Source organism: Streptosporangium sp. NPDC023963, from assembly GCF_040639135.1.
Lineage (GTDB): Bacteria > Actinomycetota > Actinomycetes > Streptosporangiales > Streptosporangiaceae > Streptosporangium.
Window position 1 is genome coordinate 57013 of sequence record NZ_JBEZZK010000007.1, and the last position, 57671, is coordinate 114683.

Here is a 57671-nt window from a genome sequence, read left to right on the forward strand (position 1 = left end):
AGGATCGCCCTGCTGGACGAGGCGCTCAGCGGGCGCATCGGCGAGGCGCCGCCGCCCGACCCCCGCGTCGGCTGGGCGTGGCAGCGCCTGGTCGCCACCCGCGGCACGGTGTCCGTGGCCTCGATAGCCGCCGAGCTGGGGTGGAGCAGCCGGCACCTGGTCTCCCGCTTCCACGACCAGGTCGGGCTGGCCCCGAAGGCCGCGGCCAGGGTGCTGCGCTTCGAGCACGCCACCGGCCGCCTGAGGTCCGGCATGTCCCTGGCCGACACCGCCGCCGTCTGCGGCTACTACGACCAGGCCCACATGAACCGCGATTTCAGGATCATGGCGGGCGCCACTCCCCGCGAGCTGGTGCCGTCCCCGTGCGTCATCGGGTGATCAGGTCAGATTTTTCCAAGCCTCGCCGCTCCCGCCGGTGACATCGTGGTGATCACCGCAGGGGAGGAGAGAGCATGCGAACGGTGTATCCGCTGGTCCGTTACCGCGACCCGGGCAAGGCCGTCGACTGGCTGGTCCAGGCGTTCGGGTTCGAGGTCCACGAGCTCGTTACGACCGCCGACGGGGGCGTCGGCCACGGCGAGCTGATCGTCGGCACTGGAATGATCATGACTGGTACGGGCGAGCCGGGCGGGCCGGGGATCTACGTCGTCGTGGACGACCCCGACGCCCACCACGCCAGGGCCGTCGCGGCCGGCGCGGAGGTCATCAGGGAGCCGGCCGACCAGGACTACGGCTCGCGCGATTACTCCTGCAGGGATCCGGGGGGCAACGACTGGCACTTCGGAACGTACCGGCCCTGACGGTCTCGAGCGGCGTGCGCGGGCCCGGACCCGCGCACGCCGCTCATGCGAGGAACACGAGCTGCGCGGCGAGGAGGATGTCGAAGACGCCGCACCACTCCGCGTACGAGCGCGACACGACCGCGTTCCTCCTGAAATGGACGAAGTCCCAGAAGCCGTGCAGGAACCATCCCGCCGCCACCAGATAGCGGCCCAGATCGGGTTCCACCACCAGCGCGACCAGCGCCAGCGCCCCGAACCCGATCATTCCCAGGGCCTGTGCCCGGAACGCGCCCGAGCGGCGCAGGTCACCGGCGACGACACCCCACACCATGACGGCCAGCGCCAGGGCGGTGAACACGACCGGTATGGCGACCACGTCCAGTGCCCGCAGGACCATGTAGAGGACGACGAGGGCGAGGAGCAGCGGCCACGACGCCTCCGGCCGCCGGATCCTGGCCACCATGAGGTAGAGCAGGGGCAGCAGCATGAGGACCTCGGCGAGCGAGGTGACCGCCCCCGCCGAGGAGCCGGCGGCCAGCCCCGCCGCCGACATCCCGACGGCGAGGGCGATCGGCCAGCGCCGCAGCACGGCCTTCCAGCGGGAACGGCTCGTCGTGACGCCAGACCTCGTCGTGATGTCAGACACGGGAGGGACCTCCGTACTCGTCGCGGCGGCGGAGCATCACCAGGAGCATGAGCGGGAGCATCACGACGTGCTCCAGCAGGAGAAGCGCGTCGCCCGAGATCACGCCCGCCCACAGCAGCGGGAGCAGCGCGAGGGCGGGAACGATCATGGACCCGGCCATCTCCAGCGTCGCGGCCCAGCCGTGGCCCCGGTAGCGCATCCAGACGATCATCCCGACGGACATGTCGACGGCCATCTCCAGAGCGGCCACCTCCGGTCTCGCCGGGAACTCCAGGCCCGCGAGCGCCAGGCCGGCGCGCACGGCGGCGCCGAGCACCGCCATGCCGACGACCATCGCCGCGAGCATCTCCAAATAGTGGCGGAAGAAGGGCCACCAGCCGTGGGTGTGGGCGGCTCTCGCTGTCATGTCGCTCCTCCGGGGTACGGGGTTGGGGTATGCGACACCAGACTGCGGGAGAGCGGAAGCCGCCAGTAGTGCCGAAATGGCAGGTCCCCGCATGGTCATGTCACGAGATCTCGTGACATTTGTCATTGGGGCGCTCCATACACCCGACGGCGCGGGGGACAATGACCGCGTGCGTGACAGGCCGAGCGAGCGCGGGACGGGACTGAGTGGTTTCCGCCGCTACACGTGGTGGAGCCTCACCGGGAGCATCACGGTCTCCCTGGTGCTCTTCGTCAGGACCTGGGCCATGGACGAGGGCGTGGCTCCCTGGGTCAGGGGCGTCACCGGCCTGGCCCTGGCCGTGCTGGTCGTGGCCGTCATCGTGCTGTTCGGCCGCCGGCTGCCGCGCTTACCGGGCGAGGCGCGGGGCCTGGCCGGCGCCTCGGGTGCGCGCGAGGGGGCCGGCGGGCCGTCGGTGGGCTGGTTGGTGGCGGGGGGCCTGGCGGCGGCCGTGCTGGGCGCGGTCCCGCTCGCCCTGCGCGACGACGGGCTGTGGGCGGTGGCCCCGGCGGTGATGGTGTCGATCACCGCGATGTTCCTGCGGCCGGCGCACCGGCGTACCCTCATCGCCGGTGCGGTGGTCGTCGCGGCGGTGCTCGGCGGGTCCGTGGCCCTCGCCTCGGGGAACGGCGAGTGGCTCCTCGCGGGGGCCTTCCCGGCCGGCATGGTCGCCTCCGTCGCCTGGATGGCGCTGGGCATGCTGTGGGCCTGGGACGTCGCCGACCGGCTGGACCAGGCGGGGCGCCTGGCCGCCGAGGTGGCGGTCAAGGACGAGCGGCTGCGGTTCGCCGCGGACCTGCACGACATCCAGGGACACCACCTGCAGGTGATCGCGCTGAAGAGCGAGCTGGCCGAGAGGCTCGCCGAGACCGCCCCCGTCCGGGCCGCCGCGGAGATGCGGGAGGTGCGGCGGCTGGCGGCCGACGCGCTCCGCGACACGCGTGCCGTGGTGCAGGGATACCGGCGCACGACCCTGGAGGACGAGCTCGCCAACGCCGCGAAGGTGCTGGCCGCCGCCGGCATCGACACGGCCGTGGAGCGGGGCCGGGCCACCGGGGCGGACACGCTGCCGGAGCCCGCCCGCCACGTCCTCGGCCTGGTGATGCGCGAGGCCACCACCAACGTGCTGCGCCACAGCCGGGCCCGCCGGGCGTACATCGCCTACGACGTCGAGGACGGTCGTGCCCGGCTCCGGGTCGGCAACGACGGCGTCGAGGGCGGTCATGCCCGGCTGGAGGGCGATGACGGGAGCGCGGCGAATGACCGTGCCCGGCAGGGAGCCGACGGCGAGGGCGCGGCGGGTGACAGTGCCCGGCTGGAGCGTGATGACGGGAGCGCGGCGAATGACCGTGCCCGGCAGGGAGCCGACGGCGGGAGCGCGGCGGGTGGCGGCGCCCGGCTGGAGGGCGATGACGGGGGCGCGGCGAATGGCAGCGCCCGGCAGGGAGCCGACGGCGAGGGCGCGGCGGGTGACGGCGCCCGGCGGGGAGGCGGTGGCGACGCCGAACGGCCCGGGACGGGGACGGGTGTCGGCACCGGGCTGCATTCCCTGGCCGAGCGGCTGGAGCGGGCCGGCGGCACGCTGGGCTGGCGACGCGACGGTGACCGGTTCGAGGTGGTGGCCTCGCTGCCCGCCGATGCGCGCGCGTACCCGGCCGAGGCGGGCGCGCGGTGATCCGGTTGCTGATCGCCGACGACGAGGACCTCATCAGGGGAGCCCTGGTGGCACTGCTCGCGCTGGAGGATGACCTGGACGTCGTCGCCGAGGCGGCCACCACCACGGACGCGGTGCGCCTGACACGCGAGCGGCGGCCGGACATCGCCGTACTCGATCTGGAGATGCCGCCCGCCGACGGGCTGCGCGCCGCGCAGGCGATCCGCGCCGAGCTGCCCACCCGGATCGTCCTCGTCACCCGGCACGCCCGGCCCGGCGTGCTGCGCCGCGCCCTGGCCGCGGGGGTGAGCGGGTTCGTGCCCAAGACCACGCCCGCCACCCGGCTGGCCGAGATCATCCGCGACGTCGCCGCAGGCCGGCGCTACGTGGACCCGGACATCGCCGCCTCCGCCCTGTCGGAGGACGACTGCCCGCTGTCCGAACGGGAGCTGGAGGTGCTGCGGGCGTCCCGGACGGGCGCCTCGATCAACGAGATCGCGGCACAGGTCCACCTCGCCCCCGGCACGGTGCGGAACTACCTTTCCGCGGCCATGGCCAAGCTCGGCGCCGGCTCCCGCCACGCCGCCGCGCACCGCGCCTGGGAGGAGGGCTGGATCTGACCGGCATCGGGCAGATCGTGACGGCCGGCCACGACCCACGCGATCGGCATCCCCCGGCCACCGCGCCCCCGCCGTGACGGCACCGTCCTAGACGAGGCCGAGGGTGTCGCGGGCGGCGGCCACGGCGGCCTGGCCGTAGCTGACGCCGCCGTCGTTCGGGGGGACGGCGCGGTGGGTCAGGACCCGGAAGCCGCGGAGCCCGAGGGCCGCGACGAGGCCCTCCAGCAGCAACCGGTTCTGGAAGACCCCGCCCGACAGGGCGACCGTGCCGAGGCCGGTTTCGTCGCGAAGCCGCGCGCACACCCCGGCGGTGGCGGCGGCGAGCCCGTTGTGGAAGCGGGCCGAGACGAGCGCCGGAACCGCCCCGGCGCGCGTGTCCTCGACGACCGCCCGGACGAGGTCCGCGACCTGGATCGTCACGAGTGCCCCCTCGTCGACGGTCCCGGCCGGATAGGCGCCCCTCTCCGCGGGGTCGGCGCACTGTTCCAGGGCGATCGCGGCCTGCCCCTCGTACGTGGCGGTGTCGCGGAGTCCGAGGATCGCCGCCACCGCGTCGAACAGGCGCCCGGCGCTGGAGGTGAGGGGGGAGTTCGTCCCGGCCCCGGCCACCGCGACCACCTCGTCCCAGCGCGAGCCGTGACGGGCCCTGACCGGCAGGTTCCCGGGAAGCGTGTCACCGTACGCCGCGTACAGGTGCGCGGCCGCCATCCGCCAGGGCTGCCTGATCGCCGCGGTGCCGCCGGGCATCGGCACCCGGGCCAGGCACCCGGCGCGGGTGAAGCCCGCCAGGTCGGCCACCAGGAACTCGCCGCCCCAGATGGTGCCGTCGGTGCCGTAGCCGAGGCCGTCGAAGGCCACCCCGATGACCGGGCCGGTCTCCCGGTTGTCGGCCAGGCAGGAGGCGACGTGCGCGTGGTGGTGCTGGACCCCGGTCAGGTCCACCGACCCGGGCACCTCCAGATCCAGGGCGTACTTGGTGGACAGGTACTCGGGGTGGAGATCGTGGGCGACCAGCCCCGGGGTGATGCCGAGGAGGCGCCGGAGGTGCTCGATCCCCTCGGTGAAGGAGCGCAGCGTCTCGTAGTTCTCCAGGTCGCCGATGTGGTGGGAGAGGAAGGCGTGCCCCTGCCTCGCGAGGCAGAACGTGCTCTTCAGCTCGGCACCGCAGGCGAGCACGGCCCGCCGGGCGGGCGGTGAGAGCCGCAGGGGCTCCGGGGCGTACCCCCGGGATCTGCGTAGCGGCACCGTCCTCCCTCGCGCGGCGAGGAGCACGGAGTCGTCGGCCCGGACGTGGATCGGCCGGTCGTGGGTCAGGAAGGCGTCCGCGACCCCGGCGAGCCGGGCGAACGCGTCGCCGTCGCGGTGGGCGATGGGCTCGTCGGAGAGGTTTCCGCTGGTGAGCACGTACGGGCGGGCGAGTTCGGCGGCGAGCAGGTGGTGGACCGGCGTGTACGGCAGCATGAGGCCGAGGCGGCGGTCGCCCGGCGCGACGGCTCCGGCCACCGCGGCTCCGGGGCGGCGGGGCAGCAGCACGATCGGGCGCCGAGGGCCGGTGAGCAGCCGCTCGCCCTCGGCGTCCAGCTCGCACAGCGCCCGCGCGGTACGCAGGTCGGGGACCATGATCGCGAACGGCCTGTCCTCGCGGTGCTTGCGGGAGCGGAGGGTCCGGGTGGCCTCCTCGTCGGTGGCGTCGACCGCCAGGTGATACCCGCCGAGCCCCTTGACGGCCAGGACGCCGCCCGCTCGCAGCACCTCCACCGCGGCCGCGATCGGATCGGCACCGCCGCCCGGACGGGCACCGGGACGACCGGGGTGCGAGCCGTCGCCCTCCCGGCCGCGAGGATCCGGGGTGTGGGCGTGCGAGCCGTCGCCGCCCCGGTCCCGGGGATCCGGGGCGGCGCAGGGACGACCGGCGTCCGGCCCGCGAGCAGGCGAACCCTCGCCGCGAAGGCCACCGTCGAGAAATCCGCCGCTGAGAAGGCCGCCGTCGAGAAGGCGAAGGACCGGGCCGCAGGCCGGGCAGCAGATCGGCTGGGCGTGGAACCTGCGGTCCGACGGGTCGAGATACTCCCTCTCGCACTCCCCGCACATGGCGAACCCGGCCATCGTGGTAGCGGGCCGGTCGTAGGGGACGTCCCGGGTGATGGTGAACCTCGGCCCGCAGTTGGTGCAGTTGACGAAGGGGTGGCGGTGACGCCGGTCGGCGGGGTCGAACAGTTCGGCCAGGCAGTCATCACATGTCGCGACATCTGGTGAGACAAGGGCGACGCGCCGGGTCCCCCCTCGGCTGGCCGCGATACGGAACCCCCGGTCCCCGCACGCCGGTATCGCGGTGGCCGTCACGCGGTGGATCGCCGCCAGCGGCGGGGCCTGGTCCCGAAGGTCCTCCCGGAAGCGCGCGACGTCGCCGGGCTCCCCCTCGGCCTCGATGAACACGCCCCGGTCGTCGTTGCCCACCCACCCGGACAGCCCCAGGCGCCGCGCCAGGGAGTGGACGTGGGGGCGGAATCCCACCCCCTGCACGATTCCCTCGACCCTGATCCTGACCCGGATCCGTGCCCGTGCGCGTCCCGTGCCCATCCCGCCATCCTTCCCGCGACCGGCGGGAACACCTCGGGGGCTCGCATGATCTGGACGGGAAGGTTACGTCGATGATCAGAGCTTTGCCGTTGGTTGTCGAGCCGAGGGTGTCGGGCCTGAAAGAGCCAATCGTAATGTGGCGACTACCGTGAAAAATACGGAGCGTCGACATGCCTGGCACACCGAGTACGCAAACAACACCTCTTTCGCCATCGGCCGTCATACCGGTCACAGAGGCGGCGGTCATCGCGGCCTTCGCACGGCGGGACCACGCCGGGCACGCCCTGGCGGATGACGTGGAACGCATCGCGTGTGCCGCCCGGGCCATGGCCGCCGGATTCCGCCTCGGCGGCAAGCTGATCGTGTTCGGTGGCACGGGCACGGACGCCGCGCACATCGCGGTCGAGTTCATGCACCCGGTCATCGTGGGCAAGAGGGCACTCCCGGCGGTGGCGCTGAGCAACGGCGCCCCGGCGGCCGGCCGGGCGGACGACGAGGCGGGCAGAAGGAACGGGGACGGCGCCGGGAACGACGAAGGCTCCCAGAAAAGCGGGGACTTCCGGAACGGCGGGGACCGTGGAAGTGGCGCCGAGGTCTTCGCCCACCAGGTGCGCCACTGGGCGGACGCCGCCGACACGGCCCTGGGAATCTCCCGTGACGGCCGGTGCCCGAGCGTCCTGCGAGGGCTGGAGACCGCCGGGGAACTGGGCCTGCTGACCATCGCCCTGACCGGCGGCGGAGGCCGCGGGGACGGGGACGGCATCGCGGATGGTGCGGCGATCGACGACCTCCCGGCCGACCGCACCATGACCGGCCGCTCTCCGACCGGCCACACCTTGACCGGCCACCTCCCGGCCGACCACGTCCTGGTCGCCGCGTCCGACGACCCCGCCGTGGTCAAGGAGGTTCACGTCACCGCCTACCACCTGCTGTGGGAGCTGGTCCACGTCTTCCTCGACCGGCTCGGCCCGCCCGAGCGGAGGGCGGACCGGTGAACAGGCCCGAGGACTGCACCGCCGGTGTCTGCGTCACCTGCTCCGACCAGGCGCTGCCGATGAACGTGGTCAGGCTGCTGGAGGGAGAGCTGGCGATCGTCGACGCGGGCGGGGTCCTCGAAGAGGTGAGCGTGGCGCTGGTCGACCCGGTGGCGGGCGACACCGTGCTCGTCCACGCCGGGGAGGCCATCGCCGTGATCGCGCGCGGAAGCACCGGCGACGGCGGGAAGGACGACGATGAGCAGGCGTGACGGAACACCCGCGGAGACCATCCGCGGCCTCTACCCCTTCCTGTACGACAGCGACCACGACAGCGATCACGACCACGACCACGACCACGACGAGCGCACCGACCGGGCCACCGGCCGGACCGGTCCCGGAACAGCGGAGGTGGAAGCGGAGGCCATGCGGTCGGCCGCGGAGAAGACCGGCGAGATCGTACGGCTGCGCGAGCGGATGGCTGCCGAGTCGGCGGCGGAACTGGCGGCGTGCGCCGAGGAGATGGCCGCGCGGTTCGCCGCGGGCGGGCGGCTGTTCAGCTTCGGCAACGGCGGGAGCAGCACCGACGCCCAGGAGGTCGCCACCGCCTTCCTGCAGCCCTGCGACGGTCCGGCCCTGCCCGCCCTCTGCCTGACCGGCGACGTCGCCGTGGTCACCGCGCTCTCCAACGACGTCGGCTTCGAGGTGGTCTTCGCCAGGCAGCTCGCGGCGCTGGGCCGTCCGGGGGACATCGCCGTCGGCCTGTCCACGAGCGGCGGGTCGACCAACGTCGTCCGGGCGTTCGAGGAGGCGGCCGACCGGGGCATGCTCACCGTCGGGCTGGCCGGCGGCGGGGGCGGCAGGCTGGCCGAGCTGTCCGAGCGGGGCGTCCTGCACCACCTGTTCGTCGTCCCCTCCTCCTCGGTGCACCGGATCCAGGAGGCGCAGACCACCCTCTACCACGTCCTCCGGGAACTCACCTGGCACGCGCTCGGACCGGCGCCGACACCGCGGGCGCACAGCCCCGGGTGAGGCAGAGCCCGCTCACCCGCGCAGGTCCTCCCCCTTCACGTTCCGCAGACATCCACCAGGAGTGGGAGGCGTCATGACAGCGCCGACGGACGCAACGAGCAGCAGCCCTCAGGAGCGGGAGGAACCCGTCGTCCACATACTGTGGATCAACGCCGGGCTGAGCTGCGACGGCGACTCCGTCGCGCTCACCGCGGCGACCCAGCCGAGTATCGAGGACATCGTGCTCGGCGCGCTTCCCGGGCTTCCCAAGGTGGCCGTGCACTGGCCGCTGATCGACTTCGAGTCCGGGCCGATGCAGGGCACGGACGTCTTCATCGAGTGGTTCTTCAAGGCCAAGCGTGGCGAGCTGGACCCGTTCGTGCTGGTCGTCGAGGGCTCGATCCCGAACGAGGCACTCAAGCAGGAGGGCTACTGGTCCGGGTTCGGCAACAATCCCGAGACCGGCCAGCCCATGACGACCAGCGAGTGGCTGGACCTGCTCGCCCCCAAGGCGACCGCGATCGTGTGCGCGGGCACCTGCTCGGCGTACGGCGGCATCCACGCCATGGCGGGGAACCCGACCGGGGCCATGGGCGTGGCCGACTATCTGGGCTGGGACTGGAAGTCCAAGGCGGGGCTGCCGATCGTCAACGTGCCGGGCTGCCCGGTGCAGCCGGACAACCTCTCCGAGACCCTCCTCTACCTGCTCTACCAGGTCGCCGGGCAGGCGCCGATGATCCCGCTGGACGAGGAGCTGCGTCCGACGTGGCTGTTCACCCAGACCGTGCACGAGGGGTGCGACCGGGCGGGCTACTACGAGCAGGGCCAGTTCGCCACCGAGTACGGCTCGCCGAAGTGCCTGGTCAAGATCGGCTGCTGGGGACCGGTCGTCCGGTGCAACGTCCCCAAGCGCGGCTGGATGAACGGGATCGGCGGCTGCCCGAACGTCGGGGGCATCTGCATCGCCTGCACGATGCCGGGCTTCCCCGACAAGTTCATGCCGTTCATGGACGAGCCACCCGGCGCGCACGTCTCCTCGGCGGTGAGCGGCGCGTACGGGACCGTCGTCCGCGCGCTGCGCGGCATCACCCTGCGGACCGTCGACAAGGAACCGAAGTGGCGCCACAAGGGGCGCGAGCTGCTGACCGGCTACAAGGCGCCCTGGAGCTGACATGACGACATCGGAGCAGAACCCCGACCTCGTGGAGATGGCCTGGGACCCCATCACCAGGATCGTCGGGAGTCTCGGCATCTACTGCAAGATCGATTTCAAGAACCGGCGGGTCGCCGAGTGTCACAGCACCTCGTCGATCTTCCGCGGCTACAGCATCTTCATGAAGGGCAAGGACCCGCGCGACGCCCACTTCATCACCAGCCGCATCTGCGGGATCTGCGGCGACAACCACGCGACCTGCTCGGTCTACGCGCAGAACATGGCGTACGGGGTACGGCCCCCGGCCCTGGGCGAGTGGATCCTCAATCTCGGTGAGGCCGCCGAGTACATGTTCGACCACAACCTCTACCAGGAGAACCTGGTGGGGGTCGACTACTGCGAGAAGATGGTCCGCGAGACCAACCCCGGGGTGCTGGCGATGGCCGAGCGCACCGAGGCGCCGCACGCGGGCGACCACGGCTACAAGACCATCGCCGACATCATGCGCTCGCTGAACCCGCTGGAAGGCGAGTTCTACCGCGAGGCGCTGGCGGTGAGCCGCCTCACCCGCGAGATGTTCTGCCTCATGGAGGGCAGGCACGTCCACCCCTCGACGCTCTACCCGGGCGGGGTGGGCACGGTCGCGACGGTGCAGCTGTTCACCGACTACCTGACCCGGCTGATGCGCTACGTGGAGTTCATGAAGCGGGTCGTGCCCATGCACGACGACCTGTTCGACTTCTTCTACCAGGCGCTGCCCGGCTACGAGGAGGTCGGCCGCAGGCGGGTGCTGCTCGGCTGCTGGGGAAGCTTCCAGAACCCCGAGCACTGCGACTTCACCTACCGGAACATGAGCCACTGGGGTCGCGAGATGTACGTCACGCCGGGGGTGATCGTCGACGGCAAGTTGATCACCAACGACCTGGTCGACATCAACCTCGGCATCCGGATCCTGCTGGGCAGCTCCTACTACGACGACTGGGAGGGCCAGGAGCCGTTCGTCACCCACGACCCGCTGGGCAACCCGGTCGACATCCGGCACCCGTGGAACCAGCACACCATCCCCCACCCGCAGAAACGCGACTTCAGCGACAAGTACAGCTGGGTCATGTCGCCCCGCTGGTTCGACGGGGAGGACGCGCTGGCGCTCGACACCGGCGGCGGGCCCATCGCCAGGCTCTGGTCGACGGCGCTGTCCGGCAAGGTCGACATCGGCTACGTCAGGTCCACCGGCCACAGCGTGCAGATCAACCTGCCGAAGACGGCGCTGAGGCCGGAGAAGACGTTCGAGTGGAAGATCCCCGAGTTCCGGGGACAGCCGCTGTCCAACGCCCTGGAGCGCAACCGGGCCCGCACCTACTTCCAGGCCTACGCGGCGGCGTGCGCGCTCTACTTCGTCGAGCAGGGCCTGGCCGAGGTGCGGGCGGGCCGCACACAGACCTGGGAGCCGTTCACGGTTCCCGACGAGGCGATCAGCTGCGGCTTCACCGAGGCCGTGCGGGGCGTGCTCTCCCACCACATGGTGATCAGGAACGGGAAGATCGCCAACTACCACCCGTACCCGCCGACGCCCTGGAACGCCAGCGTCCGCGACGTGCACGGCACGCCGGGACCGTACGAGGACGCGGTGCAGAACACGCCGATCTTCGAGGAGAACCCGCCCGCGGACTTCAAGGGCATCGACATCATGCGCACCGTGCGGAGCTTCGATCCGTGCCTGCCGTGCGGGGTGCACATGTACCTCGGCGGCGGCGAGGAACTTCGCCGGGTGCACACCCCCCACGCCTTCGACGCCACGTGAGCCGACCGTTTCCCGGCACCGGAAAGGGGGCTCGGGCAGATGCCGCAAGCCCATGACGTCCGGGCGACGGGCGATCGCGTCGAGGCGCTGATCGCCGACCTCGGCGCGCTGAGCGACGCCGTGACGCGCGCCAAGGCCGAGGATCTCGTACGGGCCCTCGTCGAGCTGTACGGCGCCGGTCTGGAACGCGTCGTCGAGATCGTCACCGAGGCCGGGGCCGCCGAGGTGCTGGGCCGCATGGTCGGCGACCCGCTCGTGGCCGGGCTGCTGGTCCTGCACGACCTGCACCCGCTGAGCACGGCCGAACGCGTCCGCGACGCGCTGGACACCGTACGCCCCTACCTGGGGTCGCACGAGGGCGGCGTGGAGCTGCTCGGCGTGGACGAGGACGGGATCGTGCGGCTCCGCCTGGAGGGAACCTGTCACGGCTGCCCGTCCTCGCGGCTCACCGTGACCGACGCCATCGAACGGGCCATCGCCCGGGCGGCGCCCGAGGTGTCGCGGGTGGAGGTCGAGGGGGTGAGCGGCGACCGGCCGGGAGTGCTCCAGATCCAGCGCCGCCCGCCCGGCCCGTGCCCGGTACCCGAGCGGACGCCGGTCTCCGAACCTGAACCTGAACCAGAACCGGCGTCGGCGTCGGCGTCGAGGCGGGGGCCGGAGGCCGTCCCCGAGCCGGTGCCGGTACCGGTCTCGGAGCCGGCGCCGTGACGGCCACCGGGCTGCGCAGGTTCCGCGAGCCGCCTCGGACGGGCCGGTCCGGCGGGCCGCCGATGACGCTCTGCGAGCTGTGCGCGGCGCCCGCGGGCGAGGACCACGGCCATGTCGTGAACGTCGAGAGGCGGGGCCTCATGTGCGCCTGCCGGGCTTGCCACCTGCTGTTCACCCGCGACACGACCGGCCGGGCACGCTACCGGGCCGTCCCGCGACGCTACCTGCACGCCCCGCGGTTCCTGCTGGGCGCGGCCGACTGGGACGAGATGCAGATCCCGGTCCGCACGGCCTTCTTCTTCCGCAACTCCGCGATGGACCGGACCGTGGCGTTCTACCCGAGCCCGGCCGGGGCCACCGAGTCGCTACTGCCGCTGGAGACGTGGGAGCGCGTCCTGGCGGCCAACCCGGCGATGGCCGACGTCCAGCCCGACGTGGAGGCGCTCCTGGTGGACCGCCGCCCCGACGGCGGCTTCGCCTGCCACCTGGTGCCGATCGACGCCTGCTACGAGCTGGTCGGCCTGGTGCGGCTGCACTGGAAGGGCTTCGACGGCGGCCAGGAGGCGCGGGAGGCCATCGAGGGTTTCCTCTCCGGCCTGCGCGAGCGCAGCCGCACCGTACCGCCCGCCCCCGGTGGTGACGGCGGTAACAGCGGTGACGGCGGTGACGGCGGTGACGGCGGTGGATGAGCTCACGTTCGACTGCGTGGACGTGCGGGCGGAGGCGTACGCGGCCTTCCCGACGCTGGTCTTCCGGCTGCGCGTCACCGACCCCTCCCCCGGCGGGGTGCACACCATCGCGCTGCGCTGCCAGATCCGGGTCGAGCCCCATCTGCGGCGCTACGGCGACACCGAGGCGGAACTGCTCGGTGACCTGTTCGGGGACCCGGCCCGATGGGGCGACACGCTGAGACCCCTGCGGTTCGCCGATGTCTCCGTCATGGTCCCGGCGTTCACCGGAAGCACCGAGATCGACGTACCGGTGCCGTGCGGTTACGACCTGGAGGTGTCGGCGGGCAGGTATTTCGCCGCCCTGGACGACGGCGAGATCCCGATGGTCCTGCTCTTCAGCGGCACGGTGTTCGCCAGGGCGCGGGACGGCTTCTCGGTGAGCCAGGTGCCGTGGCACCGCGAGGCCCGCTGCCGGCCGCCGGTGGCAGTGTGGCGGGAGCTGATGGACCGCTACTTCCCGAACTCGGGCTGGCTGCGGCTCCACCGCGACACGCTGCGGGAACTCAGCAGGTTCAAGTCCGGGCGCGCCCTGGCGACCTGGGACGAGACCCTGGAACTACTGCTCAAGGAGACGCGGCGATGAGCGTTCCGATGGACATCGCGCGCCGGGTGGCGGACGCGGTGCTGTACGAGGGCTACCTTCTCTACCCCTACCGCGCCTCGGCGACCAAGAACCAGGTGCGCTGGCAGTTCGGGGTGCTCGTCCCGCCGGGGTTCACCGCGACCGCCGAGCATCCGGCCAGCGTGACCGAATGCCTGCTCGAAGGGGCCGCGTACGCCGTGGCGCACCTGAACCTGCGCTTCCTGCACGTCAGGACGCGCGGCGTCGAGCGCGCCGAGGACGACGGCTACTGGCCGGTCCAGCAGCTGCGGAACGGCCACCGGACCTATCTCACCTTCGACGAGGCGACCGAGCGGGAGGCGGAGGTGACCCTCCCCATCGCCGGCCTGCTCGACGCCCCCGAGCGGGTGATCGAGGTGCGCATTCCCGGAGACCGCGTGGTCGAGCCGATCGTGGCGCCGTCCGGAGAGGTGATAGGGCGTCTCGTCTCCGAGCACCTGCCGCTGCACGCCGCGCTCAGAATCTCCGCCGAGCTGGTGCCCGGACCGTACGACCTGGTCAAGCTGCGCGCCCGGGTGGAGAACACCGACGACTGGCAGCCGCTGGGCGCGCCGCGCGAGCAGGCGCTGCGGCACTCGCTGGTCTCGGCGCACCTGCTCATCGCGGTGACCGCCGGGGCCTTCGTCTCGCTGCTCGACCCACCGGAATGGGCGCGGCCCGCCGTGGAGACCTGCCGCAACGAGCACACCTGGCCGGTACTCGTGGGCGAGCCCGGCCACCGGGACGTCGTGCTCTCCTCGCCGATCATCCTCTACGACCACCCGGACATCGCGCCGGAGAGCCCCGGCCCCCTGTTCGACTCCACGGAGATCGACGAGATGCTCCACCTGCGCACGCTCACCCTCACCGACGAGGAGACCCTGGAGGCCAGGGAGACCGATCCCCGGGTGACCGAGCTCATCGACATGGTCGGCAACATGCCGCCCGAACTGCTGGAACGGCTCCACGGCGCGATCCGCTCGGTGGAGGCGGCCACCGACCGCACTGACCGCACCGACCGGCAGCCCCCCGCGGCCCCGGAGACCGGAGACTCCCCGAGCCACCAGGACGCACCCGTGCCCTGGTGGGATCCGGCGGGTGACGCGGCGGTCTCCCCGGAGACCGGCAGCGTGACGGTCGCCGGGGTGACCGTCTCCAGGGGCAGCAGGGTCAGGCTGGTGCCCGGCCGGCGGCGCGCCGACGCCCACGACATGTTCCTGGCCGGCAGGACCGCCCACGTCGAGGCCGTGCTCCTCGACCTCGACGGCGCCCACCACCTGGCCGTCACCCTCGACGACGACCCGGGTGCCGACCTGCGCCGGTCGCACGGCCGCTTCCTCTACTTCGCCCCCGACGAGGTCGAACCGCTCACGGACGCCTCACCGGCGGGCGGTTCCGCCACCGACGGGGAGGTGGGCGCGTGAGGATCCTGGTGGCCGGGGTGGGAAACGTCTTCCTCGGCGACGACGGCTTCGGGGTCGCGGTGGTCAGGCACCTGGCCGGTGCCGACCTGCCCGGCGGGGTCGAGGTGAGGGACTTCGGCATCCGGGGCATCCACCTGGCGTACGAGCTGACCGGCGGACGGTACGACACCACGATCCTGGTCGACGCGGTCTCCCGCGACGGCCCGCCCGGCACCCTGTACGTCCTCGAACCGTCGGCGGGCGGCGCGCCGGGATCCTTCGTCGACGCGCACTCGATGACACCCGAGAGCGTGCTCTCGCTGGTGGGCACGCTCGGCGGCGGGGCCGGCCGCGTCCTGCTCGTCGGCTGCCAGCCCGCCGACACCTCGCCGGGCATGGAGCTCAGCCCGCCGGTCGCGGACGCCGTCGGCGTGGCGGCGGACCTGGTCACCGAGCTCGCGGGACAACAGATCACGGCGGCCGTCGGCGCCGCGGGTCACGAGGAGGAACGGACATGCTGAAACGCCTGCTTGCCGGGGCTGTGCTGGCGGGGGTCGCCGTACTGGTCTACCAGTCGCTCCCCGACATCAAGCGCTATCTGAGGATGCGGAACATGTAGCGGTCCCGCACCGGAGAGCCGGAAACGCGCGACCCGGCGAACCAGGCGGACCACGGGCCGCGCCGGTACGGAACACGACCCGGTGGGCCCGTAAAGCCGCCGGACCACCCGACAGCCCCGACAGCCCGGACCACCCGGACCGCTCGGACAGCAGGGCCGGGCGGATCGCGTCCGGTCACACACGCCGGAACGACAGGAATTCCAAGCGCGACGAAAGGGAACAACCATGCACGAGTTCGGGATCGCCGAGGCGATCCTCACCGCCGTGGAGAAGCGGGCGGGCGGCAGGCGGGTACGACGGGCGCGAGTCCACGCGGGTGCCCTGCTCCGCGTCACGGAGTCGGGGATCAACCAGGCGTTCTCCTCGATCTCCGAAGGGTCCGTGGCCGAGGACGCCCATGTGGACCTGGTCATCGTCCCGGTGCGGATGACCTGCCGCTCCTGCGGGAGCACGTCCACCTCCGTCGAACCCTTCGCCGTCTGCGCGGGGTGCGGCGACACCGATGTCCACACCGAGGGCGGCGACGGCCTCGTCCTCGAATCCATCCAGATGGCGGAGGCCTCTCATGTGCCTGGGAATTCCCGGCGAGATCGTGGAAATCCTGCCGGACCGTCCTGACCTGGCCATGGTCGACGTCTGCGGCGTCAAGCGCGCGATCAACATCGGCCTGCTCGAGGACCGGAGCGTCATGCCCGGCGACTGGATCCTCATCCACGTCGGGTTCGCGATGTCGAAGATCGACGAGGGGGAGGCCAGGGCCGCGCTCGACTTCCTCGAAAGCATCGGCCAGGCGTACGAGGACGAGATCGCGGCCCTCCGAGAATCCATGATCGAAGAGGGGTGAGGGCTGATGCGCTTCGTCGACGAGTACCGCGACGCCGGCAAGGCCCGGATGCTCGCCACGCGGATCGCCGCGCTGTGCGAGCCCGGCCGTGACTACAAGTTCATGGAAGTGTGCGGCGGGCACACCCACACGATCTACAAGCACGGCCTGGAGGACTACCTGCCCGAGGCCGTCACCCTGGTCCACGGTCCCGGCTGCCCGGTCTGCGTCATTCCCATGGGACGGGTGGACGACGCCATCCACATCGCCGAGCAGCCGGACGTGATCATGACGTCGTTCGGCGACATGATGCGGGTGCCCGGCGGGAACGGCTCGTTCCTCGACGCCAAGGCGCGGGGAGCCGACATCCGGATGGTGTACTCCCCGCTGGACGCCCTGAAGATCGCCAGGAAGAACCCCGGCAGGCGCGTGGTCTTCATGGCCATCGGGTTCGAGACCACCGCGCCCTCGACGGCGATGACGGTCCTGCGCGCCGAGGCCGAGGGGATCGAGAACTTCTCGGTCTTCTGCAACCACGTGACGATCATCCCTGCCATCAAGGCGATCCTGGACTCTCCCGACCTGCGCCTGGACGGGTTCATCGGGCCGGGCCATGTCTCCACCGTGATCGGCTGCCGGCCGTACGGGTTCGTCGCGCGCGCTTACGGCAAGCCCATGGTGGTGGCCGGTTTCGAGCCGCTGGACGTGCTGCACACGGTCTACCGCATCCTCGTACAGCTGTCCGAGGGCCGTTCCGAGGTGGAGAACCAGTACTCCCGGGTGGTCCCGTGGGACGGCAACCCCAGGGCCCTGAGCGTCATCGGCCAGGTGATGGAGCTACGGCCGTACTTCGAATGGCGGGGACTGGGCTTCATCTCGCAGTCGGCGCTCAGGATCGCGGAGCGGTACGCCGCCTTCGACGCCGAACGGATCTTCCGGATTCCGGGCGGGCGGGTGGCCGACCCGAAGGCGTGCCAGTGCGGCGAGGTGCTCAAGGGAGTGCTCAAACCCTGGGAGTGCAAGGTGTTCGGCACCGCGTGCACCCCGGAGACGCCGATCGGCACGTGCATGGTGTCCTCCGAGGGCGCCTGCGCGGCGTACTACGACTTCGGCCGGTTCTCGCGCGAGCGCGTCAAGGAGGCGACCCGGAGGTGAACGGCGAAAAAGACGGCACCGGACGGGGCGGGGAGCACGGCGTGCGGGAGATGGATCCGCCAGGATCACGCGGCGGGGAGCGACAAACACCGGACCTGAGGCGGGAAGCACACGATCGTGCCCGGGTACCGGACCTGGCGGAGGAAGCACACGATCGTGCCCGGGTACCGGACCTGAGGGAAGGTGCACGGGACCGGGAGCAGCAGGTGCTGGACCGGATCGAGCGGGTGCGGCGGCGCGGGGCGCGCGTACGGGAGGACCGCATCACCCTGGCGCACGGCGCGGGCGGCAAGGCCACGCACACCCTGATCGAGGCGGTGTTCCTGGAGTCGTTCCGCAACCCGATGCTGGCGCCTCTGGAGGACGGCGCGGTCGCCGACGGGCTCGCCTTCACCACCGACTCGTTCGTGGTCACGCCGCTGTTCTTCCCGGGCGGCGACATCGGCGACCTCGCGGTCAACGGCACCGTCAACGACCTGGCCATGTGCGGGGCCCGCCCCCGCTACCTCTCGGCCGGATTCATCCTCGAAGAGGGCTTCCCGGTCGCCGACCTGCGGCGCGTCACCGCCTCGATGGCCGAGGCGGCACGGGCGGCGGGTGTGTGGATCGTCACCGGCGACACCAAGGTCGTGGAGCGGGGCAAGGCGGACGGCTGTTACATCACCACCTCCGGCATCGGGACGCTCGACCGGCCCGTCCGGCTGAGCGCCGCCTCCTCACGGCCGGGGGACGCGGTCATCGTGTCGGGGCCGATCGGCGAGCACGGGATCACCGTCATGCTCGCCCGCGGGGAACTCGACATCGAGGCCGAGCTGTGCTCCGACACCGCCGCGCTCAACACCCTCGTCGACGTGCTGCTGGACGCCTGCGGCGGCGGTGCGGACGGCGGCAACGACGGCAACGGCGGCAACGGCACGGTGCGCTGCCTGCGCGACGCGACCCGGGGCGGGGTGGCGACGATCGTCAACGAGATAGCGGAGGCCTCGCGGGTCGCCGTCGTCCTCGACGAGGACGCGGTGCCGGTCCGTCCCGCCGTACGGGGAGCCTGCGAGCTGCTGGGGATCGACCCGCTCTACGTCGCCTGCGAGGGGCGAATGGTCGCGGTGGTGGCCGGGGATTCCGCCGACACGGCGCTGGCCGCCCTCCGCTCCCACCCGCTCGGCGCCGAGGCGGCGATCATCGGGCGGATCAACGACGACCCGCCGGGACTGGTCCTGCTCAGGACCTCCTTCGGCGGCACCCGCATCGTCGACCTGCTGGTCGGCGACCCGCTGCCGAGAATCTGCTGACCACCGAACGAATCCAGAGGTGCTGGACATGAACGACAAACACGAATCCAAGCACAAGCGCCGGAACGGCAAGGGCGAGAAGGCGAAGCACGGCCACTCGCGTGACGTGAGCCATGCGAGCGAGGAGGTCGTGCGGTCGGGCGACCTGGCCTTCGGTCCCCCTCCGGAGGGCAAGGGACCGCCCCGCGTGGTGTCCGGCGCGGAGCGCGAGGGCGTCCCCTCCACCGACACCGAGGCCCGGTCCCCCCTCGGCGTCGGCACCAGCGAGAACCGAGGCGCCGAGAGGATCGCCTCCCGGAGGAAGGAACGGGGCCGCGAGAAGGTCGGCACCGACGAGAGGGGACGCTCCTACGGCGTCTCCCATCCCGAGGACGTCACCGGCGTCAGCCCACGGAAACCCGGCCGGCGCCCGGGGTGACCGGTCGCCGCGCACGCGGAAAAGACCGTTGCCTCGTCGCCGTCGAGCAGGACACCGCCCGATCACCGCACCAGCGCGGAAAGACCGCCGTCTCCTCGCCGTCGAACAGGACACCGCACCAGCGGGGAAAGACCGTCGCCCTGTCGCCGTCGAGCAGGACACACCGCCCGATCACCGCACTAGCGCGGAAAGACGATCGTCTTGTGGCCGTCGAGCAGGACGCGCTGCTGGGTGTGCCAGCGGACGGCACGCGCCAGGGCCTGGCACTCGACGTCGCGGCCGATGGCGGCGAGGTCCTCCGCGGAGTGGGTGTGGTTGACCCGGGCGACCTCCTGCTCGATGATCGGCCCCTCGTCGAGGTCGGCGGTCACGTAGTGCGCGGTCGCGCCGATCAGCTTCACGCCGCGGGAGTGCGCCTGGTGGTAGGGCTTGGCACCCTTGAACGACGGCAGGAACGAGTGGTGGATGTTGATCACGTTGCCCGCGAGCTTCACGCAGAGGTCTTCCGACAGCACCTGCATGTAGCGGGCGAGCACCACCAGATCGGCCCGGTAGTGGTCGACCAGGGTCAGGACCTCCGCCTCCTGTCTGGGCTTGGTCTCGGAGGTGACCGGCAGGTGGTGGTAGTCGATGCCGTACGACTGGGTCAGCGGCCGCAGGTCCGGGTGGTTGGAGACGACCGCGACGATCTCGATGTCGAGCAGGCCCGAGCGCATCCGGTAGAGCAGATCGTTCAGGCAGTGACCGAACTTGCTGACCATCACCAGGACGCGCGGCTTGATGGAGACGTCCCGCAGCTTGAAATCCATGCCGAACTCGGGGGCGAGCGCGGCGAAGGCCTCGCGCAGCTCTCCGTCGGGCAGCGAGGAGGCGAACTGCACCCGCATGAAGAACCGCTCGGACACGACGTCACCGAACTGCTGACTCTCGATGATGTTGCATCCCCGCCCGGCCAGGAGACCGGAGACCGCGGCCACCACCCCGGGACGGTCCGGACAGGACAGCGTCAACACAAACTCGGCCCTGGAAGTCATGCCTTCACCCTTGAGCTTGAGAGGTCGGATCGTACGAGGCTTCCACCTGACGTGGGCAGAGTACAGCGAATCCCGCCGCCACACCCGGCGGTCCGGCAGGTGGCGGGCAGGAGGCGCCGAGGCCGCCGGAAGCGTGAGACCGGCGGACGTGACGGCGGTGGTAGCGTCCCTGGCCTATGGACGACCCTCAGCCGAACGACCGGCCCGCGGCCCGGGTGATCTGTGTGGACGGGGCCGGCCGGGTGCTTCTCATGCACTGGCGCGACCCCGTCGGGGGCCAGACCCTGTGGGAGCCGCCGGGCGGCGGGATCGACCCGGGTGAGACCCCCCTCGACGCCGCGCGGCGCGAGCTCGAGGAGGAGACGGGCCTGCCGGGCGAGGCGGTGCTGGACCGGTGGGTGCCGGTACGCCGGGAGTTCCACTGGATCGGCGTCCACTACGCCAAGACCGAGCGGTTCTATCTGGCCAGGTTCGAGGACACCCCCGAGGTGGGCGCGGGATCGTTCACCGCCGAGGAGAACATCACCTACCTGGGCTCCGGCTGGTTCTCACCGGCGGAGATGGCCGACCTCCCCGGCTTCCTGGAGCCCCCGGACCTGCCGGAGGTCGTCTCCCGGATCATCCGGCTGGGGTGAACCGGGGCCGGCGGAGACGGCCGGGACCGAATGGACAGGGGTGAAAGCCCGCGCGGCCCTCGATCTCGCAGATCGAGGGCCGCGGCCGTCAGAGCCGATTCTTCCGGCCGGGAAGAATCTCATCCCTTGTGGATGGCGCTGGCGACGCCACCGAGCCTGGACACGCCGGTTTTGTGAACAATGATCTTTTTCATCGCACTCACCAGAGAATAGCGGTAGGTACGAAGAACAATTATTCGCGCATCTACGAAATAGGCAACACTTAGCAGTAAAACAACCTAAAATTCAGATCATTGAGTTAAAGAGGACATAGCGGCTACCAGGTCTTTTTCTCCGTAAATCACCACACATCCCCCTCGCTCTTCCCGGCGAATCTCGCGCCATCCGAACTTGCGATAGAGCTCCATCGCCGCGAGCTGATTCAGGGTGGTGTCACCACGAAGGCGTATATAGCCGAGTTCGACGGCCCGCGCCTCCAGTGCGAGGACCATCTGGGCGCCGAAACCGCGACGCTGGAACTCCGGATGGACCCGCATGCGGCACATCTCGGCGGTCTGGTCGTCGACGCGGCGGAGACCGCCCATCGTGACGACGCGCCCGGCGGGCATCTCCCCCACGAGGAACTCACCCCGGTCGGCGAGGTAGATCTCGTGGATCCTCGGGAAGTCGTCCTCGTAGTAGACGCCGTCCCCCGGCGCGAGACCGACCTGGGCCAGGCATATCTGGTGGAGCGCCCAGACGGATTCGAGGTCGGACCAGCGATAACGCCGAAGCGTTGGCTTCAACTGCCACTCCTGTCGGCCACCGGATCCTCCGTCGACGCGCTGCGGCTGCGCAGCGACTCCATGTAGATCTTGAGCTTCGGATGGTCGGGCGCCTTCACCTCGACCTGTTTACCCACCTCGTGAGCGCGCTGCATGAGGATGTCGGGCCGGCAGGCCTCGTCGAGACCCGAGACCGTACGCTGGGCGATCTCCAGCGCCTCGTCCACGTCACCCTCAAGGATCTTGCACTGAGCCCGGTCGAACTTGATGAAGGTCGGATCGAGCCAGTCGGTCGGACCGTACTTGGTGAGCGCCTGTTCCAGGATGAGGTCGGCCTCCATCGCCTGTCCCAGCTTGACCAGCGCGTCTCCCTGGTGGAAGTAGAGCTGGCGCTCGGTGTAGCCGAAGGTCGAGTCGTCCTGGTCCGCGGCGGTCATCTGGGAGAAAGCCGCCCTCGCCCTCGACAGCGCCCGCTTCGCCTGGTCGACCACGTCCTTCTTGCCCGAGCCCGACATCATCGCCAGCGCGCGGGCCTCGACCACCGGGGCCATCGCCTGGGCCGCGCAGGGCGTCTGCCCGGCCAGGTCACGGCTCTTCTTGGCGAGGTTGAGAGCCTCGCGCGGATCGCCGTAGTAGAGCGGGACCAGGGCCTCCCTGGCCGTGACCCACGCCCTCAGCGCCCGGTCACCGGTCTCGTCCGCCGCGGTCCTGCCGGTCCTGAAGAAGGACCTGGCGAGCCTGTGGTCACCGAGATTGACCATGATCATGCCGCTCAGACCGGCGAGCTGCGCCGCCATGCGGCACAACCGTTCCTGCAGGTCGACCGGTTGCCGCCGCTCCATGGCCTTGCGCACCGCGCCGAATTCGAGCATCACGTCGCACAGCAGCCTGAGCGGGGCGGTGTTCATGTACTGGCGGCCGAAGCCGATGGTGGATTCCTCCCACTGATCAAGCATCGCGGGCGAGACGGTGGCCGAGACCAGCGTGTCGTCCATCCTCCTGCGCATGCTCTCCACCGATCCGAGCACCTGTCCGTCCAGCGCGATGCCGCTGCCGGCCAGGAGCTGTAAGAGCGTCCTGCGTAGCACGTTCTCGTCCTCCTCACCCCCGTCCGCGGAATGATCGACGCCGATCGGCTGGATCAGCAGCTCACGCGGACCAGGGGAAGTGTCGGGTCTTCCATCCTGGAGATCACCTCGGACGACACCGGGCATCTTGTGGCCGTGGCCACAGATGCACGGGCCGTCGTACCCGAGGGAGGCGGGTTCGACCCGGTAGGCGGAGCACAGGTAGTGCAGGTATTCGGGACCGGGCCGCTTCAGCCCGCTCTCGTACGCGGACAGGAGCGTCTCACCGATGCCGGGGGCCGACTTGCCGTCGCGTTCGAACAGCGCCCGTATCTGTTCGATGACGTCCGCGAGAGCGACACCATGCGCGAGGCGGTGACCTTTAATCCGAGTGGTCCCGAATTGCGAACTACACTTTTCGTAGATTTCCTCGGCTATCTGCGCCGAGGACTTCCCGGCGGCCAGGCCACGGGCCCTGACCTGCCGCGCCAACTCTGTCTCCCTGTGCTGCCTGCCGGACATACCGGCCCCTCTCTCGTGGCCGGCCGGGCTGGCTGGCACACTGGTCCCGACCGGTCCTCTCTCCCTTGACTCAGTGTGATCTTTCCGTCGCACTGCGCCTACCGAGAATGATGGACCACGTTTGACTCATCCGGAACACACTAATAAAGCCACTGGCTAAGAATCGTCCCCCGAGGGACTGTTTCTTTCAACCTACTTGGCACATCGCCCACCCTGAACTGGGTTTTCCCCGAATTGACCCGTAGGGCCACCGTGAGTCATCTTTGGCGAGCAGCACCGTAAGCGTGATCGAACGAACACGATTCGGTGCCGGCAAGCCGAGACCACGAGGAGGGACGAGGTGGGTGAAGACGATTTCCGGCACCTTGAGCGGCTGGTGACGGAGCTTGACTGCCGCGGGCTGCACGCCCGTGTGGTGCGGACCCACTCGGGCCGTGCGTTCGTGCGTGTGATCAATCCGAAGGCGACCAGCCTCGCGGAGAACGTCACCTGCCGGGCGCAGGCCGCCCCCAGCCATCGGGATTGGTACTACTGGTGGTCCTGGGGCGAACGAATGCACACGGCGGAGGATCCCGCCGGTGCCGCGACCAAGGTCGCACGCGTACTCGCCGCGGTAGGAGAGTGAGGTGAGCGGCACAGCGGGCCTTCACCGCCCGATGTGCCGCGCCTGCCGCGGCTCGACGGAGTCGGCGGGGTGACCGGTGCGGAGCGTCCTCGGACGCTGGGCACCCCGCCGGCTCCGAATCGTCCGGCCGACACGCGCGAACTCCCACCTGCGGAAACTTCGAAAACGCGGCCGGAACGCGGAGGCTCTCGCGAGCCGAAGCCCACGAACTGCTGTAAAGCACAGGCTGCCGCCCGACATCTCGTCCGGGCGGTGACCGGAGGGATCCCTTTCGGGAACGGCACGGGACACGCTTCCGGGTGCGTGTCCCGCCCGGGCCACCCGTCACCGGGGCATCCGGGTCCGCCCCCGCGGCCCTAGACCAGGATGTCCCCGTCTTCCCCGGCGTGATGTGACGGAGGCCGGTTCGATCGGCAATATGGGTGGGTCGCATGACTCATCCGGTCTGCCGGTCGATCCGATCCGAGAGGGATCCACTCCGTGTTCCTGCTTTCCCCCACGCCCGCCCCCACCCCCAGCGTCACCCCGACCTCAGGTCCGGGAGTCGTCGTCGAGAATCTTCTCGACGCGAGCGCGGGCTTAACACGGGGATGCGGGGACGGCGGCGGGGTAGTCTGCGACTTCGTGAAGATGCTCGTGCCCGCGGCCGTCGACTGGGTGGCCCCCGTGATCGCGGGCCTGATCGCCATCACGCTGGTCGTGGTCATCGCGCTGATCCTGCGCAACGTGGCGCACCGGCTGATCGGCCGGGTGGTGCGCAGGGCCTCCACCGAGCGCGCGTCCCTGGCGGGGCGGCTGCGCGGCAGGGAGACGGTCACGCCCGAGGGCCTCGACGCGATCGTGGCCGAGCGGCGCAGGCAGCGGGCCGAGACCATCGGCTCGGTGCTCAGGCACATCGCCTCGATCATCATCCTGGGCACCGCCGTGCTGACCGTCCTCGAACGCCTCTCCGTCCCCATCGCCCCCCTGCTGACCAGCGTCGGCATCCTGGGCGTGGCGATCGGCTTCGGCGCCCAGGAGCTCGTCAAGGACTTCATCGCCGGCATGTTCATGCTCCTGGAGGATCAGTACGGCGTGGGTGACGTGATCGACGCGGGCGCCGCGGTCGGCACCGTGGAGGCGGTCACCCTGCGCATCACCCGCCTGCGCGACGCCGACGGCCGGGTCTGGTACATCCGCAACGGCACGATCACCCGGGTCGGCAACGAGTCGCAGGGATGGTCGCGCGCCACGGTCGACGTGCCGGTGGCCTACGCCTCCGAGATCCCCGTGGTCCGCGATCTGCTCAAGGAGGTCGCCGACGACATGTGGAACGAGCCCGCCTTCCGCGACTCGATCATCGTCGAGGAACCGCAGGTCTGGGGCATCGAGCAGATCTCCGACACCGCCATCATCTTCCGGGTCAGCGCCAAGACCATCCCCTCCCGCCAGGCGGAGGTCGCCCGCGAGCTGCGCCTTCGGATCAAGTCCGCCCTCGACCGAGCCGACATCACGATCGCAGCCTGACGTCAATTAGGCTGGAGACGTGTCCGCTACCCCCGAGGAACCTCAGTCCTTCTACGACGCCGTCGGCGGCGAGGAGACCTTCAGGCGTCTAGTGCACCACTTCTACCAGGGAGTGGCGGCCGACCCGATCCTCCTGCCGCTGTACCCCGAGGACGACCTCGAAGGCGCCGAGGAACGGTTCCGCCTGTTCCTCATCCAATACTGGGGCGGTCCCAACACCTACAGCACGCAGCGCGGCCACCCCCGGTTGCGGATGCGGCACAACCCGTTCGTCATCCGCTCGGTCGAGCGCGACGCCTGGCTCCGGCGCATGCACGACGCGGTGATCTCCCTGGAGCTCCCCGACGATCTGGAAAAGCGTCTCTGGGACTACCTCGTGTACGCGGCGCACAGCATGGTCAACGCCCCCGACGCGTGAACCACCACGCGGTCGGGGTCCCCGGCACGCAGACCACCGCATGATCAGGGTCCCCGCCATCACCACATGGCCGGGGACCCCGGCGCGCGGACCACCACATGATCGGGGTTCACGACACGCGAACCACCGCATGATCGGGGTTCACGACACGCGGACCACCGCATGATCGACGCCCTCCACGCACAAACGCCGCACGGCCGGGGGTCGCGACGCATAAACACCACCGAGCGGGGGCAACCCATGCACATGGAAACCCCCTGGTGGCGTGACGCCGTCGTCTACGAGATCTACGTTCGCAGCTTCGCCGACGCCTCCGGAGACGGCGTCGGCGATCTGCCCGGCATCAGGCAGCGCCTGCCGTACCTCGCCGAACTCGGCGTGGACGCGATCTGGCTGACCCCCTTCTACCGCTCTCCCATGGCCGACGGCGGCTACGACGTGGCCGACTACCGCGACGTCGACCCGCTCTTCGGCACACTCGCCGACTTCGACGAGCTCGTCTCCGAGGCGCACAGGCTCGGATTGCGAGTGATCGTCGACATCGTTCCGAACCACAGCTCCTCCGCCCACGAGTGGTTCCAGGCCGCGCTGCGGGGCGAGGGACGTGACCGCTACGTCTTCCGCGACGGCGGCGACCTGCCGCCCAACAACTGGCAGTCGACCTTCAGCGGCCCGGCCTGGACCAGGACACCCGACGGGCAGTGGTATCTCCACCTCTTCGCCCCGGAGCAGCCCGACTTCAACTGGCGCAACCCCGAGGTGCACTCCGAGTTCCTGGACGTGCTGCGGTTCTGGCTCGACCGGGGGGTGGACGGGTTCAGGATCGACGTGGCGATGGGCCTGTACAAGGCCGACGGGCTGCCGGACACCCCTCCGGAGGGACAGGCGTTCAAGGCCGTGTCGCCGATCTGGGGGCAGCCGGAGGTGCACGAGGTCTACCGCGACTGGCGCAAGGTGCTCGACTCCTACGAGGGCGAGCGGATGGCGATCGGCGAGGTCTGGACCGACTCCGCCGAGGATCTCGCGCTGTACGTCCGCCCCGACGAGCTGCACCAGAGCTTCAACTTCGCCTGGCTGGAGGCGCCCTGGTCGGGGCCCGCGTTCAAGAAGATCATCGATGACACGCTGGCCGCCGTGACCGCTCCCACCTGGGTGCTCTCCAACCACGACGTGGTCCGCCACGTGACCCGCTACGGCAACGGCCTGACCAACTCCACGACGGGCCTCTCCCGGGCCCGGGCGGCCCTGCTCGCCATGCTCGCCCTACCGGGCTCGGCATATCTCTACCAGGGGGAGGAATTAGGCCTCCCCGAGGTGAAGGATCTTCCCCCGGAGGCCCGCCAGGACCCCATCTTCGCCCGCTCCAAGGGAGAGCTGCCCGGCCGTGACGGCTGCCGGGTCCCCCTCCCCTGGTCCGGCGTGGCCCAGCCCTACGGCTTCTCGCCCGAAGGGACACGGCCCTGGCTGCCCCAGCCGGTCGAGTGGGTCGTGCTCTCCGCCGAGCGTCAGGCGAACGATCCGGGCTCGACGCTGAGCTTCTACCAGGAGGCCCTGCGCGCCCGCCGCGAGCTGCGCGGCACGCTGCCCGACGAGATCACCTGGCTGGACGCCCCCGAGGACGCCCTCATCTTCAGCCGAGGCCCCCTGACCTGTGTCATCAACTGCGGTTCCGAGTCGGTGCAGCTGCCGCCGCACGACCGCGTCCTGATCGGCAGCGCCCCGGTGGACGGTCACCTGCTCCTGCCGGACACCGCGGTCTGGCTGTACACCCCCGACGCCTGAGGCTCCCGGTGCGCGGCGGTCCGCCCGTCACGGACGGACCGCCGCGCACCGGACAGACGGAGCGCGCCACGGGTGAGCAGGTGCCATGACCGGACAGACCAGCACACCACGGGCGGGCAGGCGCCACGCACCGGACAGACCAGCACACCACGGGCGGGCCGACGGACGCGCCGTGAGGGTGACGGGCCGCTCCGTGAGGAGGAACGGCAGGCGCTCCAAGGGCGGATGTCGCATGCCTCCGACCCTCACCCCGCTCCCTGTCCCCCGCCCTCAGGCCTGAGGTCTCAGGCCCCGGTGAACCGGTCCAGGTAGGCGAGCTCATCCTGGTTCAACCGTCGGGGGGAGGCCCTCTCCACGTCGTAGGCCACGAGCACCGAGCGGGCCTTGACGAAGATCTCCTCATCGTCGCGGATCTCGTACGCGAGGGTGAACCGCACCGGCCGGACCTCCGTCACCCACGACTCCACCCGGACCGGATCCGGGCGGAAGGTGAGGGGACGCAGATAGTCGACCTCGTGCCGGGCGATCACGAGCCCCTTGAACGGCTCGTTGCCCTCGCGGTGGGGGTCGACATGGAACAGCGCCAGCCGCGCGTCCTCCAGATAGTCGAGAAACCGCACGTTGTTGACGTGTCCCAGCGAGTCGATGTCGGCGAACCTGACGGACCTGGGAAACACATGCCGATGACCACGGCCGACGCCGTCCGCGATTCTCTGTCCGAACACACCAGAACCGTAGCGAGCCCCCGGTGCCCGCCGTACGGCGGGGCATCGGGGGCTCGTCGGAAGCGTGGCCTGTCACGACCGGACCACACCGGACCCGGGCCACACCCGTCGCGGGCGGGCCCCTGTCAGGTGTGGTGCCCCGGACCGGAGACCAGAGTGGTCTCCGGGAGCGGGATCAGTCGCGGGTGAGCTTGCGATAGGTGACGCGGTGCGGCCGGGCCGCGTCGGCACCCAGGCGCTCGATCTTGTTCTTCTCGTAGTCGGCGTAGTTGCCCTCGAACCAGAACCAGTTCGAGCCCTCTTCCCAGGCGAGGATGTGGGTCGCGATGCGGTCGAGGAACCACCGGTCGTGCGAGGTGATGACCGCGCAGCCGGGGAACTCCAGCAACGCGTTCTCCAGGCTGGAGAGCGTCTCGGTGTCGAGGTCGTTGGTGGGCTCGTCGAGCAGCAGCACGTTGCCGCCCTGCTTGAGGGTGAGCGCCAGGTTGAGCCGGTTGCGCTCTCCGCCGGACAGGATGCCCGCCTTCTTCTGCTGGTCCGGGCCCTTGAACCCGAACGCGGCGATGTAGGCACGGGACGGCATCTCGACCTGGCCGACCTTGATGTAGTCGAGCCCGTCGGAGACGACCTCCCAGACGTTCTTCTTCGGGTCGATCCCTCCCCGGCTCTGGTCGGCGTAGGAGAGCTTGATGGTGTCACCGAGGACGATCTCGCCGCCGTCGGGCGTCTCGCTGCCGGTGATCATGCGGAACAGGGTCGTCTTTCCGACGCCGTTCGGGCCGATGATGCCGACGATGCCGTTGCGCGGCAGGTCGAAGGAGAGGCCGTCCATCAGGACGCGGTCCTCGAAGCCCTTGGTGAGCTTCTCGGCCCGGATGACCGTGGTGCCCAGACGCGGGCCCGGCGGGATCTGGATCTCCTCGAAGTCGAGCTTGCGGTGCTTGTCGGCCTCGGCGGCCATCTCCTCGTAACGCTCCAGACGCGCCCGGCTCTTGGTCTGGCGGGCCCTGGCGTTGGAGCGGACCCACACCAGCTCCTCTTCCAGGCGCTTCTTGCGCTTGGCGTCCTTCTGGCCCTCGAGCTTGAGCCGCGCCGCCTTGGCCTCCAGGTAGGTGGAGTAGTTGCCCTCGTAGGGGTGGCAGCGGCCGCGGTCGAGCTCCAGGATCCAGTTGGCCACGTTGTCCAGGAAGTAGCGGTCGTGGGTGACGGCCAGGACGGTGCCCGGGTATTTCTCCAGGTGCGACTCGAGCCACTGGACACTCTCGGCGTCGAGGTGGTTGGTGGGCTCGTCGAGCAGCAGCAGATCGGGCTGCTCCAGGAGCAGCTTGCAGAGGGCGACCCGGCGGCGCTCGCCACCGGAGAGCTGGGTGACCTCGGCGTCCGGCGGGGGGCAGCGAAGGGCGTCCATCGCCTGCTCCAGCTGGCTGTCGAGATCCCAGCCGTTGCGGTGGTCGAGGGCGTCCTGGAGCTTGCCCATCTCGTCGAGGAGCTCGTCGCTGTAGTCGGTGGCCATCAGCTCGGCGATCTCGTTGAAGCGGTCGAGCATCGCCTTGGTCTCGGCGACACCCTCTTCGACGTTGCCGAGGACGGTCTTGGATTCGTTGAGGGGGGGCTCCTGCTGAAGCATGCCGACGGTGAAGCCGGGCATGAGCCGGGCGTCGCCGTTGGACGGCTGCTCCAGGCCCGCCATCATCTTCAGCAGCGTCGACTTTCCGGTGCCGTTGGGGCCCAGGACACCGATCTTGGCGCCCGGCAGGAACGACAGCGTCACGTCGTCAAGGACGACCTTGTCACCGTGCGCCTTGCGCACGCGCTGCAGTGTGTAGATGTACTCCGGCATGCCTTTAGTTTAGGGCCTGGGGAGTTCAGCTAGGGGCGGCCTCGGATAGCGTCCGGGAGTTCAGCCGGGAGTGGCATCGGATCCTGGCCGGCGGGCCGGGGGCACGACGGTGGCGGGCAGGCAGATCTGGTCGCGGCCGAGCTCCTTCGCCCGGTAAAGAGCGAGGTCGGCGGCGGCGAGCAGCTCGATCAGGTCGTCTCCGTGCACACTCATGATCGCGACACCGACCGAGATGGTCACGGTGATCATGTTCTCGTCGGCGGGAACCGCCATCCGTCCCACCCGGGAGCGCAACCGCTCGGCGACCCTGCGGGCCTCGGTCACGTCGGCCCTGGGCAGCAGGACGACGAACTCCTCACCGCCGAACCGGCCCACCACGTCGTAGTCGCGCAGCTGGCTGCGTATGGTGTCGGCCACCCCGACGAGCACCTGATCGCCGATCAGGTGGCCGTAGGTGTCGTTGACCCTCTTGAAATGGTCGATGTCGACGATCAGCAACGCGAGCGTCTCCCCCGTGCGACGCGCCCTGACGATCTCGGTGTCGGCCTCCCGCTGCCAGGCCGCGGCGTTCAGCAGGCCTGTCTTCAGATCGGTGCGGGCCGCCGCCTGGAGCTGGGCGTGCAGCAGGCTGCGCTGCAGCAGCACCACCGGTGGCAGCGCCAGGACCAGCAGGGCCAGGTTGAGCCCGCAGGTGATGGAGACGAGGACGCCGAGACAGAGCTCGACGACGTCGAGGAGCAGGTTCTCCCGGTTCCACAGGACCTCCCGCCAGCGGCTGTCGGGGTCGGCGGTGTGCGCGGCGACGGCGATCAGCGCGGTGTTGATCACCGTGAACAGGACCGCGCAGCCGATGGCCACCAGGATCGGCCCTTCCTCACCTCTGGTCAGCGCGTTCAGGTCGCCGACCGCGGCGTGGAAGAGCAGGGAGGCCGTGCATCCGGCCAGGCCGATCGCCGCGGAGCTGACGACCCGCCGGTAGACCACCGTCGCGCGCACCCGCCTCTGTAACAGGAACTGGAGAGGGATGGGCGCCAGGAGCGCGTAGAGGGGCGGGAGGAGCAGCGCGGCGGGCAGCCACCAGGCGGAAAGCAGATCACGGTAGACCCCCGCGGGCATGCCGAGTCTCCGGGTCGCCTCGATGCACACGGCTCCGCACGCCATCAGCGCGGTGAAGGTCAGCACATCGGACCAGCGGAAAACACCGGATATCGAGAAGAACACGATCGCGGCGAGATCCAGCACCACCAGCCCGCAGAGGTAGCCGACCAGCGGGCGACGCTGCCCCAGCAGGGGCCACCGATCGACCAAGGGTGTCATGCCGTCGCGCGGTTTGACCGAGGTGTGACTGGGAGCCGCCATGTCGTCCCCCTCTCCGACTAACGATGTGTAACACAATAGTTGCGGAGTGTGCGACGCGCGATGGTAACCGCTACCTTTGGCAGAGTGAGTCAGCCCACCGGTTGACCCACGACTTGGAAACCGCTCGCTCGCGAGCGGGCCGTGTGGGAAAGGAGCAAGCCATGCTGCGGGGCGTGACCTGGACCTAACAGGTGTCTCGGCATCTGACACGGGCAAGACCATCGGCCGGTTATCTCGGCGTCACCGCGCTGTCGCGGCGAGACACCGACCGCGTCCGGCCGATGCCCCCTCACTCCGCCCGCACCAGGACCCCTCTCCGCGAGGCCCCTACTCCGTCAGACGCTGAGGCCCCTGTTCCCCCAGACGCTGAAGGCCCTGCTCCCTCAGACACTCTTCCCGGGCAAAAACCCCGTCCCCGCCCTCCCTGTCCCTCCTCCCCGGTTCTCCCGCCTCTCCCTGTTCCTCTCCTCCGCCCCGCCTCCCTCCGGTACCGCATCGTCCCCCTCCGGTACTGCCCCGCCTCCTTCCTGTATTTCCGGCCCTTTTGGTCCTTCCCGCTCTCCTCCGATTCGCGGTCATCCGCCCCCGCCCAGCTCCCGCCCGAACCGGCATCAGCCCCTCCCCGAACCAGCATCGCCCCTGCCCGAACCGGGGCTCAGCCCTCCGGACGGGCCCGCGCTCACCCTCTGGTCCGGCCCCGTCCGGCATCGACCTCTCGCTCGTTTCGGCTTCACCTCGAACGCTGCCCACGCCCGTGCTCCAGGCTTGAACACCGGTCCACCGGGAGGCCCGCCGCCCGGGCCTCCCGGTGGAAAGTGGCTCAGGCCGCCACGCTCTCCCTCATGGGCCAGGGCGTCTCATCGCTCGCATCCGGGCGGGTCCTCATCGCACCCGGCACACCCCCGGCCATCTCCTCCCCCGCGCCCGAGCTTCTCCTGCCCGCCGCGTCCTGCCGCCTCGTCGGCGTGCTCTTGCCCGCCCTTCCCCGCCTCGCCGTGGTCTCTCCCTCAGCCGGTTCCTTCCCGGCGGCCTCGTGATCCGCCCCGCGCGGCGGAACCCCTGCGGCCTCTCCGGAATCGACGCCCTCCTGGAGGTAGACGGCGTCCCGGAGATCGATGGCGTCCCGGGGCTCGAGGATGTCTCCGGAATGGGCGATGCCCTCGGGATGCGTGATGTCCCCGGGCATCGCATCGCCTCCGGCCGCCTCACCGCCCGGCGTGATCTCCGTCTCGCGCGGCGTGGACGTCTCGTCGTCGAGGCCGGCCTTCGAGTCGTCGGAGCCGGTCTTCAGCAGGGGCAGGGCACCGACGGCTCCGGCCGCGACGGGGGCGCCGCCGCTCATCGCCCAGTCGGAGGTCTCCCGGTCGAGCTCGATCCGCTCCGCGCTGCCGAGAGCCGCGACCGGCCCGCCGCGCTGCGGCTTGGTGAAACTCCCGAGCCCCCAACGCAGGTCGTGACCGAGCGAGTTGGCCTCCACCTCGGGCATGAACCGGCGCTCCCCCTCGTGGGCGAACTCGCGGATCCGCAGCCGCCCCTGGACCACGACCGGCTGGCCCAGATGGACCGACTGCGCGACGTTGTCGGCCAGCCCGCGAAAGCAGCGGACGCCGAAGTAGGTCGTCTCACCGTTGCGCCACTGCTGGTTCTCGCGATCGAAGTAACGGCTCGTTGAGGCGATCTTGAGCGAGGTCACCCGGGAGCCGTCGGGGAAGGTGTGCTGGCGCGGCGGGGCCGCGACGTTACCGGTCAGCGTGACGTAGATGTCGTTCATCGTGCCTCCCATGAGAGCCGGCTGAGTGCCGGCGGCATGAGGACACGATGGCCCGGCCCATCCCCCGCGCGGATTACCGAATCACGCTCTGTGGACAGGCCCGGGACTCGTGCGAAAGCTGTGGACAACCCGGCCTCAGCCACCCCTGAGTGAGACCCGCCCTTGTGCGAGACCCACCCTCGAGCAGGGCTCACCTCTGCGCGGAACTCACCTTCGCGCGAGGAGAAGAGGGCGGATCAACCCCGCAGGCCTCGCATGGCTGAATAGAACTCGTTATAGCGGGTCAGCTCCCGCTCCACCGGCTCGATCACCATGCTCTCGGCGACCCCGGCGACCCTGCGGCGCATCTCGCGCTCCAGCGCGTCACGCTCGTTGCCCGCGCCGAGCACGACGAAGTTGCGGCTGGCCATCGCGGTGAGCAGGCCGAGCCCCAGGACAGAGAAGATCATCAATCCGACCCACGGCAGCGAGGCGGCGTCGCCGAACACCTCCAGCCCCTCCGGCGGGCTTCCCGCGCCGAACACGCCGTAGGTGAGAGCCATACCGACCCAGGCGAGGCCCGCGACGAAGAGCAGGACCAGGAGGTACTGCCAGGCCAAGAGCAACCGCCACCAGCCCGGAACCCTGTCCAGCCGCGGCGCGACCTCCGACAGCTCCTCGGAGAGCACCTCCGGCAGCTGCGAGGAGCGGGAACGCGCGGCGTCCCTGATCCCGTTCTGCCACGCCTCGTGCATGCCCGAGCTCAGGCCGTCGGTGAGCGCCTGTACGGCGGTCTCCACCTCGGCGGGCTGCGCGCTGACCGAGCCGCCGGTCAGGCCGTGGATCTCGTCTCGCAGATCGCCCAGACGCAGGCTGTTCAGCGGGTCGGGACGGAGCTTGGCGGCCCAGCGGGTGTAGGGCCAGCCGACCCACTCGCCGGACCGCGCGGCGTACACGTTCTCCATCGCCTCGCCGATCGCGGGGACACCGACCGCGTCGCAGAGGGCGTCGGTGAGACCGATCCTGCGGGCGTCGTCGATGGAGGAGGGCGGAGCGGACGCGCCGTCGGCGGGCATCACCTTCGCGAGGCGGAGCGTCAGCCGGCCGAGATCGGCCTCCAGCCGCTGGGTCGCGGCCCTGCGCTTGGAAACGGTCTCGGCGAGAACGCCCTTGAGGTTGTCGACGCCCCGGCCCGTGATCGCCGAGGTGGTGACGATCACGGGGTCCTCGACCCCCTCGCGGCGGAGCAGGCCGTCCAGGTCCGCGACGCACTCGGCCAGTTCCTCCCGGTCGAGCCGGTCGGCCTGGTTGAGCACGAAGATCGTCACCGCCTCGTGCCCGGCCAGATCGGTCACGTAGCGCCGATGCGTGGAGGCGTCGGCGTACTTCTGCGGATCGAGCACCCACACGACGAGGTCGGCGACCTGGATCAGCCGGTCGGCCTCGGTGTCGGTCAGCGCCCGGATGGAGTCGTGGTCGGGCAGGTCGAGCAGGATCAGCCCGTGGAGCTGGCTCTCACCCCGGTCCAGGGCGCTGGCCCGCGCGAAGCGGTGCCGCCACTGGATCTGCAACCAGTCGAGCAGCGGGCCGGCGCCGTCAAGACCCCAGACGCAGGCGTGCGTACGGGCCGTGGTCGGGCGGCGTACCCCTGTCGGCGACAGCTCCAGGCCGGAGATCGAGTTGAACAACGTCGACTTGCCGCTGCCCGTACCCCCCGCGAGCGCGACCACGGTGTGGTCGGAGGAGAGCTTGAGCCTGTCACCGGCGCGCAGCAGCAGCTGACCCGAGTCGGCGAGGAGCTTGGGCTCGACCTTGCCCGGCCCCAGCTCCACGATCCGAGCCAGCGCGGCGAGCCGGCCGCCGAGACCCTGGCGTGACTGGGTGGTGCCAACACTCATCGGGCGACCTCAAGGTTGTACGTTGCCTGGTAAAGGCGGGTGGCGGCGGATTCGTCAGGTATGCCCGCACCGTCGAGAGCCTGGGTGTAACGCGCCATCTCGTCGTCGAAGAGCATGCCGATCCGGGCTCGGAGATCGCTCCGGGCCTTCACGCCGATGTTGCGCAGCGACTCCGCGCCGAGCAGCGCGTGCACCAGCCGCTGCGGCAGCGCCCCGGTGCCGTTCTGCGCGTCCGAGGAGCCGTAGCCGAGCAGTCCGATGGTCAGGATCAGCGACAGGGACTCGACGTCGAACGAGATCACCCTGGCCACCGACCGCTTGGTCACCCCCTCGGTGCGTATCAGCTCGATGATGTGCTCCTGCCAGGCCGCGATGGTCCGGCCGGTCCTGCGCAGGAGCTCGTCGGACGCGCGGCCGAGACCGGGTACCGACGCCAGGGCCTCCTGCGCGCCCGGACGGTTCAGCCAGCGCGAGGAGGTCTCCTCCGCGGCCCGGTGCGCCGCCGAGACGACCACCGACTCCAGCCCCGCCCGCAGCGCGGACTTCAGGCCGCTGAGCCGCTCGGGCGCCTGCTGGCTCGCCTTGCCGCCGAAGCGGCTCGGCCTGCGCAGGTGGAGGGTACGCATGAGGTCGCCGGACCCGGCGAAGTCCTGCCAGCGGGCGAGCACCTCGCCCCGGAGCAGCGAACCGTCGCCGGTGCTCTTGTCGATCTCGGCCAGCGCGCGGGCGTAGGCGCCGTCCACGTCACCGCGGAGGTCCCTGCGGAAGGCGACCTGGATCTCCAGTTGCTTGGCCAGCGCGGGGACACGGGTGCGGAAACTGTTCAGCACCCCGTCCAGGGTCGCCTGTACGGCCTGCGCGCGGCGCCGGTCGTCGACCGACAACTCGGTCAGCCAGAGACGCAGCTCGCTCACCTCGTGATCGGGGAGCATCCCGTCGGTGACCTTGCTCTCGTTGATGACGAACCGGTCGACCTCGCCGAGACCGTACTCGGTGAGCATCCTGACGAAGTGCTTGCTGATCACTTCTTGGGACCTGGGCGGAACCCGGGAGAGCACGATGGCCAGCCGGGCTCCGCGCTCCTTGGCCAGGCGGAGCAGTCGCCAGGCCGGAGCGTCGGCGTACCGGGCGGCGGTGGTGACGAAGATCCACAGATCGGCCGCGTCGAGCATGCGGTGGGCGATCTCGTGGTGCTCCTCGACGACCGAGTCGATGTCCGGGGTGTCGAGCAGTGCCACGCCGGGAGGGAGGCGCTCGGTGGAGACGAGCACGAGGCCTCCGGAGGCGCCCTCGGGATCGGGCTCGCCGAGCCGCCGGAGGCTGCCGAGCAGGTCACCCTCGGCGAACCACTCGTGGTCGTCGGGGTGGCAGGCCAGAACGGGCGTTCCGGTCGTCGGGCGGCGCACGCCGGTCGCGCTGACCTTGGCGTTGGCCAGGGTGTTGAGGAGCGTGGACTTGCCCGCGCCGGTGGAGCCCGCGACCACGACGAGCGCGGGCGCGGTGCTCGTGTGGACGCGAGGGATCACGTAGTCGTCGAGCTGGGCCAGGATCTCGCTCCGGACCCGCCTGGCCTCGTCCGCGCCGGGGAGGTCCAGGCCGAAGCTGAGGTCGGTGACACCGGTGCGTACGGCAGTGAGCGCGCTGCTCAGCGCCTCGGAGACGGCCTCGGGAAGGGGGGTCTCCCGCGTCCGGCCGTCCGGCGCCCCCGCGTCCTTCCCGTCCGGGGTCTCGTCGCCCTCGTCCCGGGTCTCGTCGTCCTCGCCTCGGATCCTCTCGTTCCCGGCCTCCGTGCCGCCGGCGGCGGTTCCGGTCTCGTCCCGGACCTCGTCACCGGCCGCTTCGTCGATCTCGATCCCGCGCTCGTGCCGCGTCTCATCAGCGCTCTCGGAGGAGCCGGCGGGCGCTGCGGGCTCGGGCGCTGCGGGCTCGGTGGGATCGGTGGGATCGGCCTCGCTCGTGGCCCGGCGGCCGGTGGCGCCGACGGGACCGGCATCGCGGTGGACCTCACCGCCGCTCTCGGCCTCGTCGTCGATACCGGCGGGGCCGGCGTCGTGCCCGGCCTCGCCGCCGGTCCGCGAGGCGTCGTCACCGGCCTGCGGGGCCGCGTCACCGATCTCCGCGTCACCGGCCTCGGCCTCGGCGTTCTCGGCGTCGCGGCGGGTCCCGCCGCCGTCATCGGTCTCAGCGGGCCCGTCCTCGCCCTGGGACGCGAGAACGCCACGGCTGTCGCTCCGGGCGCCGTCGGCGCCGTCGGCGCCCTCGGCACCGGCCCGGGGAGCCTCGTCGGCCCGCGAGGCGTCGCCGGTCCTGCCGCCCTCTCCGGCGGTCAGGGGCCGCTGCCCGGCCTCGTCCTCGACCTGGCCGGTGCCCGGCGCGCCGCGGCCACTCTCCGCGCCGTCCTCGGACTCGTCGCGTCGCTCCTGCGGGGTCGTGCTGAGGACGGCGGCCTCATCCCGCTCCTCCCCGATCCTGCTCGCGCGAAGGGGCGGGGTGCCTTCGGCGTGGGACCGCTCGTCCTCGCCGCCGGGGACGCCGCTCTCGAACCGGGGGGAGAAACCCTCGCCGGCCGTACGGGAGGCGTCGGCGCCTTCTCCGGAGGCGGGGCCCGGCGGGGGGAAGGCGGGGCCACCGGTGCGAGGGGCACTCGGCGGGACAGGGGCACCCGGGCGGAAAAGGGCACCGGGCGCGGCCTCGGAGGTGTCGCCCCCTCGGGGGGCGTCCGGAGAGACAGGAGCCCCCGGGCGGAAGGCCGCACCGGGGGCGGCCGGGGAGGCGGGAGCGCCGGGAGCACTGGGAGCACTAGGAGTACCGGCGGAAGGTCTCACAGGAGCACCGGGAGCACCGGAGGAGGGCATGGCGGGGCCACCGGTGCGGGGAACGCTCGGCGGGACAGGGGCACCCGGGCGGAAAAGCGCGCCGGGGGCGCCGGGGGCGCCGTCCTCGCGAGAGGCGCCCGGAGGAGCACCCTGCCCTCGGGAAACGCCCGGAGGAGCCGTGGGGGCACCTCCTCGAGGAGCACCCGGCGAGGCCGGGACACCGTGAGAGGCGGGGGCGCCGGAACCGGGGGCCGCGCCGGGCACACCTCCACGGGAGGCGTTCGGCGGGACGGGGGCACCCTCGCGCGAGGCGCTCGGCGAGGCGGGCGCACCCCCGCGGGCACCCGGGGAGACGGGAGTGCCCTGACCGGGGGCCGCGCCGGACGGGGCGGGTGTACCCCTACCGGGTGGCGCCGCGGCGGGGCCGCCCCGTGAGGGGGCCGCCGGACGACCGCCCTGGGCGCGCGGGGAAGCAGGGTCGGGGGCCGCCTCACGGGAGGTGGTGATGGCTTCGATCTTGGCCTGGGCAGCGGCGGCGGCGGCGCGGAAGGCGGCCATCGCCTCCTCGGAGGCGGGCGGGGAGGCAGGGTCGCTCGCCCCGGCCTGGGGCGCGGAACCGGCGGAACCACCCGGCCGGCCTGGCCCGGCGGGGCCCGCCGTCCTGCCCGAGGGCATGGCGGGACCGGTCACGCCGCCCGGGGCCGCGGGCCCCGCCACCCGGCCCCGGGGCGCGGCGGGACCGCCGGCCGCTCCGGGAGCGGCCGTCCCGGGCCGGCTCCCGGGGGACTGTCCGCGCGCGCGGATGGAGGCCGCGTCGTCGTCGGCGCGGATGGCGCCGAAGGTCACCGTCTGCTCGCCGGGGGATTCCTTGTCATCCGACGAGGTGTCGTCGGGTGGCTCCTGGGGGGTGCCGGCAAGGCGAGGGTCACGGCCACCACCCGAGTGGGGGGGCCTGTTGGACGCCGATTTCACGGTACTCGCTCCGCTCGAACCATCTCGACCTCCTGGCCGACCTTCACGACATCGCCGACGATCACGATCGCAGGTGGCCGAATCCCAGCCGCGCTCACGCGCTCCGCCACGGTGGATAGCGTGGCGTAAAGAGCGCGTTGGGTCGGAAGAGTACCGTCCTGTACCACCATTACGGGAGTTTCCGGCGAACGTCCGTCATGGATCAGCGTTTCGGCGATCACTCCGATCCGTTCGACCGCCATCATAAGCACCAGAGTGCCGCCGGATCTGGCCAAATTGGGCCAGTCGACGGTGGATCTCTCGTCGCCCGGCGGAACATGTACGGAGATCACGTGGAATTCCTGGCTCACCCCGCGATGTGTCACGGGCACGTTGGCGGCGGCGGGCACCGCGACCGGGCTGGTGATGCCGGGAACCACGAGGACCGGGATGCCCTCGCGGGCGCAGGCGAGCATCTCCTCGCCGCCGCGGCCGAAGACGAACGGGTCGCCCCCCTTGAGCCGGACCACGAACTTGCCCTGCCTGGCGTGCTCGATCAGCAGCTCGTTGATCCTCTCCTGGGCCATGTAACGGCCATAGGGGATCTTCGCGGCGTCGATCAGCTCGACGTCCGGGGAGAGCTCGTCGAGCAGGGCCTGCGGGGCGAGGCGGTCGGCGACGACCACGTCGGCCTGGGCCAGCAGCTGCCGCCCGCGGACCGTGATCAGGCCGGGGTCGCCGGGCCCGCCGCCGACCAGGGCGACACCCACCGGCTTGGTGCGGTTGCGCCTGGCGCCGACCGTACCGTCCCTGAGGGCTCCGACGACGGCGTCCCTGATCCCGGCGGCGCGGCGGGGATCGCCTCCCGCGGTGATCGCCACGCTGATCTCGTCCACCTTGCCGCTGGCCGGGGTCCAGGCCGCCGAGGCGTCCTTGTCGTCGGCGCGCACGCACCAGATCCGCTTGGCCTCGGCCTCCGCGGCCACCGCGGCGTTCACCGCGCGGTCGTTCGTGCAGGCCTGGACCAGCCAGGCACCGTCGACGTCGCCGACCTGGTAGCGCCTGGCCTCCCAGGTCACCCGGCCTGTCGCGATGAGGTCGTCGAGGGCGTGCGTGACACTCGTCGAGACGATGGTGACCAGGGCGCCCGCGTCGAGCAGCGCCGGCACCCGCCGCTGGGCGACACGTCCTCCGCCCACGACGAGCACTCGCCGCCCGGAGAGGCGCAAGCCAAGCAGGTAGGGCGACATGGCGACAGATCTCCCGTTCGCGAGGAATTGTGAAGCATGGCGTGCTAGGAGGTAAACCTACCGGCTAACAGCGCCCTCTTCGCTGCTCCCGTGTTAACAGCTGTCAAGAAAGAGCTGACCGCTGTCAACCTGCCGGCTCAAGACTTCCGCAGATCAGGCTTCCTTGTCCGTCACACCGGCGGAATCGAAGGTCGCGACCTCGTGCATCACCCTGACCGCCGCGCAGACGAGAGGGTGGGCGAGCAGGCCGCCGGTACCCTCGCCGAGCCGGAGTTCCAGCTCGACCAGGGGGCGCAGCCCGAGGTGGTCCAGGGCGACCGCGTGGCCGGGCTCGACCGAGCGGTGTCCCGCGACGCAGTGGTCGACGACGCCGGGGGCCAGCGCCGCCGCCGCCAGCGCCGCCGCCCCCGCGATGACACCGTCCAGGATGACCGGTACGCGAAGAGCGGCGCCGGCGAGGACGAACCCGGCGATCGCCGCGTGCTCCAGGCCGCCGACCGCGGCCAGCATCTCCAGGGCGGGCACCCCGGAGACCGGGGCAAGAGTCCCGGAGGCGCCGTTCCACTCGGGCTCCAGGCCGTTCACCCGGAGGGCCTCGCGGACCACCTCGACCTTGCGCGCCAGGGTCTCGTCGTCGACACCGGTGCCCCTGCCGGTCACGACGGCCGCGTCATGCCCGGTGAACGCGCAGATCAGCGCGGCCGAGGCGGTGGTGTTGGCGATGCCCATGTCCCCGGTGACCAGGCAGCGGGCGCCCCTCTCGACAAGGTCGCGGGCCACGGCGATCCCGGCCTCCAGGGCCGCGACCGCCTGCTCGGTGGTCATCGCCGGTCCCCGGGACAGGTCGGCCGTGCCGTACGCGACCTTGCTGATCGTCAGGCCGGGCGCGGGGTCGAGGTCGGCGGCCACGCCGACGTCGACGACCGTCACCGAGGCGCCGACCTGGGCGGCGAAGGCGTTGGCCACGGCACCGCCCGCGAGGAAGTTGCCGACCATCTGCAGGGTGACCTCCCGTGGCCACGGGGTCACGCCCCTGGCGTGGACTCCGTGGTCCGCGGCGAAGATCGCCAGAGCCGCGGGAACCGGGAGCGGGGGCGGGCTGACCGCCGCGGCTCCGGCCAGCCGTACCGCCACGTCCTCCAGGGCGCCCAGCGCGCCACGGGGCTTGGTCAGGCGGTCCTGGTGGGCGCGGGCCTCGGCGACGGCCGCCGGATCCGCGGGACGGATCGCCGCGATGGTCTCCTCAAGGATGGTCATGTGATCAGTCTCCCTTGAGAAGCGGCTTTTCGGAAAAGCGCCGAAAGGCCGTACACGGGCTGCACACGGTCACCGAGGGCCCGTCCCACAGGGGATCACCAGGCGATACCGCTGAGCGCCTCCTCGTAGCGCTCGATGACCACGTCGGCCAGGCCCTCGCAGTCGCCGATGACGTCGGCGCAGCGGACGTCCAGGTTCGAGTGGCCGGCGGCGTAGGCCATGGCCTGCGCCCAGACGCGGTCGAGCAGGCCACCGGCGAACAGCAGGTAGGGAACGACGATCACGCGCTTGGCGCCGAGGCGGCGGCAGCGCTCGATGCCGCCGGGGACGCCGGGCGGGGTGAGGGAGACGAAGGCCGTCTCCACGGTCATGTACTCGTGGGCGTGGGTCTCCCAGAACAGGCGCGAGACCCGGTGCACGTCGGCGTTCGTCTCGGGACTGGTGGAGCCGTCGCCGACCAGGACCACGGCGGTCTCGCCGATCTCGATGTGCTCGGGCTCCTCGTCGAACGCCCCGGCGGCGGCCGGGACCAGCCGGAGGCTGGCGACCTCGGCGGCCGCGTCGGCCAGACGCTCGGCGAGCAGCGCGAGGATGCGGGGGTCGGAGCCCAGGGGGCGGCCGTAGTCGCAGGTCAGCATGGGGTGCCTCTCCTGCTCGCGAGCCATCGCGGCGGGGATGTCCGCGCCGAGCCACACGTCGCCGGTGAGGCTCATCGGCTGGGCCACCATCCGGTGGTGCCCGCGCGCGACCAGGGAGGCGACGGAGTCGCTGAGACGCGGCCTGGCCCTGGCGATGTAGCCGCCGGAGACGTCCGCGGCCGTCTGGTCCAGGCGGCAGCGGAGTCGATGGATGAACCTACCGAATTCAGCAGATCCGTTGTCGTCGTGCGAGCCCTGCCCGATGAGCAGCAGCGGCGGTTTCATCAAATTTCTCCAGCGTGGATACCCACGCCTTCAGGCGGGGGAGGAAACGCGGCACGAGGCCACGCCTCTGAACGGAGGGTGTAGCCGTAGCCGTCCGCTCTTTGAAGCAGATGAACATGGCGGTGGCCGATGCCCTGCACGGTGCCGTGCCGGGTGGTGATGTTGAACGTGCCGGTGGAGCGGACCGCGACCCGGCCGGTGTGGACCCCGGCCTTCTTACCGGCCGGGACGTTCGCCCGGACCAGGTCACCGGTCTGGAAACCGCGTACGGTCTTGATCCGGGGAAGCCGCAGCCGGGGAAACCCGTACTTGTCGGTACGGGTCCGGCAGTAGGTGCCACGCCCGGTCGCCTTGACCACGAGCACCCTGGACGGCCAGCCGGTAACGGCTTCCATCGCGCCGACATGCAGCGCGTCCAAGGTGTGCGACTTCGGGGCGCCGGTGCGGGTGCGGTTCCACTTCGTTCGACCGCCCGAACTGGTGGTCACGGGCAGAGTCGTGGCGCTCAGCGCCCGCCACAACGCCCACCTGGTCGCGTTGACGGCCGCCGCGTCGCGCAACGGCGCCTTCGTCCTCCCGAGAATCTTCGCCAGGAGCGCGGGCTTGGCCTTGAGGAACTCCAGGATCGGGATGGCGTTCTTGGCTTGGTTGCAGGGGACGCACGCCAGAGTGAGGTTGTCGATGCGGTCGGAGCCGCCCCGGGAGCGTGGGTGGATGTGGTCGATGTTGAGCGGCGCGTCCTGCTTGCCGCAGTACGCGCACGTGCGCCCCCACTTGGCCAGCAGATACTCGCGGACTTCGTATCCGGCGAGGGTTCCCCGCTGATACTCCACTCCTTCGAGGGGTGTGCCCGCCGACATGGCGTGCGTGTCGAACGCGACGCGCTCGACGTGGACGGCCCGAACAGGAGCCCAACGGGTCAGTCGTCCCACCCAGGACATCGTCGTGTCCACGCGATGTCGCAGGGACGGCGCGAGCCGGCCCTTCGGCCTGGTGCGGTTGGAGAAACGGGGCGAGCGGTAGCGCAGGTTGCGGGAACGGCGCCCCCGGCGCAGCGCGGCCCGCGCGCGGAGCCTGTCGCGGATCCGGCCGCCCCGGTGATCGAGCTGGATGCTGTAGGTGCCGGTACGAATCCCGTCGCGTTCGGTGAACACGGCGATGCCGGTGTGCTTGGAGCCGGGGTCGATGCCGACCTCGACGCCCTGGATCGTGGAGTCGGCGACGGCACGCCCACGCAGTCGGATGACGAACGGGGTATGCCGGTGGACCACGGCCCGGCCGGAGGCCAGCAGGCGGCGGGCGCGGGCCGGATGGCACGGATCCAGCGGTTGGCCGTGTGTGTCCAGAACGAACACGACCGGGTGAACCTCACGGTTGGCTCCCTCGGGCGCCGTGGCGCCGTCGGGGTGACGCCGGAGCAGACAGATGCCGTCTGATCCGATCTCCCCTCGCCCATGTTCCATGCCGGCTACCGCCGCGAGGCGGTGTCCGCGTCCCGTTTCGTGCCCACCCTCGGGCGTGTCTGCTGACGCGGATTCCAGAGCAGCGGGCTGAGGAAGCACCCGCTGGTGGGTCTGCTGGCCTACATGAAACGTAGTCAATCGAATACACCTCCTCGGTGATCGACTCGGGCTGGTCAACGCGGGACTTCAAAGCGCATCGCTACGCCTCAAGCCCTCTCCTTCGGGAGGGGGTCGTTGACGGAAACAGGACTCCAATGACCTTGACCTGGGGTTACGCAGTGGCGACTCGCGACAATATCCGATGACGGCACCTCATGGACAGGTAACGGATCGGTAAATTCTGTCTTTTCTGGCGCGGATGTGACGGGCCGCGAAGGTGGGACCGGCGGCGGCGGGCGATGCTCCCCCACCGGCCGGGCCGTCTGGATCACACGCCATGGCACGGTAGCCAGGCTCGCGGGAGACGTCCAGCACGGCCACGCCGGTGTTTCACGCCACGCGTCGCCCGGCCCGTTCACCCCTCCCGACCGGGCAGGTCTTCCATCGCGCCGCCCGCGACACGAGAATCCGGCGGGGATCAGGACAGGTCGGTTCTGAGCATTCCGAACACCACGATGTCGCGCGGTCCGTCCTCCCCCAGTTCGGCGGCGCGCAGCACGCCCTCCCTGACGAAACCGGCCTTCTCCGCGACCCGGAGGGAGGCCGTGTTGGTCAGGTCGGCGCGGAGCTCGATCCTGCGCATCTCGGTCGTCTCGAACACCCAGCGCGCCACGCCGAGCAGGGCCTCGGTGGCGTAGCCCCGGCCCCTGTGCAGCGGGTGCACCCCGTATCCGACCTCGGTGGTCCCGGCGCCCCAGAGGGTCCTGAAGAGGCTGATCGCCCCCACGACCAGTTCCTCGGCCTCCATGGCCAGGTGCACGCCCTGGCCGGAACGGCGCAGCTCGTGCACGCCGTAGGAGAGCCACTGGGAGACACCCGACGGATGACCGGGCGCGCCGGGCGGCAGGAACCTGGCACGCGCCTTGATCACCGAGCGGACGCGGGCGGCGTCGGCGGGCCGGAAAGGCCGGATCACGAGCCGGCCGGTCAGGATCGGCGGATCGGGGGTGAAGGCGGTCACGCGCCCTCCTTGCCGGGGGCCGGGGGATGTGTGGCCCCAACCTCATCCCAGCGGCCCCGCCCGCGCAAGCGACGCCTGAGCTCAGCGGACGATGACGACCTCCAGCGTGCGCGGACCGTGCACGCCCTCCACCCGGTTCAGCTCGATGTCGCTGGTCGCGGAGGGGCCGCTGATCCAGGTCAGCGGCCTGGAGGGGTCGAGCCTGCCGACGGCCTCCGGGACGCCGGCCACGATCTGCCCGGCCCGTACGACGCACAGGTGGTAGTCCGGGACCAGGGTCAGCGCCCGCCGCCCCTGCCCGGGCCCGGCGTCCAGCACGATGGTGCCGGTCTCCGCGATGGCGACCGCGCACCCGGTGACGACCCCGTCCACCCCGTCCAGTTCGGCCGCGCTCAACGGGGGATCGTCGGTGACCGGGTCGCCCGGAACCCACTCAGGCGGCAGGCCGTCCGGGACGACCAGCCGGGTGGCGCCCCGGCGGGCCAGCGCCGCCGCGACCGTCGCGGGCACCTCGGCCGCCTCGACCACGTGCACGACGGCCCGGTAGTCGGCCACCCGCTCGGCGAACAACTCCACCACGCCCTCCGGACCGGCCGGCGGCGACGTGCGGTAGGCCCGGGTGATCTCGACGTCGGGGGCTCCGGCCACGGCGGAGCGGATCCTCGACAGGATCCGCTCTTTGCCGCCCGTGCCGGAGACGCCGCCCGTATCGGCGGAGGCGCCGCCCGCACCGGACGGGCGTCCGGGTCCGGACGCCGGGGTGGCCGCTCCGGCGGTCATCGGGCACCTCCGTCGGTACGGTTCCACCAGTCACGGAAGGACTCGGCGGGGATGTCGGGAATGTCGCGAGTATCGGTCCAGGCCGACAGCGGTCCCGGCAGGCGTCCGGGAACGAACCTGCGCAGGCGGCCGCCGAGCCGCTGGGCGCGCGCCAGCCGCGCGGGGCGGTCGAACACCCACCCGGCGGCGCGCATGCCCATGCGCTCGGCACGCGCGTGGCGGACCTTGCCGCGCAGGTGGACCAGGACCTCGGGGATGTCGATCGCGACCGGGCAGGCGTCGAAGCAGGCGCCGCAGAGGGTCGAGGCGTACGGCAGCGACGCGTCCAGCTCCGAGGCGGTCCCGCGCAACTGCGGGGTGAGGATGGCGCCGATCGGGCCCGGGTAGACCGAGCCGTACGCGTGGCCTCCTGCGCGCTCGTAGACCGGGCAGACGTTGAGGCAGGCGGAGCAGCGGATGCAGCGCAGCGCCTGGCGGCCGACCTCGTCGGCCAGCACGTTCGTGCGGCCGTTGTCGAGCAGCACCAGGTGGAACTCCTGGCCCTCGACCGCGCCCGTCCAGGTGGAGGTGTAGGGGTTCATCCGCTCACCGGTGGAGCTCCTGGGCAGCAACTGGAGGAAGACCTCCAGGTCCCGCCAGCTCGGCAGCAGCTTCTCGATGCCGACCACGCTGATCAGCGTCTCGGGCAGGGTGAGGCACATCCGACCGTTGCCCTCGGACTCCAGCACCACCAGCGTGCCGGTCTCGGCGATCATGAAGTTGGCGCCGGAGATCGCGACCTTGGTCGACAGGAAGCGCTCGCGCAGGTGGAGCCTGGCGGCCTCGGCGAGGGCCCGGGGCTCGTCGGTCAGGTCCTCGGGCGCCGCGCGGCCCCACTCGGCCATCTTGTCCTGGAAGATCTCGCGGATCTCCGAACGGTTGCGGTGGATCGCCGGGACCAGGATGTGCGAGGGCCAGTCGTCCCCGAGCTGGACGATCAGCTCGGCCAGGTCGGTCTCGTACGCGGTTATGCCCTCCTCCAGGAGGGCCTCGTTGAGGCCGATCTCCTGGGTGGCCATCGACTTGACCTTGACCACGCTGGTCTCGCCGGTGGCCTTGACCAGGCCGGCGACGATCCTGTTGGCCTCCTCGGCGTCGGCCGCCCAGTGGACGTGGCCGCCCGCCGCGGTGACGGCCTCCTCCATCCGGAGGAGGTAGCGCTCCAGGTTGCGCAGGGTGTGGTCCTTGATCTCCTTGCCCGCCCGGCGGAGCTCGGCCCAGTCGGGCAGCTCGCCGACCACGGAGGCCCGCTTGCCGCGGATCGTGTGGGTGGCCTTGCGGAGGTTGTATCTGAGCTGCGAGTCCTGCACGGCGGCCGCGGCGTTCGCCGGGAAGGCGGGCATGCCCAGGAACGTGCCGCTCATCGGCGGGCCGTCCTCTCGTCGACCCTCTGCTCGCCGACCCTCTGCTCGCCGACCCTCTGTTCGCCGACCCTCTGTTCGCCGACCCTCTGCTCAACGACCGGGACGCTCATCGGGTGGCCTCCGTGGCGGCGAGGATCTCGGCGAGATGCATGATCCGCACGCCGGTGCGCTGGCGCTTCAGGGTGCCGCCGATGTGCATCAGGCAGGAGTTGTCGGCGGCGCACAGCACCTCGGCACCGGTGGTCGCGACGTTGTGCACCTTGTCGGCGCACATGGCCGCGGAGATCGCCGGGTTCTTCACGGCGAAGGTGCCGCCGAAGCCGCAGCACTCGTCGGCTCCGGGGAGCGGGACCAGCTCCAGCCCCCTGACCTGCTCCAGCAGCCGGGTGGGCCGGTCTCCCACCCGGAGGACGCGCATCGAGTGGCAGGTCGGGTGGTAGGTCACCCGGTGCGGGAAGTAGGCGCCGACGTCGGTGACACCGAGGACGTCGACGAGGAACTCGGACAGGTCGTGGACCTTGGGCGCCATCTCGGCCACCTCGGCGGCGAAGGAACCGGACGCGTCTCCGGCCGCGGCGGTCCCGGTGATCAGGCCCCCGGGGGTGCCGAACCCGGCCATGGCGGGGGCGGCGGGGGTGCGGGCGAGCCGCGGGTACTGCTCGCGGACCATCGCGGCGCACGATCCCGACGGCGCGACGACCGCGTCGTACCCGGCGAAGACGTCCACGAAGTGCCGCGCGAGCCGCCTGCCCTCCTCGGGGTATCCCGTGTTGACGTGCATCTGGCCGCAGCAGGTCTGCGCCCGCGGGAACTCGACGTCACATCCGAGGCGGCGCAGCAGCGTGACGACCGCCCGCCCGGTGCCGGGAAACAGTGTGTCGTTCACGCAGGTGATGAAGAGGGCGACGCGCACGGCACTCCTTCCTTTCAATGGTCTGACCACAGTATGGTCTGACCATATTTCCCCACAAGAGGAGGTCCTCTTGAGCGGTTGGCAGCCGGTCCGGCGCACCCGGGCGTTCGAGGACGTGATCGCCCAGATCGAGCGGCGCATCGCGGGTGACGGGCTCAGGGTCGGAGACCGCCTGCCCGGCGAGCGGCAGCTCGCCGAGCAGCTGCGGGTGAGCCGGTCGTCGGTACGCGAGGCGATGCGGGTGCTGGAGACCCTGGGGGTGGTGTCGTCGCAGGTCGGACGGGGTCCGGACGCGGGCGCCTTCCTCATCTCCAGGCCCGCCGAGGCACTGAGCGACCTGCTGAGGCTCCACCTCGGGCTGTCGAACCTGTCACTGGAGGAGGTCGTCGACGCCCGGCTGATGATCGAGAAGTGGTCGGCCGCGCACGCCGCCGCCCACGGGGCCGACCTGTCGGCCCTCACCGCCGCACTGGAGCGCATGGACGCCACGACGACGGCCGAGGAGTTCGTCGAACACGACACGGCCTTCCACGTGGCCATCGCCGAGGCGTCGGGCAACAGGCTGACCACCGCCATGATGCTCTCCCTGCGCGACTCGCTCCGCCGCTACGCGGTCGAGGCGGTCGAGCGACTCGGCGGCACGGCCGGGCTCATGGCCGACCATCGCCGGATCCACCGGGCCATCGCCACCGGGGACGCGGCGGAGGCCTCGGCCGCCGTCGAGGACCACCTGCGGCGGGCCTATCCCGGCATCTCACGTCCCCCAGGGGCTGAGGATGACGAGGGGTTTGAAAGGCAGCAGGGGCGGAGTGACCGAGTCGGCTGAGCGGCAGGTGGCGCCCGAGCAGGAGACCAGTGCGTCGAGCTGCCGGTTGAACTCGGCGATCACGGGGAGCGGCGTCTCGGCGGCGAGGTTGCGGAGCTGGTAGGGATCCCTGACGAGGTCGTAGATCTGGTACTCGCCGGTGGAGTAGCGGACGAAGGTGTGCTGGGCGGTCCGCATCCCCTGGTACGCCGGAACCGGGGTCTGCCGGGCCGAACTCGGGCTGGTCGGGCGGTAGAACTCCAGCAGCACGTTCTGGCGCCACGAGGGAGGCCTCTCGCCCCGCAGCAGCGGCAGCAGGGAGCGGCCCTCGGCGAAGTCGGGGAGCGTGGCCCCGGCGAGCTGGGCGAACGTCGGGGCCAGGTCGATGCTCGCGGCCATGTCCCCGACGACGCGGCCCGCCTGCACACCGGGCCCCCTGACCAGCAGCGGCACCTTGATCGCCTCGTCGAAGGGCGTGGTCTTGCCCTGGGGAAGCCGGTGCTGGCCCAGGTGGAACCCGTTATCGGAGGCGAAAAAGATATACGTTTCATCCAGCTTGCCGGAGGCCCTGAGAGATTCGACGAGGGCGCCCACCATGTCGTCCACGCCGAGCATCGCCCGGAGCCGGTCCCGGTAGTGCCGGTCGATCCTGCGGATCTTCGAGGCGTCGAGCGGCGGGAGCGACCTGAGCCAGAGCGGCTCGGCGCCGACGTCTGGCTGGTTGAAGGACGGGGTGCGCGGAGCCACCACCCCGGCGAAGGCGGCCTGGTGCCGGGGGGCGTAGTTGGCCGGGTTGTGCGGGGCGACCGGGGCGAGGTAGAGGAAGAACGGATCCTGACTGGGCTGGGAGACGAACGCCCCCGCCTTCGCGCTGAGCACGTCGGTCAGATAGTCCTGCGGCGCGAAGCCGTAGTCGCGCAGCATGCCGTTCTCGTTGAGCGTGTAGCCGTACTCCTCGTACAGCCTGCGCACCGGTACGTCCCACTCGTCCCAGCCGGGAGGCACGTGGGTGGCGGAGGTGGTACCGCCGGGATAGTGGTTGAGGTATTTGCCCATCAGTCCGGTGCGGTATCCGGCCGACTTCATCCACGTCGCGATGTTGGAACGTTCCAGACCGGATGTGTAGTACTTGGTGAAGCCCCCCTCGGGGGCGGTGTTGGTGTACACGCCGTGGCTGTGCACGTACTGGCACCGCATGATCGACGCGCGCGAGGGGCAGCACCAGGAGTTGGGCACGAAGAACCTGTCGAAGCTGGTGCCACCCCGGGCGAGCAGGTTCCAGATATTGGGAAATTTCTGCAGATCACCCGCATCCATGTCGTCGACGAGGATCAGCACGACGTTGGGCCGTCCCGCCGCGTGCGCCACGGCCGGGATCGTTCCCATCGCGGCGAGGGCGAGGAACGAGATCAGGGAGAGGAGTTTGCGAGCGGCATTGAGCACAAGTGCACGCTTCCCGGGAGACCGAATTTCGACACCTCACACTCGACCGACCAATGTAGAACGTGTTCTAATTGCGGAGCCTGTCCGGCGTCACGTCGCGAGGAGACCCCCGTGAGCACCGACCTGAAGCTCGGCCTGAACCTCGGCTACTGGCAACGGAACGCCGACGACGCCACCGAACTCGTCCAGACCGCCGAACGGCTGGGGTACGAGTCCGTCTGGACCGCGGAAGCCTACGGTAGCGACGCCTTCACCCCTCTGGCCTGGTACGGCGCGCGGACGTCCCGCATCAAACTGGGCACGTCCGTGGTGCAGATCTCCGCGAGAACCCCGGCGGCGACCGCGATGACCGCGATGACGCTCGATCATCTCACCGGCGGGCGGCTGCTGCTCGGCATCGGCGCGTCGGGGCCCCAGGTCGTCGAGGGCTGGTACGGAACGCCGTTTCCCAAACCGCTCGCCCGCACCCGCGAGTACGTCGAGATCATGCGCAAGGTGTGGCGCCGCGAGGAGCCGGTGACGAGCGACGGCGAGCACTACCCCCTCCCCTACCCGGGAGGCGCGAACCTCGGCAAGCCGCTGAAGCTGATCACCCGCCCGCTGCGCGCCGAGATCCCCCTCTACCTCGGTGCCGAGGGACCGAAGAACGTCGCGCTCGCCGCCGAGATCGCCGACGGCTGGCTGCCGCTGTTCGTGTTCCCCGAGAAGATCGAGCGGATGTACGGCCCCTCGCTCGCCGGAGCCGGCCCCGGCTTCGACATCGCCGCGATGGTGATGACCGTGATCACCGACGACGTCAGGGCGGCGCTGGACGGGGTGAAGATGATGCTGACCCTCTACATCGGCGGCATGGGGGCCAAGAGCCGCAACTTCCACGCCGACATCATCGGCAGGATGGGCTACGCCGGGGCAGCCGAGGAGATCCAGGCCCTCTACCTGGCCGGACGCAAAGACGAGGCGTTCAACGCGATCCCCGACGAGCTGGCCGACGGCATCTCCCTGGTCGGCCCGGTGGGCCGTATCCGCGAGCGCCTGCAGCTGTGGCGCGAGAGCCCGGTGAGCAACCTCCTGGTCATGGGCCCCCGCGACGAGGCCTCCCTGAAGACCGTCAGGGACCTGGTCCTGGGCTGACCACACCCCGGACCCGGGCGGCGCCACTCCTCTTGGCGCGAGCCGGCGCGAACCGGTGCGAAAACCGCCAGCCCCGCCTCTCTGGCGGGGCGGAGCGGCGCGTAAGCCTGCCTGCGGCCGAGAGCAGAGAATGCGGCGTCGATCCCGGCGCCGTCGATCGCCGCCGGGAACGAGACCCACCCTCCCGGCGGGGAGCGCGGCGGCGGATCGGCCGATCGCTTCCAGGATCCCCCGCCGGGGTCGGCCGAAAGGATGATTCGCCGTCGTTCGCCGGCGCATCGGCCGGATGCCCGATCCGGTCCCGCCTCCGTGCTGGCACAATCCATCAGGTGACGATTCGGGTGCTCATCGCCGACGACCAGGAGCTGGTACGAACCGGGTTCCAGATGATTCTGGACACCCAGGAGGACATGGAGGTCCTGGCGACGGCCGCCAACGGGGCCGAGGCCGTCGAGCTGGCGCGGAGGCTGCGGCCGGACGTGTGCCTGCTCGACATCCGGATGCCCAAGCTGGACGGTCTGGAGGCCACCCGCATCCTCGCGGGGCCGGGGGTGCAGGACCCGATGAAGGTGGTCATCGTCACCACCTTCGACCTCGACGAGTACGTCTACGGGGCGCTGCGCGCCGGGGCGACCGGTTTCCTGCTCAAGGACAGCGGGCCGACGCTGCTCATCGAGGCGATCCGGGCCGCGGCGGCCGGGGACGCGCTGGTGTCGCCGTCGGTGACCGTACGCCTGCTCGAACACCTGTCCCACCCCCGGACCGGCGCCGCCCGGCCGCCCAGCGAGCCCCTCACCGAGCGCGAGCTGGACGTCGTGCGCCTGGTGGCCAGGGGGCGGACCAACCAGGAGGTGGCCGCCGAGCTGTTCGTCTCGCTGTCGACCGTGAAGACGCACCTGGGGAGCATCCACACGAAGCTGGGCGCCAGGAACCGGGTGGAGACCGCCGCGTGGGCGTGGGAGTCCGGCATCGTCGGCTGAGCGGGTCGTTTGGGCTGATTAGCGGGAGAGCTGACGGGATAGAAAGAGGGCAGGTCCTCGGCGCATGGCGGGGGGAGATATACATGCGCTCTATCCCATCTCTACAGAGAAGGTCGGCTTCGGCCGTCTATGTCACGCTCACCGCACTGGTGATCGCGATCGCCGCCCTGGCGGTGTTCGAACAGGCCCGTGGCCGGCGCCTCGTCCTGGAGATAGCCGAACTCGGCGGCGACCCCCATGCCCCCGGCGCCGACGCGGTCTTCGGCGCGGTCACCGTCTTCGCCATCCTGATCATGTTCTTCGCCGGGACCGCGATCGCCGCCGTCGCCGCGTACCTGAACTGGCTGCTCCGCGCCCGGCAGGGCGCCGGCCTGGCCGCGGTGGCACCGGTCCTGGTGAGCTGGTTCGTGCCGGTGGTCAACCTGGTCGCGCCCGCCGTGCTGGCCGACCGGCTGTGGTGGGCCTCCCGCCCGCCGCTGGACCGCCGCCTCCGCTGGACGGCGCTGCTCACCGCCTGGTGGCTGAGCTGGCTCGTCGCGCTCGCCCTGGTGCTGGCCCGGCTGTGGCCGGGGGCGTCCCGGGGAGGCACGAACCTGACCGGCTTCGGGCCGACCGAGCTGATCGCCGTCGCGGTCGCCTCCCTGCTGTGCGCGGCGACCGTACGGCAGATCACCGGAATCCAGGCCGCGGGTGCCGGGCACCGGCGGCAGACCGACGCGGAACACCACCTCCCGCCGCCCCCGGCGGAGGCGGTCCCGCACCTGCTCGTGAGGAGCTCCCCGCCCTCCGTGCCCGCCGCCCCGGAGGCTTCCTCGCCGGAGGTGTCGGAGCAGGACCAGCCCCAGGAGGTCCACCCCGCCGGGCAGTGAACGAGAGCCGCCCCACCCGGCGGAAGGCGGGCCGGGGCGAGGCGCCGGCCACATGTCTCCGTCGGCACGCCTTCGGCGGCATGTCTCCATCGGCACGCCTCCGTCGGCATGTCTCCGTCGGCATGTCTCCGTCGGCGCGTCTCCGTCGGCGGAAACGTGTCCGGGCGGAGCGTCAGTCCCATGCCCTGATCAGCAGCCAGCCCTCGCCCGCGGTGTCGAACCGGAGCTCGTAGGTGCCGGCCTGATCGCCCGTGGCGGCCTCGGCCCGCCAGAACCGGCGCTCGCCGGGATCGCTGTCGGAGATCTTCCACCACTCTCGCGCGACGACCCAGTGGTCGAGGACCCGGCGGACGGTGTAGAGGCGGTCGCGCCAGACGAACTGGACGGGCTGCCCGTCGCGGATCCACACCTCGATGGGGTCGCCGTAAAGTCTGCTCAAGACGCCTCTCCCGCGGCTTTCGGATGAGCACCCGGGGGAAGGCGGGTCTGGCGTATCGAACATACGTTCTTATGGGGCCGGACGCAAGTCCCCCACCTGCCGCACGAGCGGGTTGGCGTCCACCGAGTTGCGGATGCTGAAGGTCACGCTGCCCGCGCGGTAGCGGTCGTCGGACCACTCGACGGGCCGTCCCTCGTGGGTGGTGGTGACCCGGCGCTGGCGCAGCAGCGGGCTGCCCCTGCGCACGGCCAGCAGCCTGGCGTCCTGGACGCCCGCGGCCACCGCGTCGATGAGGTGCTCGCCGTAGGCGAAGACGAGGCCGACGCTGTCGTACAGCGCCTGGGTGACCGACTCGCAGCCCGGCTCGATGCGCTCGACGGCCGGGGCGATCCACCCCGCGTAGACCGTGCGCTCCAGCATCACCGGCTCGCCCTCCAGGGAGCGCAGCCGCAGCACGGAGAGCACCGGATCACCGGGCTGGAGCGCCAGCCGTACGGCCTCGGTGGCGCCGGCGCCCCTGCGGCGCTGCTGCAGCACCTGCCCGCTGACCCGGTAGCCCATCGTCCGCGCCCACTGGGCGAAGCTGTGCAGCTCGGCGAAGCTCTGGCTGCGCTCGCGGCCGAGCACGATGCGCCTGGCCCCCTGCCGGGACCCGACCAGGCCCTCGGTGGCGAGCACGGCGACCGCCTGGCGGATCGTGCCGCGCGAGGCGGCGAAGCGGGTGGCCAGTTCGGCCTCGGAGGGCAGCTGGGCGCCCACGGGGTGCTCGCCTCGCATGATCGCGTCGCGCAGCTCCTCCGCGATGCCCATGTACCGGGCCGTCATACCCGCGCCCTCTCCGGACGGCCCGCGAGCGCCCGCGTCCCCTCCGGCGCGCCCGCGAACTCCAGGGCACCTCTCCACGCATCCGCGAACACCCGGTGACCGCGCAATCTCGCCTCGCCTCTCAAGCCGCCCTCTCGCCCCCGGCCCGGCGCGCGTCGGCGGGATCCCTCGCTGCGCGCACCTGGCGGCCGGCTCAGCCCCACCCTAAACAAGCATCAACAGCTCACATAGCCCGGGTTCACGCATTTCACCGCCGTACTTCGTCCGTTCACCGAACAGCAACTGATTCACGACAGAGGAGGTCTAGCTTGTTTGTACAAGTTCGTCTACTTTCGTGAAATATTGCGCGACACCCCCTTGGGAGACACAGTGATCGCATCCCGAGTTCGCTTTGCAGGCCTGGCGGCCTTCCTCCTGGTCGGCGCCGCCGCGTGCGGAGCCGCCCCCGGTACGACGGCACCGTCGGCAGGCGCCTCCGACGGAGGTTCCGCGGCCGGAGTGGACGCCAGGACCGCCACCTCCGCGGCCGACTTCGGCGGGCTGGACAAGCTCGTCGAGGCCGCCAAGAAGGAGGGCAAGCTCCACGTCATCGCCCTCCCGCCCGACTGGGCCAACTACGGAAAGATCATCGAGACCTTCAAGGCGAAGTACGGCATCGAGATCGAGAGCGAGACCCCCGACGCCGCCAGCGCCGACGAGATCAACGCGGTGAAGACCCGCAAGGGCCAGGACCGCGCCCCCGACGTGCTCGACCTCGGCCAGTCCTTCGCGATCAGCGGCGCCGCCGAGGGCCTGTTCGCGCCGTACAAGGTCGAGACCTGGGACAAGATCCCCGAGAACCAGAAGGAGGCGAGTGGCCTCTGGTTCAACGACTACGGCGGCTACGTCTCCATCGGCTGCGACGCCAAGAAGATCGCCAAGTGCCCGGAGACCTACGCCGACCTGCTCGCCCCCGAGTACAAGGGCAAGGTCGCCCTGAACGGCAACCCCACCAAGTCGGGCTCGGCGTTCGCGGGCGTGTACGCGGCGGCCCTCGCCAACGGCGGCTCCTTCGACGACATCAAGCCCGGCCTGGACTTCTTCAAGAAGCTGAAGGACACCGGCAACTTCAACCCCGTCGAGACCACCCCCGCCACCATCGAGAAGGGCGAGACCCAGATCAGCATCGACTGGGACTACAACAACGCCGCCTACGCCCCCAAGATGGCCGAGAAGGGCATCGAGTGGAAGACCGTCATCCCCAGTGACGGCAAGTACTTCCAGCTCTACGCCCAGGCCATCAACAAGGACGCCCCGCACCCGGCCGCCGCGCGCCTGTGGCAGGAGTTCCTCTACAGCCCCGAGGGCCAGAACCTCTACCTCGGCGGCTTCGCCCGCCCGGTGCTGCTGCCCGCGATGAAGGCCGACGGCACGGTCGACGCCGCCGCCGAGGCCAACCTCCCGCCGGTCGAGGGTGAGCCCACCTTCCCGACGGAGGAGCAGGTCAACAAGGCCAAGGAGGTCCTGGCCGGAGGCTGGGGCGCCGCGGTCTCGGGATGACCGTCCCCGCCGTCACGGCCGCCGCCCCGCGCGGCGGCGGCCGTCCTCGATCCAAGAACTGGCTGGGAGCCCTGCCGCTGCTGGTCGTGACGGCGGTGGCCTTCGGGATCCCGGCGCTCACGCTGCTGGCCGGCGCGTTCACCGTCAAGGACCCGGCGACCAAGGTGTCCTCCTTCGGCACCGCCAACCTGTCCAGGAGCCTCCAGGGGCCCTACCTGAACGCCCTGCTCAGCAGCGTCCAGCTGTCGGCCGTGGTGGCGGTCGCCGCCGCGGTCGCCGGGACGTTCCTGGCCCAGGCCGTGATCACCTCCCGCTTCACGGCGCTGCGCGAGGCCGTGCTGACCTTCTCCGGCGTGCTGTCCAACTTCGGCGGCGTGCCGCTGGCCTTCATCTGGATCGCCACCCTGGGCAACTCGGGGGTGATCACCACGGCACTGGGCCTCGGCCCGGGGGTGCTGTACAACTTCTGGGGCCTGGCCCTCGTCTACATGTACTTCTCGGTGCCGCTCATGGTGCTCGTCGTGACCCCGGCGCTGGACGGCCTGCGCCCGCAGTGGCGGGAGGCGGCGCAGAACAACGGCGCCACCACCTGGCAGTTCTGGCGCTACGTCGGCATCCCGGTCCTGACCCCGGCCCTGCTCGGCGGCGTCGTCCTGCTGTTCGGCGGCGCGTTCGCCGCCTACGCCACCGCCTACGCCATGGTGGGCAGCACGGTCCCGCTGGTCACCCTGCAGATCGCCGAGGCCCTCACCGGCGACGTCCTCATCGGGTACGAGAACGTCGCGCTCGCGCTGAGCCTCGACATGATCGTCGTCGCGCTGCTGGTGATGGCGGTCTACCTGCCGCTGCAGAAGAGGAGCTCCCGATGGCTGCGGTAGCCACCCTGCCCGACGTCACCCCCGGTCCCGCCGCCACCGCCCGCCCCGGGCAGCGCCGGGCCTGGCGGGGGATCGTGCTCGTCATCGCGGCGATCTACTTCGTCGTGCCGATGGCGGTGTCCTTCTGGTTCACCGTCTACTCGGAGGGACAGGGCTTCTCCCTCGCCGCCTACGGGCGGATCCTGTCGGCGCCCGGCTTCCTGCCCAGCCTGCTGCTCTCCCTCGCGCTCGCCGCCTGCACCATCGTCGCGGTACTGCTGCTCACCCTTCCGGCGATGCTGGCCGTACGGCTCGGCGCGCCCCGGCTGCGGCCGGTGCTGGAGCTGATCTCCACGCTCCCGCTGGTCGTGCCGCCGATCACCTACGTGGTCGGCATCAGCACGGCGCTGCGCGAGGGCGTCGACGCGCTGGCCGCCACACCGTTCTGGGCGACGCTGATCGCCATCCAGGACGAGAGGTTCCCGTTCGTCCTCGTACTCGCGTACGTGATGCTGACGCTGCCGTTCGCCTACCGGTCGCTGGACGCCGGGCTGCGCGCGATCGACGT

General features: G+C 71.0%; 54 protein-coding genes (2 of these 54 only partly in view). 31 read left to right on the top strand and 23 right to left on the bottom strand.

The genetic code is table 11. From position 1 onward, the window contains the following. Together AB0F88_RS22095 and AB0F88_RS22100 are read left to right on the top strand one after the other, a co-directional pair. Positions 1 to 378 carry the 3' portion of a helix-turn-helix domain-containing protein gene (locus AB0F88_RS22095; protein WP_362686903.1) on the top strand. The gene continues 429 nt to the left of window position 1, outside the view, so only the last 378 of its 807 coding nucleotides appear in the window; its start codon lies beyond the left edge, outside the window; the stop codon is at positions 376 to 378. Positions 379 to 452: 74 nt separating this feature from the next. Beyond that, positions 453 to 800, top strand: a complete 348-nt coding sequence (locus tag AB0F88_RS22100; protein WP_362686906.1) for a VOC family protein — start codon at positions 453 to 455, stop codon at positions 798 to 800. Between the two features lie 43 nt (positions 801 to 843). Here AB0F88_RS22100 and AB0F88_RS22105 read toward each other — a convergent pair whose 3' ends face one another. Further along, on the bottom strand, positions 844 to 1428 hold the full coding sequence (locus AB0F88_RS22105) for a hypothetical protein (protein ID WP_362686909.1): 585 nt from the start codon (positions 1426 to 1428) through the stop codon (positions 844 to 846). Further along, positions 1421 to 1834, bottom strand: a complete 414-nt coding sequence (locus AB0F88_RS22110; RefSeq protein ID WP_362686912.1) for a hypothetical protein — start codon at positions 1832 to 1834, stop codon at positions 1421 to 1423. The genes AB0F88_RS22105 and AB0F88_RS22110 overlap by 8 nt, the downstream gene beginning before the upstream one ends. A gap of 169 nt (positions 1835 to 2003) precedes the next feature. Here AB0F88_RS22110 and AB0F88_RS22115 point away from each other — a divergent pair, with 169 nt between their 5' ends. Continuing rightward, positions 2004 to 3548, top strand: coding sequence for a histidine kinase (locus AB0F88_RS22115; RefSeq protein WP_362686915.1), 1545 nt, complete (start codon positions 2004 to 2006; stop codon positions 3546 to 3548). Next, the gene (locus tag AB0F88_RS22120) at positions 3545 to 4147 is read left to right on the top strand and encodes a response regulator transcription factor (protein ID WP_362686918.1); all 603 of its coding nucleotides are present in this window, start codon (positions 3545 to 3547) and stop codon (positions 4145 to 4147) included. The genes AB0F88_RS22115 and AB0F88_RS22120 overlap by 4 nt, the downstream gene beginning before the upstream one ends. A gap of 87 nt (positions 4148 to 4234) precedes the next feature. Here the strand turns inward: AB0F88_RS22120 and hypF are convergent, their stop codons facing one another. Next, on the bottom strand, positions 4235 to 6727 hold the full coding sequence (gene hypF / locus AB0F88_RS22125) for a carbamoyltransferase HypF (RefSeq protein ID WP_362686921.1): 2493 nt from the start codon (positions 6725 to 6727) through the stop codon (positions 4235 to 4237). A gap of 296 nt (positions 6728 to 7023) precedes the next feature. Here hypF and AB0F88_RS22130 point away from each other — a divergent pair, with 296 nt between their 5' ends. From AB0F88_RS22130 to AB0F88_RS22200, 15 genes are all read left to right on the top strand, one after another. Continuing rightward, positions 7024 to 7722 carry a phosphoheptose isomerase gene (locus tag AB0F88_RS22130; protein ID WP_362686923.1) on the top strand — a complete coding sequence of 233 codons (699 nt, stop codon included), beginning with the start codon at positions 7024 to 7026 and terminating at the stop codon, positions 7720 to 7722. Continuing rightward, a complete protein-coding gene (locus AB0F88_RS22135) occupies positions 7719 to 7973 on the top strand; it encodes a HypC/HybG/HupF family hydrogenase formation chaperone (protein WP_362686926.1) in 255 nt (84 codons plus the stop codon). The genes AB0F88_RS22130 and AB0F88_RS22135 overlap by 4 nt, the downstream gene beginning before the upstream one ends. Further along, complete coding sequence (locus AB0F88_RS22140; RefSeq protein WP_362686929.1) at positions 7960 to 8733, top strand: SIS domain-containing protein; 774 nt, start codon at positions 7960 to 7962, stop codon at positions 8731 to 8733. The genes AB0F88_RS22135 and AB0F88_RS22140 overlap by 14 nt, the downstream gene beginning before the upstream one ends. Positions 8734 to 8806: 73 nt before the next feature. Continuing rightward, a complete protein-coding gene (locus AB0F88_RS22145) occupies positions 8807 to 9883 on the top strand; it encodes a hydrogenase expression protein HypE (RefSeq protein WP_362686931.1) in 1077 nt (358 codons plus the stop codon). A gap of 1 nt (position 9884) precedes the next feature. Continuing rightward, complete coding sequence (locus tag AB0F88_RS22150) at positions 9885 to 11666, top strand: nickel-dependent hydrogenase large subunit (protein ID WP_362686934.1); 1782 nt, start codon at positions 9885 to 9887, stop codon at positions 11664 to 11666. Positions 11667 to 11705: 39 nt separating this feature from the next. Further along, positions 11706 to 12374, top strand: a complete 669-nt coding sequence (locus AB0F88_RS22155; protein WP_362686937.1) for a NifU family protein — start codon at positions 11706 to 11708, stop codon at positions 12372 to 12374. Beyond that, positions 12371 to 13063, top strand: coding sequence for a DUF5947 family protein (locus tag AB0F88_RS22160; RefSeq protein WP_362686940.1), 693 nt, complete (start codon positions 12371 to 12373; stop codon positions 13061 to 13063). Before AB0F88_RS22155 ends, AB0F88_RS22160 begins: the two co-directional genes overlap by 4 nt. Beyond that, a complete protein-coding gene (locus AB0F88_RS22165) occupies positions 13056 to 13688 on the top strand; it encodes a DUF6084 family protein (RefSeq protein ID WP_362686943.1) in 633 nt (210 codons plus the stop codon). Before AB0F88_RS22160 ends, AB0F88_RS22165 begins: the two co-directional genes overlap by 8 nt. Continuing rightward, positions 13685 to 15130 carry a hypothetical protein gene (locus AB0F88_RS22170; RefSeq protein WP_362686946.1) on the top strand — a complete coding sequence of 482 codons (1446 nt, stop codon included), beginning with the start codon at positions 13685 to 13687 and terminating at the stop codon, positions 15128 to 15130. Before AB0F88_RS22165 ends, AB0F88_RS22170 begins: the two co-directional genes overlap by 4 nt. Then, positions 15127 to 15630, top strand: coding sequence for a hydrogenase maturation protease (locus AB0F88_RS22175; protein WP_362686949.1), 504 nt, complete (start codon positions 15127 to 15129; stop codon positions 15628 to 15630). The genes AB0F88_RS22170 and AB0F88_RS22175 overlap by 4 nt, the downstream gene beginning before the upstream one ends. 324 nt (positions 15631 to 15954) lie before the next feature. After that, positions 15955 to 16347: a hydrogenase maturation nickel metallochaperone HypA gene (locus AB0F88_RS22180; RefSeq protein ID WP_362686952.1), complete on the top strand. Its 393-nt coding sequence runs from the start codon at positions 15955 to 15957 to the stop codon at positions 16345 to 16347. Continuing rightward, complete coding sequence (locus AB0F88_RS22185) at positions 16322 to 16573, top strand: HypC/HybG/HupF family hydrogenase formation chaperone (protein WP_362686955.1); 252 nt, start codon at positions 16322 to 16324, stop codon at positions 16571 to 16573. Before AB0F88_RS22180 ends, AB0F88_RS22185 begins: the two co-directional genes overlap by 26 nt. A 6-nt stretch (positions 16574 to 16579) precedes the next feature. Then, a complete protein-coding gene (gene hypD, locus AB0F88_RS22190) occupies positions 16580 to 17707 on the top strand; it encodes a hydrogenase formation protein HypD (protein WP_362686958.1) in 1128 nt (375 codons plus the stop codon). Positions 17708 to 17913: 206 nt separating this feature from the next. Next, on the top strand, positions 17914 to 18996 hold the full coding sequence (hypE, locus tag AB0F88_RS22195; protein ID WP_362686961.1) for a hydrogenase expression/formation protein HypE: 1083 nt from the start codon (positions 17914 to 17916) through the stop codon (positions 18994 to 18996). Between the two features lie 28 nt (positions 18997 to 19024). Further along, a complete protein-coding gene (locus AB0F88_RS22200) occupies positions 19025 to 19414 on the top strand; it encodes a hypothetical protein (protein WP_362686964.1) in 390 nt (129 codons plus the stop codon). A gap of 179 nt (positions 19415 to 19593) precedes the next feature. Here AB0F88_RS22200 and purU read toward each other — a convergent pair whose 3' ends face one another. Further along, on the bottom strand, positions 19594 to 20448 hold the full coding sequence (gene purU, locus AB0F88_RS22205) for a formyltetrahydrofolate deformylase (RefSeq protein WP_362686967.1): 855 nt from the start codon (positions 20446 to 20448) through the stop codon (positions 19594 to 19596). A 176-nt stretch (positions 20449 to 20624) separates the two neighbouring features. Here purU and AB0F88_RS22210 point away from each other — a divergent pair, with 176 nt between their 5' ends. Next, positions 20625 to 21083, top strand: a complete 459-nt coding sequence (locus tag AB0F88_RS22210; RefSeq protein WP_362686970.1) for an NUDIX domain-containing protein — start codon at positions 20625 to 20627, stop codon at positions 21081 to 21083. A 290-nt stretch (positions 21084 to 21373) separates the two neighbouring features. Here AB0F88_RS22210 and AB0F88_RS22215 read toward each other — a convergent pair whose 3' ends face one another. After that, a complete protein-coding gene (locus tag AB0F88_RS22215; protein WP_362686973.1) occupies positions 21374 to 21868 on the bottom strand; it encodes a GNAT family N-acetyltransferase in 495 nt (164 codons plus the stop codon). Continuing rightward, positions 21865 to 23406 (bottom strand): XRE family transcriptional regulator, encoded by a 1542-nt coding sequence (locus AB0F88_RS22220; RefSeq protein ID WP_362686976.1) that lies wholly within the window; start codon positions 23404 to 23406, stop codon positions 21865 to 21867. Before AB0F88_RS22220 ends, AB0F88_RS22215 begins: the two co-directional genes overlap by 4 nt. Before the next feature lie 370 nt (positions 23407 to 23776). On the opposite strand from AB0F88_RS22220, the gene AB0F88_RS22225 reads away from it, so the two are divergent. The 4 genes from AB0F88_RS22225 to AB0F88_RS22240 all read left to right on the top strand — a co-directional run bounded on the left by AB0F88_RS22225 (position 23777) and on the right by AB0F88_RS22240 (position 27767). Next, the gene (locus AB0F88_RS22225; protein ID WP_362686979.1) at positions 23777 to 24061 is read left to right on the top strand and encodes a hypothetical protein; all 285 of its coding nucleotides are present in this window, start codon (positions 23777 to 23779) and stop codon (positions 24059 to 24061) included. Between the two features lie 630 nt (positions 24062 to 24691). Next, a complete protein-coding gene (locus AB0F88_RS22230) occupies positions 24692 to 25567 on the top strand; it encodes a mechanosensitive ion channel family protein (protein ID WP_362687811.1) in 876 nt (291 codons plus the stop codon). 19 nt (positions 25568 to 25586) lie between these two features. Beyond that, complete coding sequence (locus AB0F88_RS22235; protein WP_362686982.1) at positions 25587 to 25985, top strand: globin; 399 nt, start codon at positions 25587 to 25589, stop codon at positions 25983 to 25985. Positions 25986 to 26231: 246 nt separating this feature from the next. After that, on the top strand, positions 26232 to 27767 hold the full coding sequence (locus AB0F88_RS22240) for a glycoside hydrolase family 13 protein (protein WP_362686985.1): 1536 nt from the start codon (positions 26232 to 26234) through the stop codon (positions 27765 to 27767). Between the two features lie 284 nt (positions 27768 to 28051). On the opposite strand, the gene AB0F88_RS22245 is transcribed toward AB0F88_RS22240, so the two are convergent. The 14 genes from AB0F88_RS22245 to AB0F88_RS22310 all read right to left on the bottom strand — a co-directional run bounded on the left by AB0F88_RS22245 (position 28052) and on the right by AB0F88_RS22310 (position 48215). Beyond that, positions 28052 to 28444, bottom strand: coding sequence for a thioesterase family protein (locus AB0F88_RS22245; protein ID WP_362686988.1), 393 nt, complete (start codon positions 28442 to 28444; stop codon positions 28052 to 28054). A 223-nt stretch (positions 28445 to 28667) separates the two neighbouring features. Continuing rightward, positions 28668 to 30332, bottom strand: a complete 1665-nt coding sequence (ettA, locus tag AB0F88_RS22250; protein ID WP_362686991.1) for an energy-dependent translational throttle protein EttA — start codon at positions 30330 to 30332, stop codon at positions 28668 to 28670. A gap of 60 nt (positions 30333 to 30392) precedes the next feature. Continuing rightward, positions 30393 to 31691: a GGDEF domain-containing protein gene (locus AB0F88_RS22255; RefSeq protein ID WP_362686994.1), complete on the bottom strand. Its 1299-nt coding sequence runs from the start codon at positions 31689 to 31691 to the stop codon at positions 30393 to 30395. Between the two features lie 820 nt (positions 31692 to 32511). Beyond that, a complete protein-coding gene (locus AB0F88_RS22260) occupies positions 32512 to 33462 on the bottom strand; it encodes a single-stranded DNA-binding protein (protein ID WP_362686997.1) in 951 nt (316 codons plus the stop codon). 236 nt (positions 33463 to 33698) lie between these two features. Beyond that, the gene (locus AB0F88_RS22265; RefSeq protein WP_362687000.1) at positions 33699 to 35339 is read right to left on the bottom strand and encodes a GTP-binding protein; all 1641 of its coding nucleotides are present in this window, start codon (positions 35337 to 35339) and stop codon (positions 33699 to 33701) included. Further along, entirely contained in the window at positions 35336 to 38164 is a 2829-nt protein-coding gene (locus AB0F88_RS22270; RefSeq protein ID WP_362687003.1) for a GTPase, read from the bottom strand. Before AB0F88_RS22270 ends, AB0F88_RS22265 begins: the two co-directional genes overlap by 4 nt. Positions 38165 to 39123: 959 nt before the next feature. Further along, positions 39124 to 40356 (bottom strand): uroporphyrinogen-III C-methyltransferase, encoded by a 1233-nt coding sequence (cobA, locus tag AB0F88_RS22275; RefSeq protein ID WP_362687006.1) that lies wholly within the window; start codon positions 40354 to 40356, stop codon positions 39124 to 39126. A gap of 153 nt (positions 40357 to 40509) precedes the next feature. Next, positions 40510 to 41613 (bottom strand): nicotinate-nucleotide--dimethylbenzimidazole phosphoribosyltransferase, encoded by a 1104-nt coding sequence (gene cobT, locus AB0F88_RS22280; protein ID WP_362687009.1) that lies wholly within the window; start codon positions 41611 to 41613, stop codon positions 40510 to 40512. A 95-nt stretch (positions 41614 to 41708) separates the two neighbouring features. Beyond that, on the bottom strand, positions 41709 to 42536 hold the full coding sequence (locus tag AB0F88_RS22285) for a sirohydrochlorin chelatase (protein WP_362687012.1): 828 nt from the start codon (positions 42534 to 42536) through the stop codon (positions 41709 to 41711). Continuing rightward, positions 42536 to 43891, bottom strand: coding sequence for an RNA-guided endonuclease IscB (gene iscB / locus AB0F88_RS22290; protein ID WP_362687015.1), 1356 nt, complete (start codon positions 43889 to 43891; stop codon positions 42536 to 42538). The genes AB0F88_RS22285 and iscB overlap by 1 nt, the downstream gene beginning before the upstream one ends. Positions 43892 to 44576: 685 nt before the next feature. After that, on the bottom strand, positions 44577 to 45119 hold the full coding sequence (locus AB0F88_RS22295) for a GNAT family protein (RefSeq protein ID WP_362687018.1): 543 nt from the start codon (positions 45117 to 45119) through the stop codon (positions 44577 to 44579). Between the two features lie 81 nt (positions 45120 to 45200). Beyond that, complete coding sequence (locus tag AB0F88_RS22300) at positions 45201 to 45899, bottom strand: LUD domain-containing protein (RefSeq protein WP_362687021.1); 699 nt, start codon at positions 45897 to 45899, stop codon at positions 45201 to 45203. Next, positions 45896 to 47302 carry a lactate utilization protein B gene (locus AB0F88_RS22305; RefSeq protein WP_362687024.1) on the bottom strand — a complete coding sequence of 469 codons (1407 nt, stop codon included), beginning with the start codon at positions 47300 to 47302 and terminating at the stop codon, positions 45896 to 45898. Before AB0F88_RS22305 ends, AB0F88_RS22300 begins: the two co-directional genes overlap by 4 nt. A 106-nt stretch (positions 47303 to 47408) precedes the next feature. Next, on the bottom strand, positions 47409 to 48215 hold the full coding sequence (locus AB0F88_RS22310; protein ID WP_362687027.1) for a (Fe-S)-binding protein: 807 nt from the start codon (positions 48213 to 48215) through the stop codon (positions 47409 to 47411). Positions 48216 to 48285: 70 nt separating this feature from the next. On the opposite strand from AB0F88_RS22310, the gene AB0F88_RS22315 reads away from it, so the two are divergent. Further along, positions 48286 to 49041: an FCD domain-containing protein gene (locus AB0F88_RS22315; RefSeq protein WP_362687030.1), complete on the top strand. Its 756-nt coding sequence runs from the start codon at positions 48286 to 48288 to the stop codon at positions 49039 to 49041. On the opposite strand, the gene AB0F88_RS22320 is transcribed toward AB0F88_RS22315, so the two are convergent. After that, complete coding sequence (locus AB0F88_RS22320) at positions 48970 to 50463, bottom strand: sulfatase (protein ID WP_362687033.1); 1494 nt, start codon at positions 50461 to 50463, stop codon at positions 48970 to 48972. The two genes, AB0F88_RS22315 and AB0F88_RS22320, sit on opposite strands and share 72 nt — an antisense overlap. Before the next feature lie 111 nt (positions 50464 to 50574). Here AB0F88_RS22320 and AB0F88_RS22325 point away from each other — a divergent pair, with 111 nt between their 5' ends. From AB0F88_RS22325 to AB0F88_RS22335, 3 genes are all read left to right on the top strand, one after another. After that, entirely contained in the window at positions 50575 to 51594 is a 1020-nt protein-coding gene (locus tag AB0F88_RS22325) for an LLM class F420-dependent oxidoreductase (RefSeq protein ID WP_362687036.1), read from the top strand. 329 nt (positions 51595 to 51923) lie between these two features. Further along, positions 51924 to 52574, top strand: a complete 651-nt coding sequence (locus tag AB0F88_RS22330) for a response regulator transcription factor (RefSeq protein ID WP_362687039.1) — start codon at positions 51924 to 51926, stop codon at positions 52572 to 52574. An 83-nt stretch (positions 52575 to 52657) separates the two neighbouring features. Next, positions 52658 to 53443: a DUF4328 domain-containing protein gene (locus tag AB0F88_RS22335; protein ID WP_362687042.1), complete on the top strand. Its 786-nt coding sequence runs from the start codon at positions 52658 to 52660 to the stop codon at positions 53441 to 53443. A 172-nt stretch (positions 53444 to 53615) separates the two neighbouring features. Here AB0F88_RS22335 and AB0F88_RS22340 read toward each other — a convergent pair whose 3' ends face one another. Both AB0F88_RS22340 and AB0F88_RS22345 read right to left on the bottom strand, forming a co-directional pair. Further along, a complete protein-coding gene (locus AB0F88_RS22340) occupies positions 53616 to 53882 on the bottom strand; it encodes a DUF6504 family protein (protein ID WP_362687045.1) in 267 nt (88 codons plus the stop codon). A gap of 69 nt (positions 53883 to 53951) precedes the next feature. Further along, positions 53952 to 54707: a GntR family transcriptional regulator gene (locus AB0F88_RS22345; RefSeq protein WP_362687048.1), complete on the bottom strand. Its 756-nt coding sequence runs from the start codon at positions 54705 to 54707 to the stop codon at positions 53952 to 53954. A 369-nt stretch (positions 54708 to 55076) separates the two neighbouring features. On the opposite strand from AB0F88_RS22345, the gene AB0F88_RS22350 reads away from it, so the two are divergent. The 3 genes in view from AB0F88_RS22350 to AB0F88_RS22360 are tightly spaced (each overlapping or abutting the next) and all read left to right on the top strand, a layout consistent with a single transcriptional unit that may run on beyond the window. Continuing rightward, positions 55077 to 56246 (top strand): extracellular solute-binding protein, encoded by a 1170-nt coding sequence (locus AB0F88_RS22350; protein ID WP_362687051.1) that lies wholly within the window; start codon positions 55077 to 55079, stop codon positions 56244 to 56246. After that, positions 56243 to 57124 carry an ABC transporter permease subunit gene (locus AB0F88_RS22355; protein ID WP_350968316.1) on the top strand — a complete coding sequence of 294 codons (882 nt, stop codon included), beginning with the start codon at positions 56243 to 56245 and terminating at the stop codon, positions 57122 to 57124. Before AB0F88_RS22350 ends, AB0F88_RS22355 begins: the two co-directional genes overlap by 4 nt. After that, a protein-coding gene (locus tag AB0F88_RS22360) for an ABC transporter permease subunit (RefSeq protein WP_362687055.1) crosses the window boundary here: on the top strand, positions 57112 to 57671 show its 5' portion. The gene runs 295 nt beyond the window's last position; the window shows 560 of its 855 coding nt (coding positions 1–560); its start codon is at positions 57112 to 57114; its stop codon lies beyond the right edge, outside the window. Before AB0F88_RS22355 ends, AB0F88_RS22360 begins: the two co-directional genes overlap by 13 nt.

Coding starts and splice junctions, on each gene's coding strand:
- AB0F88_RS22180 (WP_362686952.1), top strand. CDS start 15,955: ATGCACGAGTTCGGGATCGCCGAGGCGATCCTCACCGCCGTGGAGAAG.
- AB0F88_RS22355 (WP_350968316.1), top strand. CDS start 56,243: ATGACCGTCCCCGCCGTCACGGCCGCCGCCCCGCGCGGCGGCGGCCGT.
- AB0F88_RS22300 (WP_362687021.1), bottom strand. CDS start 45,899: ATGACCGCCGGAGCGGCCACCCCGGCGTCCGGACCCGGACGCCCGTCC.
- AB0F88_RS22230 (WP_362687811.1), top strand. CDS start 24,692: ATGCTCGTGCCCGCGGCCGTCGACTGGGTGGCCCCCGTGATCGCGGGC.
- purU (WP_362686967.1), bottom strand. CDS start 20,448: ATGACTTCCAGGGCCGAGTTTGTGTTGACGCTGTCCTGTCCGGACCGT.
- AB0F88_RS22150 (WP_362686934.1), top strand. CDS start 9,885: ATGACGACATCGGAGCAGAACCCCGACCTCGTGGAGATGGCCTGGGAC.
- AB0F88_RS22110 (WP_362686912.1), bottom strand. CDS start 1,834: ATGACAGCGAGAGCCGCCCACACCCACGGCTGGTGGCCCTTCTTCCGC.
- cobT (WP_362687009.1), bottom strand. CDS start 41,613: ATGACCATCCTTGAGGAGACCATCGCGGCGATCCGTCCCGCGGATCCG.
- AB0F88_RS22260 (WP_362686997.1), bottom strand. CDS start 33,462: ATGAACGACATCTACGTCACGCTGACCGGTAACGTCGCGGCCCCGCCG.
- AB0F88_RS22335 (WP_362687042.1), top strand. CDS start 52,658: ATGCGCTCTATCCCATCTCTACAGAGAAGGTCGGCTTCGGCCGTCTAT.
- AB0F88_RS22155 (WP_362686937.1), top strand. CDS start 11,706: ATGCCGCAAGCCCATGACGTCCGGGCGACGGGCGATCGCGTCGAGGCG.
- AB0F88_RS22285 (WP_362687012.1), bottom strand. CDS start 42,536: ATGAAACCGCCGCTGCTGCTCATCGGGCAGGGCTCGCACGACGACAAC.
- hypD (WP_362686958.1), top strand. CDS start 16,580: ATGCGCTTCGTCGACGAGTACCGCGACGCCGGCAAGGCCCGGATGCTC.
- cobA (WP_362687006.1), bottom strand. CDS start 40,356: ATGTCGCCCTACCTGCTTGGCTTGCGCCTCTCCGGGCGGCGAGTGCTC.
- AB0F88_RS22140 (WP_362686929.1), top strand. CDS start 7,960: ATGAGCAGGCGTGACGGAACACCCGCGGAGACCATCCGCGGCCTCTAC.
- AB0F88_RS22145 (WP_362686931.1), top strand. CDS start 8,807: ATGACAGCGCCGACGGACGCAACGAGCAGCAGCCCTCAGGAGCGGGAG.
- AB0F88_RS22200 (WP_362686964.1), top strand. CDS start 19,025: ATGAACGACAAACACGAATCCAAGCACAAGCGCCGGAACGGCAAGGGC.
- AB0F88_RS22305 (WP_362687024.1), bottom strand. CDS start 47,302: ATGAGCGGCACGTTCCTGGGCATGCCCGCCTTCCCGGCGAACGCCGCG.
- AB0F88_RS22265 (WP_362687000.1), bottom strand. CDS start 35,339: ATGAGTGTTGGCACCACCCAGTCACGCCAGGGTCTCGGCGGCCGGCTC.
- AB0F88_RS22210 (WP_362686970.1), top strand. CDS start 20,625: ATGGACGACCCTCAGCCGAACGACCGGCCCGCGGCCCGGGTGATCTGT.
- AB0F88_RS22100 (WP_362686906.1), top strand. CDS start 453: ATGCGAACGGTGTATCCGCTGGTCCGTTACCGCGACCCGGGCAAGGCC.
- AB0F88_RS22345 (WP_362687048.1), bottom strand. CDS start 54,707: ATGACGGCCCGGTACATGGGCATCGCGGAGGAGCTGCGCGACGCGATC.
- AB0F88_RS22170 (WP_362686946.1), top strand. CDS start 13,685: ATGAGCGTTCCGATGGACATCGCGCGCCGGGTGGCGGACGCGGTGCTG.
- AB0F88_RS22240 (WP_362686985.1), top strand. CDS start 26,232: ATGGAAACCCCCTGGTGGCGTGACGCCGTCGTCTACGAGATCTACGTT.
- ettA (WP_362686991.1), bottom strand. CDS start 30,332: ATGCCGGAGTACATCTACACACTGCAGCGCGTGCGCAAGGCGCACGGT.
- hypF (WP_362686921.1), bottom strand. CDS start 6,727: ATGGGCACGGGACGCGCACGGGCACGGATCCGGGTCAGGATCAGGGTC.
- AB0F88_RS22255 (WP_362686994.1), bottom strand. CDS start 31,691: ATGGCGGCTCCCAGTCACACCTCGGTCAAACCGCGCGACGGCATGACA.